The 55,433-nt window shown below is 71.7% G+C and carries 51 protein-coding genes, 3 tRNA genes and 1 pseudogene (1 of these 55 cut by a window edge); 23 read left to right on the top strand and 32 right to left on the bottom strand.

Features of this window, described 5'->3' with window-relative positions:
• Positions 1-208 precede the first annotated feature (208 nt).
• The 3 genes from NNW99_RS19550 (at position 209) to NNW99_RS19540 (ending at position 4,150) form a co-directional block, all read left to right on the top strand.
• Entirely contained in the window at positions 209-697 is a 489-nt protein-coding gene (locus NNW99_RS19550; RefSeq protein ID WP_215120423.1) for a MarR family winged helix-turn-helix transcriptional regulator, read from the top strand.
• Positions 698-710: 13 nt separating this feature from the next.
• The gene (locus tag NNW99_RS19545; protein WP_215120422.1) at positions 711-3,239 is read left to right on the top strand and encodes an MFS transporter; all 2,529 of its coding nucleotides are present in this window, start codon (positions 711-713) and stop codon (positions 3,237-3,239) included.
• A gap of 89 nt (positions 3,240-3,328) precedes the next feature.
• Positions 3,329-4,150 carry a YceI family protein gene (locus tag NNW99_RS19540; RefSeq protein ID WP_215120421.1) on the top strand — a complete coding sequence of 274 codons (822 nt, stop codon included), beginning with the start codon at positions 3,329-3,331 and terminating at the stop codon, positions 4,148-4,150.
• On the opposite strand, the gene NNW99_RS19535 is transcribed toward NNW99_RS19540, so the two are convergent.
• Positions 4,133-4,843, bottom strand: coding sequence for a GAF and ANTAR domain-containing protein (locus tag NNW99_RS19535; protein WP_215120420.1), 711 nt, complete (start codon positions 4,841-4,843; stop codon positions 4,133-4,135). The genes NNW99_RS19540 and NNW99_RS19535 overlap by 18 nt on opposite strands.
• Before the next feature lie 57 nt (positions 4,844-4,900).
• The gene (locus NNW99_RS19530; protein ID WP_215120419.1) at positions 4,901-5,623 is read right to left on the bottom strand and encodes an ANTAR domain-containing protein; all 723 of its coding nucleotides are present in this window, start codon (positions 5,621-5,623) and stop codon (positions 4,901-4,903) included.
• A 216-nt stretch (positions 5,624-5,839) separates the two neighbouring features.
• Between NNW99_RS19530 and NNW99_RS19525 the strand changes: the two genes are divergently transcribed.
• Positions 5,840-6,193 carry an STAS domain-containing protein gene (locus NNW99_RS19525; RefSeq protein ID WP_370869206.1) on the top strand — a complete coding sequence of 118 codons (354 nt, stop codon included), beginning with the start codon at positions 5,840-5,842 and terminating at the stop codon, positions 6,191-6,193.
• Positions 6,194-6,203: 10 nt separating this feature from the next.
• Entirely contained in the window at positions 6,204-6,674 is a 471-nt protein-coding gene (locus tag NNW99_RS19520; protein ID WP_215120417.1) for a PPOX class F420-dependent oxidoreductase, read from the top strand.
• Positions 6,675-6,692: 18 nt separating this feature from the next.
• Here the strand turns inward: NNW99_RS19520 and NNW99_RS19515 are convergent, their stop codons facing one another.
• From NNW99_RS19515 to NNW99_RS19480, 8 genes are all read right to left on the bottom strand, one after another.
• Positions 6,693-7,457: a TetR/AcrR family transcriptional regulator gene (locus tag NNW99_RS19515; protein WP_215120416.1), complete on the bottom strand. Its 765-nt coding sequence runs from the start codon at positions 7,455-7,457 to the stop codon at positions 6,693-6,695.
• Between the two features lie 70 nt (positions 7,458-7,527).
• On the bottom strand, positions 7,528-9,024 hold the full coding sequence (locus NNW99_RS19510) for an MFS transporter (RefSeq protein WP_215120415.1): 1,497 nt from the start codon (positions 9,022-9,024) through the stop codon (positions 7,528-7,530).
• Positions 9,025-9,122: 98 nt separating this feature from the next.
• Complete coding sequence (locus NNW99_RS19505) at positions 9,123-11,324, bottom strand: glycosyltransferase family 39 protein (protein ID WP_215120414.1); 2,202 nt, start codon at positions 11,322-11,324, stop codon at positions 9,123-9,125.
• Complete coding sequence (locus NNW99_RS19500; protein WP_215120413.1) at positions 11,321-12,766, bottom strand: bifunctional glycosyltransferase family 2/GtrA family protein; 1,446 nt, start codon at positions 12,764-12,766, stop codon at positions 11,321-11,323. The genes NNW99_RS19505 and NNW99_RS19500 overlap by 4 nt, the downstream gene beginning before the upstream one ends.
• A 14-nt stretch (positions 12,767-12,780) precedes the next feature.
• Complete coding sequence (locus NNW99_RS19495; protein ID WP_215120412.1) at positions 12,781-14,382, bottom strand: HAMP domain-containing sensor histidine kinase; 1,602 nt, start codon at positions 14,380-14,382, stop codon at positions 12,781-12,783.
• Entirely contained in the window at positions 14,379-15,119 is a 741-nt protein-coding gene (locus NNW99_RS19490; protein WP_193482962.1) for a response regulator transcription factor, read from the bottom strand. Before NNW99_RS19490 ends, NNW99_RS19495 begins: the two co-directional genes overlap by 4 nt.
• A gap of 204 nt (positions 15,120-15,323) precedes the next feature.
• A complete protein-coding gene (locus NNW99_RS19485) occupies positions 15,324-16,196 on the bottom strand; it encodes a DUF2797 domain-containing protein (RefSeq protein WP_215120411.1) in 873 nt (290 codons plus the stop codon).
• Positions 16,197-16,310: 114 nt separating this feature from the next.
• Entirely contained in the window at positions 16,311-16,694 is a 384-nt protein-coding gene (locus tag NNW99_RS19480; RefSeq protein WP_215120410.1) for an HGxxPAAW family protein, read from the bottom strand.
• A gap of 67 nt (positions 16,695-16,761) precedes the next feature.
• Between NNW99_RS19480 and NNW99_RS19475 the strand changes: the two genes are divergently transcribed.
• Positions 16,762-17,187: a hypothetical protein gene (locus NNW99_RS19475; RefSeq protein WP_251057865.1), complete on the top strand. Its 426-nt coding sequence runs from the start codon at positions 16,762-16,764 to the stop codon at positions 17,185-17,187.
• Between the two features lie 5 nt (positions 17,188-17,192).
• Positions 17,193-17,555: pseudogene (locus NNW99_RS19470) on the top strand (helix-turn-helix domain-containing protein); the annotation flags it as partial.
• Here the strand turns inward: NNW99_RS19470 and NNW99_RS19465 are convergent.
• The gene (locus tag NNW99_RS19465) at positions 17,548-18,072 is read right to left on the bottom strand and encodes an NUDIX hydrolase (RefSeq protein ID WP_215120409.1); all 525 of its coding nucleotides are present in this window, start codon (positions 18,070-18,072) and stop codon (positions 17,548-17,550) included. The pseudogene NNW99_RS19470 and the gene NNW99_RS19465 overlap by 8 nt on opposite strands.
• 65 nt (positions 18,073-18,137) lie before the next feature.
• Here NNW99_RS19465 and NNW99_RS19460 point away from each other — a divergent pair, with 65 nt between their 5' ends.
• Positions 18,138-18,671 (top strand): NUDIX hydrolase, encoded by a 534-nt coding sequence (locus tag NNW99_RS19460; RefSeq protein ID WP_215120408.1) that lies wholly within the window; start codon positions 18,138-18,140, stop codon positions 18,669-18,671.
• A gap of 10 nt (positions 18,672-18,681) precedes the next feature.
• Here NNW99_RS19460 and NNW99_RS19455 read toward each other — a convergent pair whose 3' ends face one another.
• From NNW99_RS19455 to NNW99_RS19440, 4 genes are all read right to left on the bottom strand, one after another.
• Entirely contained in the window at positions 18,682-18,948 is a 267-nt protein-coding gene (locus tag NNW99_RS19455) for a hypothetical protein (protein ID WP_215120407.1), read from the bottom strand.
• Between the two features lie 164 nt (positions 18,949-19,112).
• The gene (locus NNW99_RS19450) at positions 19,113-19,508 is read right to left on the bottom strand and encodes a hypothetical protein (protein ID WP_215120406.1); all 396 of its coding nucleotides are present in this window, start codon (positions 19,506-19,508) and stop codon (positions 19,113-19,115) included.
• Positions 19,509-19,633: 125 nt separating this feature from the next.
• Positions 19,634-19,706: transfer RNA gene (locus tag NNW99_RS19445), tRNA-Arg, on the bottom strand.
• 184 nt (positions 19,707-19,890) lie between these two features.
• A tRNA-Ser gene (locus tag NNW99_RS19440) sits at positions 19,891-19,981 on the bottom strand.
• 163 nt (positions 19,982-20,144) lie between these two features.
• Here NNW99_RS19440 and NNW99_RS19435 point away from each other — a divergent pair.
• Together NNW99_RS19435 and NNW99_RS19430 are read left to right on the top strand one after the other, a co-directional pair.
• Positions 20,145-20,663: an SSI family serine proteinase inhibitor gene (locus NNW99_RS19435; RefSeq protein ID WP_251057864.1), complete on the top strand. Its 519-nt coding sequence runs from the start codon at positions 20,145-20,147 to the stop codon at positions 20,661-20,663.
• Positions 20,664-21,013: 350 nt separating this feature from the next.
• Positions 21,014-25,615 (top strand): PAS domain-containing protein, encoded by a 4,602-nt coding sequence (locus NNW99_RS19430; RefSeq protein ID WP_215120405.1) that lies wholly within the window; start codon positions 21,014-21,016, stop codon positions 25,613-25,615.
• 61 nt (positions 25,616-25,676) lie between these two features.
• Here NNW99_RS19430 and NNW99_RS19425 read toward each other — a convergent pair whose 3' ends face one another.
• On the bottom strand, positions 25,677-26,255 hold the full coding sequence (locus NNW99_RS19425) for a TetR family transcriptional regulator (protein WP_215120404.1): 579 nt from the start codon (positions 26,253-26,255) through the stop codon (positions 25,677-25,679).
• Between the two features lie 176 nt (positions 26,256-26,431).
• Here NNW99_RS19425 and NNW99_RS19420 point away from each other — a divergent pair, with 176 nt between their 5' ends.
• Positions 26,432-27,643 carry an MFS transporter gene (locus tag NNW99_RS19420; protein WP_215120403.1) on the top strand — a complete coding sequence of 404 codons (1,212 nt, stop codon included), beginning with the start codon at positions 26,432-26,434 and terminating at the stop codon, positions 27,641-27,643.
• A 125-nt stretch (positions 27,644-27,768) separates the two neighbouring features.
• Here NNW99_RS19420 and NNW99_RS19415 read toward each other — a convergent pair whose 3' ends face one another.
• From NNW99_RS19415 to NNW99_RS19390, 6 genes are all read right to left on the bottom strand, one after another.
• Positions 27,769-29,448 (bottom strand): long-chain fatty acid--CoA ligase, encoded by a 1,680-nt coding sequence (locus NNW99_RS19415; RefSeq protein WP_215120402.1) that lies wholly within the window; start codon positions 29,446-29,448, stop codon positions 27,769-27,771.
• Between the two features lie 158 nt (positions 29,449-29,606).
• Positions 29,607-30,167: a SigE family RNA polymerase sigma factor gene (locus NNW99_RS19410; protein WP_215120401.1), complete on the bottom strand. Its 561-nt coding sequence runs from the start codon at positions 30,165-30,167 to the stop codon at positions 29,607-29,609.
• A 96-nt stretch (positions 30,168-30,263) separates the two neighbouring features.
• On the bottom strand, positions 30,264-31,472 hold the full coding sequence (locus tag NNW99_RS19405) for a lipid-transfer protein (RefSeq protein ID WP_215120400.1): 1,209 nt from the start codon (positions 31,470-31,472) through the stop codon (positions 30,264-30,266).
• Positions 31,473-31,557: 85 nt separating this feature from the next.
• On the bottom strand, positions 31,558-31,989 hold the full coding sequence (locus NNW99_RS19400; RefSeq protein ID WP_215120399.1) for a MaoC family dehydratase: 432 nt from the start codon (positions 31,987-31,989) through the stop codon (positions 31,558-31,560).
• Positions 31,986-32,858, bottom strand: coding sequence for a bifunctional MaoC family dehydratase N-terminal/OB-fold nucleic acid binding domain-containing protein (locus tag NNW99_RS19395; protein ID WP_251058113.1), 873 nt, complete (start codon positions 32,856-32,858; stop codon positions 31,986-31,988). Before NNW99_RS19395 ends, NNW99_RS19400 begins: the two co-directional genes overlap by 4 nt.
• A gap of 295 nt (positions 32,859-33,153) precedes the next feature.
• Positions 33,154-33,480, bottom strand: coding sequence for a hypothetical protein (locus NNW99_RS19390; protein ID WP_215120397.1), 327 nt, complete (start codon positions 33,478-33,480; stop codon positions 33,154-33,156).
• Positions 33,481-33,848: 368 nt separating this feature from the next.
• On the opposite strand from NNW99_RS19390, the gene NNW99_RS19385 reads away from it, so the two are divergent.
• From NNW99_RS19385 to NNW99_RS19375, 3 genes are all read left to right on the top strand, one after another.
• The gene (locus NNW99_RS19385; protein ID WP_215120396.1) at positions 33,849-34,715 is read left to right on the top strand and encodes a bifunctional DNA primase/polymerase; all 867 of its coding nucleotides are present in this window, start codon (positions 33,849-33,851) and stop codon (positions 34,713-34,715) included.
• A 266-nt stretch (positions 34,716-34,981) separates the two neighbouring features.
• Positions 34,982-35,440, top strand: a complete 459-nt coding sequence (locus tag NNW99_RS19380) for a hypothetical protein (protein ID WP_251057863.1) — start codon at positions 34,982-34,984, stop codon at positions 35,438-35,440.
• Positions 35,441-35,449: 9 nt separating this feature from the next.
• On the top strand, positions 35,450-35,995 hold the full coding sequence (locus NNW99_RS19375) for a DinB family protein (RefSeq protein ID WP_215120394.1): 546 nt from the start codon (positions 35,450-35,452) through the stop codon (positions 35,993-35,995).
• Here the strand turns inward: NNW99_RS19375 and NNW99_RS19370 are convergent.
• Positions 35,980-36,414 (bottom strand): GNAT family N-acetyltransferase, encoded by a 435-nt coding sequence (locus tag NNW99_RS19370; RefSeq protein WP_215120393.1) that lies wholly within the window; start codon positions 36,412-36,414, stop codon positions 35,980-35,982. The genes NNW99_RS19375 and NNW99_RS19370 overlap by 16 nt on opposite strands.
• 93 nt (positions 36,415-36,507) lie before the next feature.
• Here NNW99_RS19370 and NNW99_RS19365 point away from each other — a divergent pair, with 93 nt between their 5' ends.
• The gene (locus NNW99_RS19365) at positions 36,508-37,080 is read left to right on the top strand and encodes a GNAT family N-acetyltransferase (protein WP_215120392.1); all 573 of its coding nucleotides are present in this window, start codon (positions 36,508-36,510) and stop codon (positions 37,078-37,080) included.
• A 177-nt stretch (positions 37,081-37,257) separates the two neighbouring features.
• On the opposite strand, the gene NNW99_RS19360 is transcribed toward NNW99_RS19365, so the two are convergent.
• Positions 37,258-41,427, bottom strand: coding sequence for a hypothetical protein (locus tag NNW99_RS19360; RefSeq protein WP_215120391.1), 4,170 nt, complete (start codon positions 41,425-41,427; stop codon positions 37,258-37,260).
• A gap of 422 nt (positions 41,428-41,849) precedes the next feature.
• Between NNW99_RS19360 and NNW99_RS19355 the strand changes: the two genes are divergently transcribed.
• Genes NNW99_RS19355 through NNW99_RS19345 form a run of 3 tightly spaced genes read left to right on the top strand, consistent with a single transcriptional unit; the run spans position 41,850 to position 43,404 of the window.
• Complete coding sequence (locus tag NNW99_RS19355) at positions 41,850-42,326, top strand: hypothetical protein (protein ID WP_215124626.1); 477 nt, start codon at positions 41,850-41,852, stop codon at positions 42,324-42,326.
• A gap of 44 nt (positions 42,327-42,370) precedes the next feature.
• Positions 42,371-42,598 (top strand): ferredoxin, encoded by a 228-nt coding sequence (locus NNW99_RS19350; protein WP_215120390.1) that lies wholly within the window; start codon positions 42,371-42,373, stop codon positions 42,596-42,598.
• Between the two features lie 8 nt (positions 42,599-42,606).
• Positions 42,607-43,404, top strand: coding sequence for a PIG-L deacetylase family protein (locus NNW99_RS19345; protein ID WP_251057862.1), 798 nt, complete (start codon positions 42,607-42,609; stop codon positions 43,402-43,404).
• A 237-nt stretch (positions 43,405-43,641) separates the two neighbouring features.
• Here NNW99_RS19345 and NNW99_RS19340 read toward each other — a convergent pair whose 3' ends face one another.
• The 5 genes from NNW99_RS19340 to NNW99_RS19320 all read right to left on the bottom strand — a co-directional run bounded on the left by NNW99_RS19340 (position 43,642) and on the right by NNW99_RS19320 (position 47,183).
• Positions 43,642-44,400, bottom strand: a complete 759-nt coding sequence (locus tag NNW99_RS19340; RefSeq protein WP_215120389.1) for a glycosyltransferase family 2 protein — start codon at positions 44,398-44,400, stop codon at positions 43,642-43,644.
• A gap of 45 nt (positions 44,401-44,445) precedes the next feature.
• Positions 44,446-44,976 (bottom strand): GPP34 family phosphoprotein, encoded by a 531-nt coding sequence (locus tag NNW99_RS19335; protein WP_215120388.1) that lies wholly within the window; start codon positions 44,974-44,976, stop codon positions 44,446-44,448.
• Between the two features lie 86 nt (positions 44,977-45,062).
• Positions 45,063-45,329: a hypothetical protein gene (locus tag NNW99_RS19330; protein WP_251057861.1), complete on the bottom strand. Its 267-nt coding sequence runs from the start codon at positions 45,327-45,329 to the stop codon at positions 45,063-45,065.
• Between the two features lie 227 nt (positions 45,330-45,556).
• A tRNA-Ser gene (locus tag NNW99_RS19325) sits at positions 45,557-45,643 on the bottom strand.
• Positions 45,644-45,686: 43 nt separating this feature from the next.
• On the bottom strand, positions 45,687-47,183 hold the full coding sequence (locus NNW99_RS19320) for a S1C family serine protease (protein ID WP_215120386.1): 1,497 nt from the start codon (positions 47,181-47,183) through the stop codon (positions 45,687-45,689).
• Positions 47,184-47,471: 288 nt separating this feature from the next.
• Between NNW99_RS19320 and NNW99_RS19315 the strand changes: the two genes are divergently transcribed.
• The 3 genes from NNW99_RS19315 (at position 47,472) to NNW99_RS19305 (ending at position 50,202) form a co-directional block, all read left to right on the top strand.
• Entirely contained in the window at positions 47,472-48,299 is an 828-nt protein-coding gene (locus tag NNW99_RS19315) for a glycerophosphodiester phosphodiesterase (protein WP_215120385.1), read from the top strand.
• Positions 48,300-48,452: 153 nt separating this feature from the next.
• Positions 48,453-49,091: an ATP-binding protein gene (locus tag NNW99_RS19310; RefSeq protein ID WP_215120384.1), complete on the top strand. Its 639-nt coding sequence runs from the start codon at positions 48,453-48,455 to the stop codon at positions 49,089-49,091.
• A gap of 145 nt (positions 49,092-49,236) precedes the next feature.
• On the top strand, positions 49,237-50,202 hold the full coding sequence (locus NNW99_RS19305) for a DUF5926 family protein (protein ID WP_215120383.1): 966 nt from the start codon (positions 49,237-49,239) through the stop codon (positions 50,200-50,202).
• 243 nt (positions 50,203-50,445) lie between these two features.
• On the opposite strand, the gene NNW99_RS19300 is transcribed toward NNW99_RS19305, so the two are convergent.
• Both NNW99_RS19300 and NNW99_RS19295 read right to left on the bottom strand, forming a co-directional pair.
• Complete coding sequence (locus NNW99_RS19300) at positions 50,446-51,093, bottom strand: hypothetical protein (protein WP_215120382.1); 648 nt, start codon at positions 51,091-51,093, stop codon at positions 50,446-50,448.
• Positions 51,094-51,148: 55 nt separating this feature from the next.
• Positions 51,149-51,814, bottom strand: coding sequence for a bifunctional DNA primase/polymerase (locus NNW99_RS19295; RefSeq protein ID WP_215120381.1), 666 nt, complete (start codon positions 51,812-51,814; stop codon positions 51,149-51,151).
• Between the two features lie 503 nt (positions 51,815-52,317).
• On the opposite strand from NNW99_RS19295, the gene NNW99_RS19290 reads away from it, so the two are divergent.
• Both NNW99_RS19290 and NNW99_RS19285 read left to right on the top strand, forming a co-directional pair.
• The gene (locus NNW99_RS19290) at positions 52,318-53,832 is read left to right on the top strand and encodes a PP2C family protein-serine/threonine phosphatase (RefSeq protein WP_215120380.1); all 1,515 of its coding nucleotides are present in this window, start codon (positions 52,318-52,320) and stop codon (positions 53,830-53,832) included.
• Between the two features lie 76 nt (positions 53,833-53,908).
• Positions 53,909-55,372, top strand: a complete 1,464-nt coding sequence (locus NNW99_RS19285; protein ID WP_215120379.1) for an aminopeptidase P family protein — start codon at positions 53,909-53,911, stop codon at positions 55,370-55,372.
• On the opposite strand, the gene NNW99_RS19280 is transcribed toward NNW99_RS19285, so the two are convergent.
• On the bottom strand, positions 55,362-55,433 hold the final stretch of the coding sequence (locus NNW99_RS19280) for a triphosphoribosyl-dephospho-CoA synthase (RefSeq protein ID WP_215120378.1). 792 nt of this gene lie beyond the right edge of the window; only the last 72 of its 864 coding nucleotides appear in the window; its start codon lies beyond the right edge, outside the window — the gene reads right to left on this strand; the stop codon is at positions 55,362-55,364. The two genes, NNW99_RS19285 and NNW99_RS19280, sit on opposite strands and share 11 nt — an antisense overlap.

Raw genomic sequence — 55,433 nt, 5'->3', positions numbered from 1 at the left:
GACCCTAGCGAAAACGCCGGGGCTCCCCAAGTGGGGGTTGGACTTCCGTTTGCCCCCGCCTGACCCGTACCGCCAGGCTCGCCACCAGCACATTTACTGACGCAATACTTGCCTTTGCCAAGTTTTGGCCCCGCATTCACCTCCTTTATTTGCCTTCAGCAACCAACGGCTCCTATGGTTGCCCTAAGCAACGAAAGCGGGAGGTGTCATGGCCGAGAGGGCGCAGTACGAAGAGCTGGTCCGCCAGTTCAGTGCCTTCGGTGCCGTGAAGCGGGAGCTCGGCCGGATCATGCCGGCCGAGTGCCCCGGCGGATCGGCGGCCGTTCTGACCCTGCTGGGCCGCCACGGCGACATGCGCATGAGCAAGCTCGCCGAGCTGCTCGCGGTGGACATGTCGGTCACGAGCCGCCATGTCGCGCACGTCGTGGACCGGGGCTGGATCGAACGCTCCCCCGACCCCGCGGACAAGCGCTCACGCATCCTGCGCCTCACCCCCGCCGGCGACGCCCAGCTCGACGAGCTGTCCCGGCGGACCACCGAGGTGCTGGCAGAGCGCCTGAGCGACTGGTCCGACGAGGACGTCCGCCGGCTCACCCAGCTGATGGCACGGCTGCGGGAGAGCTTCGACTGCCGGCCCGCGCCCCGGGCGGCACCACCCGCTGTCGCACAGACCACCCGTACACCCGCAAGCACGTAAGAAAAGGAAGCCCATGGCAACGACCACACCAGCCGGTGTGCGGGCTCATGCCAAGCACGGGGGAGGCTCGCACAGCTCCTCCGGCGACGGCGCTCCGATGACGCACCGGCAGATCATGGAGGCCCTCACCGGCCTTCTGCTCGGCATGTTCGTCGCGATCCTGTCGTCGACGATCGTCTCCAACGCCCTGCCCCGGATCATCGGCGACCTCGGTGGCGGCCAGAGCGCCTACACCTGGGTCGTCACCGCGTCCCTGCTGACGATGACCGCCTCCACCCCGCTGTGGGGCAAGCTCGCCGACCTGTTCTCCAAGAAGCTGCTGATCCAGCTCGCGCTGGTCATCTTCGTCCTGGGGTCGGCCGCGGCGGGCATGTCGCAGAACCCGGGCATGCTCATCACGTTCCGCGCGGTCCAGGGCATCGGCATGGGCGGTCTGTCCGCGCTGGCCCAGATCATCATGGCGGCGATGATCTCCCCGCGTGAGCGCGGGCGTTACAACGGCTACCTCGGTGCCGTCTTCGCCACCGCCATGGTCGGCGGTCCGCTGGTCGGCGGTGTCATCACCGACACCGACTGGCTCGGCTGGCGCTGGTGCTTCTACGTCGGCGTGCCCTTCGCGGTGATCGCCCTGATCGTGCTGCAGAAGACCCTGCACCTGCCCGTGGTGAAGCGGAAGGTCAAGGTCGACTGGGCCGGCGCGTTCTTCATCACCGCCGCCGTCTGCCTGCTGCTGGTCTGGGTGACCTTCGCCGGTGACAAGTACGACTGGCTGTCCTGGCAGACGTACGCGATGGTCGGCGGTTCGCTGGTGCTGCTGGCGGTGTTCGTCCTGATCGAGGCGAAGGCGAGCGAGCCGATCATTCCGCTGCGGCTGTTCCGCAACCGGACCATCACGCTGGCCTCCATCGCCTCCCTGTTCGTCGGTGTCGCGATGTTCTCGGGGACCGTGTTCTTCAGCCAGTACTTCCAGCTGGCGCGGGACAAGTCGCCGACGATGTCCGGGGTCATGACCATTCCGATGATCGCGGGGCTGTTCGTCTCCTCGACCGTCTCCGGGCAGGTCATCACCCGCACCGGGCGCTGGAAGGCGTGGCTGGTCGCCGGTGGTGTGCTGGTGACCGCGGGCCTCGGTCTGCTGAGCACGATCCGGTACGACACCGAGTACTGGCACATCGCGATCTTCATGGCGCTGCTGGGTCTCGGCATCGGCATGATGATGCAGAACCTGGTGCTCTGCACGCAGAACCAGGTGGAGCCGAGCGACCTGGGCGCCGCCAGCTCCACGGTGACCTTCTTCCGGTCCCTGGGCGGTGCCGTGGGCGTCTCGGCGCTGGGCGCGGTCCTCGGCAACAAGATCACCGACTACGTCAAGGACGGCCTCGCCGACCTCGGCCCCAAGGGCGCGGCCCTCGGCCACGCCGGCACGGGCGGGGGCGGCATCCCCGACCTCGACGCGATGCCCGCGCCGCTGCGCACCGTCGTGGAGAGCGCCTACGGCCACGGTGTCGCGGACGTGTTCCTCTACTCGGCGCCGATGGCGCTGCTCGCCCTGCTCGTGGCGCTGTTCATCAAGGAGGTCCCGTTGAAGACGAAGGGCGCGCTGGCTCAGGCCGCCGAGCCGGAGACCCGGACCTCTGCCGAGGCTGTGGCTCCCGCCGCCGAGAAGGCCGTGCCGAGTTGGGCCGTGAGCGAGGGCGTCGAGGGGAGCGGGCCCGAGGGCACGCAGCGGCTTGGCGCCGTCGCCACGGCGGTCCGGGCCGAGGAGGCCTCCGGTGGTGCACCCGGCGTGCCCGTTCGCGGGTTCGTGCGCGGCGCCGAGTCCGCGCCCGTGCCGCAGGCCGCCGTCACGCTGATCTCGCTGGCCGGGCGTCAGCTGGGCCGGTCCGTGGCGCAGGCCGACGGCTCGTACGCGGTGGACGCCCCGGGCTCCGGTTCGTACGTCCTGATCGCCTCCGCCGACGGCTTCCAGCCGCAGGCGTCCACGGTCGTGGTGAACGACGAGCCGGTCGCCTACGACATCCTGCTCAGCGGCACCAGCGGGCTGACCGGTCTGGTGCGGGCCGCCGAGAACGGGCAGCCGGTCAAGGACGCGATGGTCATCGTGACCGATGTGCGCGGCGATCTGCTGGCCACCGGGACCACCGGTGAGCAGGGCGACTTCACCTTCGCCGAGCTGGTGCCGGGGGCGGTGACCGTCGCGGTGAACGCCGCCGGGTTCCGGCCGCGTGCCGTGCCCGTCGAGGTGGGCGGCACGGGCGTCACCAAGGTCGAGATAGGCCTGGACTCGGGCGCCCGCGTCCAGGGTGTCGTGCGGGCTCCGCACGGCCCGCTGGCCGACGCCCGGGTGACGCTGGTCGACCAGGCGGGCAATGTCGTCGGCTCGGCCACGACCGGGACGGACGGGGCGTACGCCTTCACCGACCTGGACGGCGGCGAGTACACCGTCATCGCCACGGGCTACCCGCCGGTGGCCACCGCCCTGACGGTCACGGGCGCCGGCGCCGACGGCCACGACATCGAACTCGCCCACCCCGGCGAGTAACAGGGACCCCGGCCCGTGGCGGTGGGGCGCGCTCTGAGCGGAGGTGCGCCCCCTGTCGCGGGCCGGTTTATTTCTGAGGAGCAGTTGAGATGGGACTGACCGCGAGGATCCGTACCCGGGACGGTTGGGCCGTGTCGCACGCGGTCGTCACGGTGGCGGACATGAGGGGCGCGCAGGTGCTGCGTGCCGAGGCCGACGCCGAGGGCGCCGTACGGGACACGACGCCGATGGAGGCGGGGGCGTACACCGTCATCGTCACGGCCGTCGGGTACGCGCCCGCGGCCTCCAGTGTGATCGTGACCGCGAGCGGGCGGGCCGAGGTCGGCACGGTGACGCTGGCCCGGCAGGGCGGCACCGAGCTGCCGCCGCCGGGCCCGTGGACCGTCGACCCGGTGCACTCCAGCGTGGCCGCCGTGGCACAGCACCTGGGCATCTCCAGCGTGCACGGCCGGTTCACGGAGTTCTCCGGATCGATCGAGATCGCCCCGGACGATGTCACCAAGTCCCGGGTGGAGGCGGTGATCCGGGCCGCGTCCGTCGACACCGGCAACGGCATGCGCGACGGGCATCTGAAGTCGCCGGACTTCCTTGATGTGGAGCGGTTCCCCGAGATCACCTACCGGTCGACCGGGCTGACGGCGGCCGGTTCCGACCGCTGGACGGTCCACGGCGAGCTGGGCATGCACGGGGTCGTACGGCCGGTCGACCTGGACCTCGCCTACCTCGGCACGGGCCCGGACCCGTGGGGCGGCACCCGCGCGGCGTTCCGTGCCACGGCCGAACTGCACCGCGAGGACTTCGCGATGAGCTACAACCAGGTCCTCCAGGCGGGCATCGCCGCCATCGGCACGACGCTCAAGGTGGAGCTGGACATCCAGGCCGTGCAGGGCGAGTCACTTCCGGCGGCCTGAGGCCGGGTCGGACGGCCGGGACACGCGTGCCACCAACTGGTCGCACAGGTCACGGAGTTTGACGTTCCGGTCCTGCGAGATCCGGCGCAGCCGCTCCAGCGCGATGCTCGCGTCGATCCGCTCCCGGGCCATGAGGATGCCGATCGCCTGGTCGATGACGCTGCGGGAGAGCAGCGCGGTGCGTACGTCGGCGGCGGACCGGCGCCCGCGTTCGATGCGCAGGGCCACGTCGATCGCGTCCCCGGCCCGGCCGGCGAAGGCCCGGGCCGCCTCCCGGCTCGCGCCCAGTGCCCCGGGCTCCTCACCGTAGAAGTTGAGCGCCGCGCCCGTCTCGTCCTCGATGTCGATCGGCACGGCCAGCACGCAGCCGACGCCCACGGAGAGCGCGTACCGCGTGTACGGCGGCCAGCGGGACTCGGTCGTCAGATCGGGGGCGTACTGCTCGTCGCCGGTCTCGGCGGCGTCGACGCAGGGGCCCGAACCGTTCTCGTACTGGCGCAGGTCCAGGCCGCTGGGCAGGCCGTCGCTGCCGGCCAGGGTGAGCAGCCGCCCGGCACGGCGCACGGTGATACTGCACGCGGCGGCGCCCGGCACCGCCCGCACCGCACGGTCGGTCAGATCGTGCAGCAGGGTGTCGAGACCACTGCTGCGCACCATCGCCTGGTCCAGCGTGTCGGACGTCTCGGAACTCATGACCGTACGTGTATCCCGTCGCCGCCCGCGCACGCCCCCGACGTCACCGGGCTCACGTCAGGTGGTGTCGTGCGTGCCGACGATGCGGCGGGCGATGTCGCGCAGTTTCACGTTCTCGCGCTGGGAGGCCCGCACCAGGCTCTCGAAGGCCGCGGCCGCGTCGATGCCCTGGCGCTCCATCAGGATGCCGGTGGCCTGGCCGATCAGGTCCCGGGTGTGCATGGCCTCGGTGAGCTGCTCGCGCACGGTCGCGGAGTCCAGGGCGATGCTGACGTGCGCGGTGAACAGCCGACCGATGCGCGTCGCGTCCTCGTCGAAGACGCCCGGCTTGCGCGCGTAGGCCGTGAGCACGGTCAGCCGGCGGCGGTCGGCGCGCAGCCGCAGCGACAGCGCCGAGCGCAGTCCCAGGGCCGACAGCACGTCCCAGCCGTCCTCCGCGTCGCTGTCCCCTGTGCGCGCCACCGGGGTGTTCCACAACCGCTCCCAGTGCCCGTGCGGTTCGCGGCCGGTGTGCCGGGCCTCGGCGGCGCGCACGACCTCGTCGGTCCAGGCGAGCGTACGGAGCCGGCTGCCGCGCTCGACCTCGGAGACACCCGCGTGCTCGGCCCCGGGCATGAGGTGCACGGCCAGCCGGACGGCCGTACGCAGGGTGTTGTGCGGAGTGAGGGTCTCGTGCAGCTGCTGAGACGCCACCGTCAGGGCATCGGCCAGCTCGGAGCCAGCCGGAAAACGGGGCAAATCAGGAAACTCGGACGCAGCCACCACGAACCTCTTCGGCATGCACGGCCATGGCCGTGCGCAGGAGAGCTCCGCAGCACATTCCCGACTGCGAGCACAGGACGGACAGCACTCTAGCTGCTCGGTTGCGTCCAGGTGACGTCCGGCCGACGGCCACTACAGGCGCTTCCGCAGCCGCGGCCCGGCATGGTGGAATGGGCCCAAGGGTCAGGAAGCGGCCTTACCGGAATCCGGACGAACGTCTGCCAGGTGAGTGCTGTGACTTTCATCCCGAATCCCACCGAACCGCGAGACCTGCCCGGCCGTGTCTACCTCACCATGCCCGCGGAGATCGACTTCTGCAACGCCGCGGAGCTGCTGCCGCTGATCATGTCCGCGGCCCGCGACCGCGGCGACCGGCTGGAACTGCTCGTCCTCGACCTCTCCTGCACGTCCTTCATGGACTCCCAGGGCGTCCGCCTCATCAACGACGTCCGCCACCGGCTGCGCCCCGGCGCCCGGGTGCGTCTGGTGGCCCGGCCCGACGGCATCACGAGCAGCGTCCTGGAGCTGACCGGACTGCGCCGGGACGTGCCCGTGTACGACAACCTGGCGGAGGCCATGGCGTCGTAGGCTGCCGCCCATGGCACCGAACATCGCGACGAACACCCGTGTCTCCCTCGACGAGTTGCTCGACTTCGTACGGCCCCGGCACCACGCGATCCTGCTGACCCGACGGGCCGACGAGGGCCCCCAGGGATCGCCGCTGACCTGCGGCGTCGACGACTCCGGCCGCATCGTGGTCTCCACCTACCCGGAGCGGGCCAAGACCCGCAACGCCAAGCGGGACCCGCGCGTGAGCCTGATCGTCCTGAGCGACGACTGGAACGGCCCGTGGGTCCAGGTCGACGGCACCGCCGAGGTCGTCGACACCCCCGACTCCATCGAACCGCTCGTGGAGTACTACCGGAACATCGCCGGTGAGCACCCCGACTGGGACGAGTACCGCGCGGCCATGGCCAAGCAGGGCAAGTCGATCATCCGGATCACGCCGGAGCGGTGGGGGCCGGTGGCGACCGGTGGGTTCCCGGCGCGGCTGGTGGAGGGCGACTAGGGATTCGCCAGGGGTTCGCTAGGGGTTCCCTTCGCGGGCGACCATCGCCTCGATGCCCGCGATCAGCAGCTCCAGCGCGTACTCGAAGTCGCGCTCCAGCATCTCGGCGACCGTGTCACCGCCGCGGGCCGCCATCATCTCCTGGGAGTCCCGGATGAGATCGGCGGCCTGGGAGGACTCGGTCGCCATGCTCATGGCTTCCTGGAAGTACTCGTCGAGGGTCATGCCCGCGGCCGCGGCCCGGGTGGAGAGATGGCCCTCGAGCGTGCCGTAGCCGTAGACGAACTGGAAGACCGCCGAGATCGTGCTCGTCAGCCGGTTCGCGGGCAGCCCGGTCCTGCGGATCACGCGCTGCACGGCCCTCGAATACGCCAGGTTGTTGGGGCCGAGGTTGAGGTAGGTGCCGACGAGCTGCGACACCCAGGGGTGGCGCACCAGCAGGCCGCGGTACCCCCGGGCCAGCGCCCCCACCTGCTCGCGCCAGTCCTCGTCGGCGTCCGCCGCGGGCAGCCGCATCTCGCCCATGGCCTCGTCCAGGGCGAGTTCGAGGAGGTCGTCCTTGGTGTCGACGTACCAGTAGACGGACATCGCGGTGACGTTCAGCTCGCCGGCCAGCCGCCGCATCGAGAACTTGGCCAGCCCCTCGGCGTCCAGCAGCCGCACGGTGACCTCGATGATGCGGGTCCGGTCCAGCCCGGAGGGCTGTCCTCCACCCCGCCGCCGCTGCGCCTTGCCGTCCAGCCAGACGCTGCTCCGCCCGGCCTTGTCGGCTGCTTTCGCCATGGCGCACCTTTCCTGACTTCCAACACCGATCATGCTAATCGGCGCCGTACTTCACCATCGGCCCGTGCTCCTACGCGGACTCTGCCCGCTCGGCCCGCCGCAACAACGCCGCCGCGACCAAACCACCCAGCAGAACGGCCACCGCCCCCACCAGCTGACTGCTCTCCAGTCCGGAGGCGAACGCGTCGGAGATCCGTGCCTTCTCCTCCGCCGAGTCCGCCGCCGCCAGCGCCGCGGGCAACGACGCCGCGGACACGGCGACCAGCGACGCGAACCTCGAGTTGAGCACGGCACCGAGGACAGCGACACCGAGACCGTTGCCGAACTCCGCGAGCGTCCCGTTGATCCCCGCTCCCACACCGGCCTTCTCGGGCGGAATCGCACTCATGATCGCGTTGGCCATGGCCGGCATGGACAGCGCCACACCCGCGCCCATGATGATCAGACCGAGCAGCATCCCGCCGTACCCGTGCCCGCCGAACAGCGCGATCGCCGCCAGCCCCGCGGACACCAGCGTCATACCGAGCGCGATGGCCGCCGGTGTCCCGGCCTTGAGCACGAACTTCGCCCCTATCCCGGTGAAGTTGAGCACGACGACGGTCAGCGCCAGCGGCGCGGTCCGCAGCCCGGCGTCCAGCGGCTCGTAGCCGAGGACGAACTGGAGGTGCTGGGTGAGCAGGAACAGCGACCCCGTCATGCCGAACGCCACGAGGATCGTGCCCGCGACCGCGCCCACGAACTTCTGGTTGCGGAAGAAGTGCATGTCGAGCATGGGGTTGTCGATGCGCAGCTCCCACATCACGAACGCACCGAGTACGGCCGCGCCGAGCAGCGCGGAGACCAGCACCTGGCCGGACAGCCAGCCGTGCTCGGGCCCGGTGATGATCGCGTACACGCACGCCGTCATGCCGATCGTCGACAGCACCGCTCCGACCAGGTCCGGCCGGTCGCCCGTCGCCTGCTTGGACTCCGGGACGAGCGCGGCGACCGCGACCAGGCCGAGCACGGCGACCGGGATGTTGATCAGGAAGATCGCGCCCCACGAGAAGTGGTTCAGCATCACACCGCCGATCAGCGGCCCGGCCGCGAACCCGAGCGAACTGACCGTCGACCACAGCGCGATGGCCTTCACCCGCTCCTTCTCGTCGAAGATCTGCACGACGACGGCGAGGATCGTGGTCATCAGCAGCGCCCCGCCGACGCCCATGCCCGCACGGGCCGCGATCAGCTGGCCCGGGCTCTGGGAGAGTCCGGCCGCCAGCGAGCCCATACCGAAGATCGCGAGGCCCGCCATCAGCAGCAGCTTGCGGCCGTAGCGGTCGGCGGCGTTGCCCGCGGTGAGCAGCAGGCCGGACTGGACCAGCGCGTACGCGTTCATCATCCACTGGACGTCGGCGGTCGTCGCGTCCATCTCGCGAGTGAGCGAGGGGATCGCCACGTTCAGGATCGTGTTGTCGAGCAGCACGGTGAGCTGCGCGAGGCAGACGACACCGAGGATCAGCCAGCGTTGGGGGTGGCCGCCGGAAGCCGTCTGGGGTGGGGCCTGTTCCTGGGGGGATGTCGTCATGCTGTACACCGTAGAACAGTTCCCATACGGTGTACAACAGAGATACGGCGAGGGGCGGTGGCACTCGGCCACCGCCCCTCGCCCCACTCAGGTGGTTGTCAGCTGCTCGCCTTCTGGGTGAGGTCGTAGAAGGTGGACGAACCGACCGTGACCTTCTTGAAGGTGGACTCGACCCAGGAGGTGATCTGGGAGGAGGTGCCGTCGCTGCTGCCGCCCATGCCGCCGCCGCTGCCCGAGCTGATGAAGTAGTGGATCTTTCCGTCCGCCACGTACTGCTTGAACTGGGCCAGCGTCGGGGACGGGTCCGTGCCGTTGAAGCCGCCGATGGCCATCACCGGGTCTCCGGTGGAGAGCTGGTAGCTCGCCGCGTTCTGGGCGCCGATGGCCGCCGCGACCCAGGTGTAGTCGTCCGCGTTCTTCTCCAGCAGCGCCTTGGCCTCGGAGCTGACGCTGGCGCCGTTGAGCAGGCCGCCCATGCCGCCACCGCCGCCGCCCATGCCGCCCATACGGCCGTCGCCGTTCTGCTGGCCTTGCTGGTTCTGGCCTTGCTGGTTCTGCTGGCCCTGCTGGTTCTGCTGGTTCTGCTGGTTCTGGCCGCCGCCGGGGAAGCCGTTGCCGTTGCCGTTGCCGGGCGGTTGGCCTTGGCCCTGGCCCTGCTGGTTGTTCTGGCCGGGCATGCCGCCCCCGCCGGGGCCGCCGCCCATGCCGCCGCCACCGCCGGGGCCGCCCCGGCCGCCCGAGACCGTCGGGCCGGCGGTGACGATCGAGCCGGAGTGGCCCTCGTTCAGCGTGGTGAGGGTGTACGCCGCCGGACCGGCCAGCGCGGCGACGAGGCCGAGTCCGGCCGCTCCCAGGGCCAGTCGACGGCCCAGCCGTCCGGCGAAGATCAGACCGAGGGCGGAGGTCAGACCGCCGACCAGGACGAGCCACTTCAGCCAGGGCAGGTAGTCGGAGGAGCGGTTGAGCAGGACGTAGCCCCAGGCCGCGGTGGCCGTCATCGCGGCCGCCAGGGTCAGCGACGCCCAGGCCTTGTCGCGCTTCTCCCAGAGCAGCGCGGCGCCCATGCCGATCAGCGGGGCGATGTAGGGGGCGAGGGCCACGGTGTAGTACTCGTGGAAGATGCCCTGCATATAGCTGAAGACGACCATGGTGATCAGCAGCGAGCCGCCCCAGACGAGGAACGCACCGCGCGTCGCCGAGGTCCGACGGGCCTTGCGGGTGGCGACCAGCCCGGCGACGAGCAGGATCAGCGCGGCCGGGATCAGCCAGGAGATCTGGCCGCCGATGGAGGAGCTGAACATCCGGTCCCAGCCGGTCTCGCCCCAGGCGCCGCCGCCGTTGCCGCCCCCGCCGCCACCACCGACGCTGCCGGTCTCCTCGCCGTTGAGGCGGCCCAGGCCGTTGTAGCCGAAGGTCAGTTCAAGGAAGCTGTTGTTCTGCGAGCCGCCGATGTACGGCCGGGACGACGCGGGCCACAGCTCGACGATCGCGACCCACCAGCCGCCGGAGACGACGATCGCGAGCAGGCCCGCCGCGAGCTGGCCGATCCGCTTCTTCACCGTCACCGGGGCGCAGACGCCGTAGACCAGCGCCAGCGCCGGGAGGATCAGGAAGGCCTGGAGGGTCTTGGCGAGGAAGGCGAAGCCGATCGCGGCACCGGCCCACAGCAGCCACTTCGTCCGGCCGTCCTCCAGGCCCCGGATGACGAAGTAGCAGGCGGCGGCCATCAGCAGCGCCAGCATCGCGTCGGGGTTGTTGAAGCGGAACATCAGCGCCGCGACGGGGGTGAGCGCGAGCACCGCGCCCGCGATCAGACCGGCCGCGGGGCTGAAGCGGCGGCGCACGGCCGCGTAGACGACGGCGACCGTGCCGACGCCCATCAGGACCTCGGGGACGAGGATCGCCCAGGAGCTGAGGCCGAAGAGCCGTACCGACAGGGCCATCGGCCACAGCGCGGCCGGAGGCTTGTCGACGGTGATGGCGTTGGCGGCGTCCAGCGAGCCGAAGAAGAACGCCTTCCAGGACTGGCTGCCGGCCTGGACGGCCGCCGAGTAGAAGGAGTTGGCGTAGCCGGAGGCGCTCAGGTTGTAGAGGTAGAGCGCGGTGGTCACCAGGAGCAGGCCGAGGAAGGCCGGGCGGGCCCAGCGGGGGTCCTCGGGGCGGCCGTGCCACAGGCGCCGCAGGAAGGGCTTCTTGGGTTCATCGGCGCCGGGAACGGATGCCGGTGGGGTCGGGGGCCGGGTCCAGTCGCCGGTGCTCGTGTCTCTGTCCGCGGTCTGCTGGTCGTAGTGGATCGTCATCGGGAGTCCCTCGGGTCGGTGTCGTTCGGGCGCACCGGCTGGAGCTGCATGGTGGCGTCCCTCCCCCACGGGGCGGTGTCGTGCGCGTACCGGGGGGTGCGCTGCGGCAGCGGCCCGTACGGGTCGTGGCGCGCGGTGGAGAAGGTCGGCGAGGAGAGGTGGTGGACCGGAGTGGGCGAGGTGGCCACCACCGGGTCGCCGTCGCGGCGGTCCGGGAACACCCACGCCCGGAAGAGCAGGAAGCGCAGCACGGTCGCCGCGAGGTTGGCGGCGATGAGCACCGCCAGTTCCGTGGAGTGCGCGGGCTCGGAGGTGGCCGCGTTGAGCGCGGCGAGCGAGCCGCTGGTCAGGGCGAGTCCGATGCCGAAGACGACCAGGCCCTGCGCCTGGTGCCGGACGGCCCCGCCGCGTCCGCGCACCCCGAAGGTGAGCCGCCGGTTGGCCGCCGTGTTGGCGATCGCCGAGACCAGCAGGGCGAGCGCGTTGGCGACCTGGGAGCCGGTGAAGACGCGGAAGCCGCTGTAGAGCAGCAGGTAGAAGAGGGTGGACAGGGCGCCGACCACGCAGAACCCGACGAGCTGGCGGGCCAGGCCCTTCGGTACGTCCTTGATCTCGCGGTCGCGCGGGTCGTCCCCGAACGGCCGGACGATCCGGTCCAGCGGCAGCGAACCGGTGGCCAGGGCCCTGCCGATCCGCCACACGCCCTTGAGGTCCTCGGTCGCGGTCTTGACGATGTGCACCGTCGAGTCGGGGTCGTCGACCCAGTCGACCGGCACCTCGTGGATACGCAGCCCCGCGCGCTCGGCGAGCACCAGCATCTCGGTGTCGAAGAACCAGCCGGTGTCCTCGACGAGCGGCAGCAGTACCTGCGCCACGTCCCGGCGGATCGCCTTGAACCCGCACTGGGCGTCCGAGAAGCGGGCCTGGAGCGAGCCGCGCAGGATGAGGTTGTAGGCCCGGCTGATGAACTCCCGCTTGGGGCCGCGCACCACCCGCGAGCTACGGGCGAGCCGGGAGCCGATCGCGAGGTCCGAGTGGCCGGAGATCAGCGGCGCCACCAGCGGGAGCAGGGCGTTGAGGTCGGTGGACAGGTCCACGTCCATGTACGCCAGCACCGGGGCGTCCGAGGCCGACCAGACGGTCCGCAGCGCCCGGCCGCGGCCCTTCTGCTCCAGCCGGAAGAGGGTGACCTCGGGGATCTCCGCCGCCAGCCGCGCCGCCACCTGGGGGGTGGTGTCCGTGGAGGCGTTGTCCGCGATCGTGATGCGGAACGCGTACGGGAACGTCCTCACGAGGTGCTCGTGGAGTCTGCGGACGCACGGCTGGAGGTCCTTCTCCTCGTTGTAGACGGGGATCACTACGTCCAGGACAGGCGTACCGGCTGGCGCGGCCGGGAGGTGCTCCCGCGCCGGCAGGGTGCCGGGAGAAGAGTCGGTTCGCATGGAACCGACTTTCGTCAGGCGCCCTGTTGTACCGATGTGGTGACGCTGTGGCGTGCCTGTGAGTGCTGTTGCCAGCTCATTTCCGGCTGCGGCGGGGCCGGGAGCGCGGGCAGGTGCACCGTGAAGACGGTCCGCCCGGGCACGCTGTCGACGGTCACGGCACCGTCGTGCGCGGTCGCCACGGCCTGCACGATGGCGAGGCCGAGACCGGTCGAGCCGGTGCTGCGGGAACGCGCGGAGTCGCCGCGCGCGAACCGTTCGAAGACATGCGGGAGCAACTCGGCCGGAATGCCCTGCCCGTTGTCCTCCACGTCCACGCACAGCCAGGGCCCGCGCCGCTCCACCCGCGCGGTGACGGTCGTACCCGCCGGGGTGTGATTGCGGGCGTTGCCCAGCAGGTTGACGAGGACCTGTTGCAGCCGGGCCGCGTCCGCCGACACGAGCGCGGGCTCGTCGGGCAGGTCGAGGCGCCAGTTGTGGTCCTGGCCGGCCGCACGGGCGTCGCTGATGGTGTCCACGACCAGCGGTACGAGGTCGGTCTGCTCGAACTGCAGCGGCCGCCCGGCGTCCAGGCGTGCGAGCAGCAGCAGATCCTCGACGAGCAGCGTCATCCGCCCGGCCTCGGACTCGATCCGCCCGAGCGCGTGCCGGGTGTCGGGCCCGACGTCCTCTCTGCCGCGCCTGGTCAGCTCCGCGTACCCGCGGATCGAGGCCAGGGGAGTGCGCAGTTCGTGACTGGCATCGGCCACGAACTGCCGGACCCGCGTCTCGCTCTGCTGCCGTGCGTGCAGCGCCCCGTGGACGTGATCGAGCATCCGGTTCAGCGCGGCACCGACCTGTCCGACCTCGGTGTGCGGATCGGTCTCGGAGTCGGGGACGCGCTCGCTGAGGTTCACCTCGCCGGTGTGCAGGGGCAGTTCGGAGACCCGGGTGGCGGTGGCGGCGACCCGTCGCAGGGGGCGGGTGGCCACGCCGATCAGCACGGATCCGGCGATGGCGGCGGCGACCAGTCCGGCGCCGGTGACGCTGACCTCGACGAGGATGAGGGTGTTGATGGTGGTGGTGACGGATTCGGTGGGCAGGGCGACGTAGTAGGTGCCTCCGTCCTTGCCGACGACGTACTGCACGCGGTACTCGCCGAGTCCGGGGATGTCGACGGTGTGCGTTCCCGAGGTCGGCACCCCGGCGAGGGCTGCCTTCTGCTCATCGGTGAGGTCGACCGCGAGGTTCCGCTTGAAGGGGCCGTTCTCCTCGGAGTCCTTGGCGAAGGCCGCCTGGGTGACCCTGCCGTCGGCGCCGACCTGGGCGACGACGGTCTCGGGCTGCGCCGGTCCCTCGATGAAGCCGGTGATCCTGTCCGCCGAGTCGATGTCGTCTCCGCCGCCGGGCTTCATGGGCCCCGACAGACGCTTGCCGGTGTCCTCGACCTGCCCGTTCAACTGCTCGTACAGATGCGACCTGAGCGCAAGCGTCGTCACGGTCCCGATCACCGCACACACCACGGCGATCAGCACCACGGACGCGACGACGAGCCGCGTCCGCAGAGTGCGCGGCTTGCCCGCTCGCGCCTGCTTGCCCGCTCTCTGCTGCGTACGCGTCCGTCGTCGCCCGCTCATGACACCGCGGGCTTGATCAGGTAGCCGGCACCACGCCGGGTGTGGATCATCGGCTCGCGTCCGGCGTCGATCTTCCGCCGCAGATACGAGATGTACAGCTCGACGACATTGGCCTGCCCGCCGAAGTCGTACGACCACACGCGGTCCAGGATCTGCGCCTTGCTGAGCACGCGCCGCGGATTGCGCATCAGGAACCGCAGCAGCTCGAACTCGGTCGCGGTGAGGTGGATGTTGTCACCGGCCCGGGTCACCTCGTGGCTGTCCTCGTCGAGGGTGAGGTCGCCGACGACCAGGGTGGAGTCGGAGCGCCGGTCGGCGGCACCGGACCGCCGTATCAGCCCGCGCAGCCGGGCGACGACCTCTTCGAGGCTGAACGGCTTGGTGACGTAGTCGTCGCCGCCGGCCGTCAGCCCGGCGATCCGGTCCTCGACGGCGTCCTTGGCCGTCAGGAAGAGCACGGGCACGTCCGGCAGCTCCCGCCGCAGCCGCCCGAGAACCGCCAGCCCGTCCATGTCGGGCAGCATCATGTCGAGCACGACGGCGTCGGGCCGGAAGTCACGCGCGGTCTGGACGGCGCCCTGGCCGTCCCCCGCGCTCCGGATCTGCCAGCCCTCATAGCGAAGGGCCATGGAGAGCAGTTCGGTGATCGACAGCTCGTCGTCCACCACAAGCACGCGGACGGGGCTCCCGTCCGGCCTGAGCAGTTCGGTGCGCCCCTGGGGCGAGGTCGTGGTCATGTGAACACGATGTCGGGGACCTCTGAGAGCACCCTTTCGGCAACCTGTGAATTCCCTGAGAAACACACAGGCGGTTCTCAGGGAACGCCTGGGAACGCCGGGGAATGTCCGGGTCCGGTGGGGTGAGGGGGCGCGGGGGAAGCTGTGGATCCGCTGGGCGGATCAAGAGGGGAGGGTCAAGAAGGGCGCCTCAAGAGCGGCGGGTCAGAACAACCCGTCCTGCACACCGGCCGCCTCCTTGAACTCCCGCACAGGAACGGACAGTTCACCACTGACCGCGGGCACCAGCTCCCACCCGCTCATCACCCGCGTATCGACCACGACGACCCCACCCCCGGTGGCCAGATGCAGATCGGGCCCGGCGGCGGCCACGAGCTCCCCGCTCACGACGCCACCGGCGACCAGCTCACTCACACTCCCCACGGCACCGGACACCCCGGCGAGCCCAAAGACCTCCACATGATCGACCACCCGCAACGGCTCCCGCACGAGCGACTCCGGCCACCCCCCGAGCGCCACCGCCCGCGCGTGCAACTCGGCGACCTCACCGCCCCGATCGGCCGCCGCCCCCGGCAGAGCGGCCCGCACGGCCCGCTTCTCGGCGTATGGAATCCGGTCGGGCACCCCCAGCGCCGCCCGCAGCAGCTCCTCGGTACGCCGCGCGGCCATGAGCGGCCCGGCACCCAGCCAGCTGAAGCACACGGCACCCTGTTCCAGCAGCCGGGCGGACCCCCGCTCCACCGCCGTGATCCCGACCTTGGTCATGCCGGGCCCGAACCACGCCAGATATACGTGATACGGCCGGGGATCGTCCGCGATCGTGTCGGCGGCCACCGAGTGCGCCCGGTCCAGCCGCGCACACTCCTCGCACCGCGCCCCCGTACTCCGCCCCGGCACGGCCACTCGCGCCGGGCACGCATGCCCCCGAGCCCCCACACATGTCCGCACGCCCCCCTCCGCGACCCCGAAGGCCACGCGTTTCCCCCAGGTCAGCGCACTGCGCCGCCCGCCGTCCCACAGCAGCACGGGACCGTCCGCCGACCATCGCAGCCCCGAGCACTTCCATGCCTGTGCCATCTCTGCCGAGACTAGAGGGCACCACTGACAACGGCACCGGGGCGCCCGGCCGGGGCGGTCAACGGGTACGACGCCAAGCAGGCCGCCGGCAGGAACAGGAAGAGGAAGAGGGAATCACCTCACGGAATCGGCCCCGACGGCAGCAGAGGCATCCCTCTCCCCAGCCGCTTGCACAGGCACGACTCCGGCCGCACGCACCGGCCGCCGCCCGGCCAGCCGGCACCCCAGGCACTCCTCGTGCCCGCCCGGCGCCGACGAGTCCCGCACCCGCCAGCCCCACTCCGCCCGGGGCCGCAGGCCGGGTCCCTTCCCCCACCCGGCGAGGTGCAGCGCCCAGGTGACGAGCAGGGCCACGATCCCGATCGCGACCCCTCCGGCGATCAGCAGCCCCGAGACCAGGACGACCCCGGCACCCGCCACAGTGGCCGCGACGCTGCCTATGGCGCATCCGACCCATCCCGCGAACGTGTGCCCGTGGTCATACTGATGTGCACTCACGCGCTGCCCCCTCATCACACCCATGCTGTTTCAGGCCCAAACCTCTCACGAGCCAGGGGAATTGGGAATGCAAGCCAAGCCGCGACCGGCCGCCACGCCGGAGCAGGCACTGTCGGCGATGGACCATCTCATCGCCACCCACCCGGTCGGACAGCACGAGATCACCCAGCAGTTCGGCATCAACGTGACCGACCTCACCTGCTTCGCCTACATCATGGAGGCAAGCGAAAGCCTCCTCGCCCCGGGCGACTTGGCAGCACGCGTCCACGTCACCACGGGCGCGGTCACCGGCATCCTCAACCGCCTGGAACACGCCGGCTACCGGGATTCATTCGCAGCGCTCCGGCCTTCAGGCCGGGGGGGTGAAGCGAATCTTGTGGCCGCGACGCGGAGCGTCGCGGTGGCGTTCCGGCGGAGCCGGACCCTGCTCGTGACAGTGACGGGTCGCTCGTATGTCCCCGGTGACGACGTGGGTTCGACGCGCCTAGCGTGATCGTCATGCAGCTGCGGTACGCCTTCAGGTTGTACCCCGACGCCGCTCAGCAGGCCGCGCTGGCCAGGGCGTTCGGGTGCGCCCGCGTCGTGTTCAACGACGCGGTGCGCGCCCGCGAGGACGCGGCGGCGGCCGGGAGGCCGTTCCCGAAGATCGCCGAGCTGTCCACCCGGCTGATCACCCAGGCCAAGACCACCCCGGAACGCTCCTGGCTGGGCGAGGTCTCCGCCGTCGTACTCCAGCAGTCCCTGCGGGACGCCGAGAGCGCGTACCGCAACTTCTTCGCCTCCCTCACCGGCAAGCGCAAGGGCCCCAAGCTCGGCCCGACTGGTTCACCCGAGCGACCACCCTGGCAGCGAACTACTCGGAGGAACACTGCCGTCCCGACCCACCGGGGACCGGCTGAGCCAGGTAGCGCCGGAGAGCCTCGACCCCGTCCTCGACGAAGGACCACTGCCCGATAGCGTCCCGCAGCTCCCCCTCAGTGACCCATCCGCACCAGGCGATCTCCGACGGATCGGGCGCGAGCACCTCGGTGACCACGGCTTCGTGCAGCCCGAGCCAGTAGGGACTGATCAGCCCGTCGCACAAGAACTTGAACACGAACCGCACCGGCGCCCGCACACCCAGTTCCTCGGTGAGTTCACGCGCCGCCGCCTCCCCGTACGACTCCCCGACCTCCACGGCGCCGCCGATCAGCCAGTTGTACTGCCCCGGAAACCGGGAAACGCCCTCCTGCCTCCGATGTATGAGGATGCGGCCCTCTGGATCACGGCAGACCGTCGTCGCGACACGGTGCAGCCAGCGCCTCTCGATGGCCTCGCCCCGCTCCACCACCCCGAGCACGCGATCCTGCTCATCCACCCGCTCCACCAATTCACTCATGACCCCACGATCGCAGCGGGGCAGCCGGCCGGAGACCCTGACGACAGGGCGAGAGGGGCAGAACCATGGAATGGAAGACCCACGGCGAGCGGCAGGTCTACACCAACCAGTGGGTGAACCTCTGCCTGGCCGATGTCCAGCAGCCCGACGGCAGCCAGTGCGAGTACTCGATCGTCCGCCTCCGGCACCTGGCCGTGACCGCTGTGGTCAACAACCACCAGGAGGTCCTGATGATGTGGCGCCACCGCTTCATCACCGACACCTGGGCCTGGGAGCTCCCCATGGGCCTGGTCGAGGACGACGAGACCCCCGAGGAGGCCGCCGCCCGCGAGGTCCTGGAGGAAACAGGCTGGCGCCCGGGCCGCATCAAGCCCCTCATCTACGCCGAGCCGGCGAGCGGCATCACCGACTCACAGCACCACGTCTTCCGCGCCGACGAAGCGACGTACGTCGGCCCGCCCACGGAGAAGAACGAGTCCGACCGCATCGAATGGATCCCCCTCACAGAGATCCGCGGCATGATCGACCGCCGCGAGATCGTGAGCAGCGGATCACTGGTGGGCCTGCTGTACCTGCTCCTGGACGAAGCGACGCGCTGACCCAGGCGAGCTATCCCGTCTTTCGTGAGTGCCGGTTCGACCGGCGGCGCACGGTGAAGAGGGAGGCGAGGATGCCGAGAGCCCAGGCGATCAGGAGGGCGCCCCAGAGCGGCATGGTCACCATCGGGATGAGGAGGCGGATCTCGACGCTCGTGCGGTTCTCGAAGATGAAGACCAGAGCGACCGCGGTGATCAGAGCGAACGGCAGGAAGCGGCGGACGCCCGGGCGGGAAAAGAACGGCGTACGCGCCTTGTGGTCTGGGCTGGTCTGGGCCATGGGGTGCCTCTCCCTCACGTAGCCCCCGGCTCCAGCGTCCCCTTTCAGCCCGCGCCCCGCCACCGAAACGCCAGAGGCCCCGGATCACTCCGGGGCCTCTGACCTGTGCGCACGCGGCAGGATTCGTCGGATCGGCAGGCCGCTCGGGCCGTGATCCGGCTGGGTCAGCCGACGAGGCCGACCGACACCAGGCCACCACCCGCGGCCACCGCACAGGCGATCCCGCGCTGCCACCAGGTGACCGCTTCGGGGCGGCCCCGCGTCGCCATCACCATGACGGAGTTGGCGGCGAACGCCGGCAGCAGGATGCCGAACAGCGCGAACGTGCCGACGGCGGACAGCGTCCACTCGATGCGCGCTGTCACCGCACCGACCAGCATCGCCGCGGCGGCGAGGGCGTAGAGAACCCCCGACACGAGCGTGATGTCATCCCTCTTCAGCGGAGCGGGACCGCGCCGCTTGTGGTGATTCCAGTGACGGCGCTCGGTACCGAACCGCGCCAGCACCATGATCGCCACCTCGACAACAAGGGCGATCACCGCGACTCGTTCGACCGTCATGCCATCACCTCACGTACGAGATTCCCGTGTTCCCTGAGCGTCGGACTGACCGCCGATGGACCGGCAACGTCAATGACAAAAGCCAGAGGCCCCGTGGATCTCTCCACGGGGCCTCTGGTCTGCTGTGCACTCGGCAGGATTCGAACCTGCAACCTTCTGATCCGTAGTCAGATGCTCTATCCGTTAAGCTACGAGTGCTTGTTCTGTTTTATCGCCGCTCTCGGGCCTTCCGGCTCGCTCGCGGCGACAGGAAGAACATTACATGACTGCCGCCGCCATGTGAAATCCGTTTGCCGCACCCCTTGTGAGCTGCGGAAACGGCTGTTCCGGGCCGTATGACAACGAAGCCCCGGTCGGGTGACCGGGGCTTCGTGATCAGGTGCGGAGGCGGAGGGATTTGAACCCTCGATGGGATTTAAGTCCCAAACCGCATTAGCAGTGCGGCGCCATAGACCGGACTAGGCGACGCCTCCACGCACATGGCCCGCGCGAGCGCGAGTCGGTGCTTGCCGATGATGACACAGTCGAGCGCCGCGTCACCAATCGCCCCCTACGGTACTAGGCAGGAAGGTCGCAGGGCAAAAGGCTTCTCGGGCTGTCGCGCAACGTCCCGGGGCACGCCGCGTTAGTCAGGGCATGTCGACTGCCATGTCCCGGGCCAGCGCCCGGACCGCGTCCCGGACCACCTCCCGCCCCGGCCTGCGCCGCCTCGTCCTCGGTGCCGCCGCCTCCTTCGCCGCCCTCGGGTCGCTGGCCGCGGTGTCCCCGGCCGCCTACGCCCAGGCGGCCGGGCTCGGCGACGGCAAGAGCAAGGAGCGGGATCACCTCACCGTCACCGTGCGCAACGCCGGCGGCGGGGCCGACGGGACCTTCCAGCTGTACTGCGGACCCGACGGCGGCAGCCACCCCGACCCGAGCGGTGCCTGTGCCGTCCTGGAGCGGGACACGCGGTGGGGGCAGGAGGCTTTCGCTCCCGCCCCGAAGGGCGGCTTCTGCACCATGCAGTACGGCGGGCCGGCCACCGCGCACGTCACCGGCACCTGGGCCGGACGCCCCGTCGACGCCACGTACGACCGTCGCGACGGCTGCCAGATCTCCCGCTGGGACCGGCTCGTGCCCCTCCTGCCGGACCTGGGGGGCGGCCGGCGCGCCTGAGACCGAGTTCCCCTCGGCTCACCCTCGGCTCGCCTTCGCCTCCATGCGGCCTCCGTACCTCGTCCGGAATTCGCCCCTGCCCGTCCTCATCCCGCCGGTTCGGCCAAAAGGTACAGAAACACCGTCGTCGTAAAGGTCCCGCGAAGGTCCCGCGACGTCGTCGCAGGAGGGCGGGCGTTTGGCGGTTACTCGGTCGTCAGTTCGGGGTCACTTGCTCGTGCGACCTCGCTCTCATCCGGCGTCGCGAGCGCAACCGCAGCCCTTAGACTCCCTCGCGTGACACGCTGCGGGACGGTTGGCAAGATGGCCCGAGCGGTCGGCAAGGTGCGGTAACAGGGAGGAAGCGTCTCGTGAGCAGCAGGCCATCCCGAGGCGCTGCTCGCCTCGCAGCCATACTGGATGCGCTCCCCGACGCGTTGGTGCTGGTCAATGCCAACGGGACGGTCGTCAACGCCAACACCATCGCCCTGGAGGCCTTCGAGACTCCGGGCACCGCTCTGGTGGGGCGCGGGCTGCTCGATCTGCTGCCGCAGTTCGACTCCAAGCTCATCCCCGGCTCCATGCGACGGCCGGAGCACCTCGATCCGCAGGGCCGGACCAAGCCGACCCGGATGATCGCGCGCAGGACCGACGGGACCGAGTTCCCCGTCGAGGTCACCAGTGCGAACCTCGAGAACGGGCAGCAGGCCTACGACGGTTACGGCTACACCGGTGATGAGCTGCTCATGCTCGTCGTACGGGATCTGTCCGGGACCGTGGACACCGAGGCCGAGCTCGCGCGGTCGCAGCGGCAGACCGAGATGATTCTGCGGGCCGCCTCCGAGGGCGTCGTCGGGACCGACACCGACGGGCGGATCGTGCTCGTCAATCCGGCCGCCGCCCAGATCCTGGGCTTCCGGGCCAGCGATCTCGGCGGGCGTGAACTGCACGAACTCGTGCTGCACTCGCGTGCCGACGGATCGGACTTCCCGTACGAGGAGTCGCCGCTCGCCGACACCCTGCGCTCCGGGCGCAAGCACCGGGTGCGCGGGCAGGTGCTGTACGCCAAGGACGGCGGCAAGGTGCCGGTCGATCTGACGACCGCGCCCGTGCGGGACGGCGACCAGCTCGTCGGCGCCGTGATGACCTTCACCGACCGGCGGCCGTACGACGCGGTCGTCGACGAGAAGGACGCGGCCGAGAAGCGGCACGAGGAAGAGCTGGAGAAGACCGCCGAGGAGCACGCCTCCGAGCTGACCGCGCTGCGCCAGCGGCACGTCACCGAGCTGGAGGAGCTGGCCGAGCGGCACGCCGAGGAACTCGGCGCGAACGAGGACCGCTACGCCGCGCTCGGGGAGCGCGAGAAGGACCGGTTCGAGGCACTCGCCGCCCGGCACGAGCAGCTGCTGACCCTGCTCGGGCGCTCGCTGCGCGGGCCGCTGGAGGAGCTGCGCCGCGAGCTGGCCGCGCTGGCCTCCGACGACGCCGGGCAGCTGTGGCCCGAGGCCAACCAGGTACTGCACCATCTGTCCGCCGGCTATTCGCGGATCACGACGCTCATCGACAACGTCCTCGGCTACCAGCGGCTCGACACGGGCAGCGAGAACATCGCCCGTACGAAGGTGATGCTGGACGCCGTCGTCGCCGCCGGGGTCGACGGGGCCGTGGAGCTCATCGGGCCCGGGCGGGTGCAGTTCGCCGTGCACGCGCCGCCCATCGAGGCCGAGGTCGATCCCCGGCTGCTCGCCACCGCCCTCGCGCATCTGGTCGCGGACGTGGCCGGGGTCGACGCGACCGGGAACACGCCCCTGTCGGCGGGCGGTTATCTGGACAACACCGTCGTGGTGGCGGCGGCGCAGCGCGGCGAGGTCGTACGCATCGAGGTGCGCGGGCCGTACGCCGGTGGCGACACCGTGCACGAGCCGATCGTGCGGGGGATCGTCCGGGCGCACGGCGGTGTGCTGCAGACGCACGACGTGCCGGGGATGAGCGGGAGCGCGTACGTCCTCGAGGTGCCGATCGGGGGCGGGGCCGGGGCCGTTGCCGCGGATGCCGCCGCCGAGGCGGTCGACGAGGCCCTCCCCGCGGTCCCGGGTGAGCAGACCTCCGGTGGGGGGCGGCGCCGGGCGCGGCGTGCCACCACCGATGCCTTCCTGGACGGAGATGTTCCGGCGGAAGGCGGCGACGAGGCGGCTGACGGTTCCGATGGATCCGGTGGGTCCGATGGCTCCGGTGGGTCCGGTGTTGCCACCGGGCGGCGCAGGAGGCGGGCCGGTGGGGAACCGGCCGCTCTGCCGGCGCAGGCTTCCGGTGAGGGCGCCGGGTCGGGCGGTACCGGGCGGCGTCGTGGGCGTCCGGCCGAGGACGCCGCCGGGCAGGCCCTCGCCATCGAGGCCGTCGGGAGCGCCGTCCAGGGTGTCGCCGAGGGCGCCGTCGTCACGGCAGCCGAGCACGCGGCTGGCACCGCCGCCTCGAACACGGGGCTGGGCGGGACCGTTCCGCCGCAGGGCGTGCCCGAGGCTTCCGGGCGGCGGGCCCGGCGTGAACCCGGTGAGCAGCGCGCGCTGCCGCCGGCGCTGCCCGCGCCGTCCGGTGACGCGGGCTCCGCTGCGGACGGTGCCGAGCAGGGGCAGGCCCAGCAGCCGACCGGGCGCCGGCGGCGTGCGCTGGCCGCCGCCAACGAGCGGGCTGCGGCGCAGCAGGCCGCGGGGCCGCGTCCGGTGTTCGCCCTGCCGCCGGCCGGTGCCGATCGGACGACCCCGGACGAACCGGCCCAGCAGGGAGTTCAGGGCGTTCCGGCCGGGCAGAGCGAGCAGGGGCCGGAGGCCGTGGCGGTTGCTGCGGCGGCCGCCTCCGGTGACGCCGTGGCCGAGGAGGGGCGGCACGACGCCGTACCGCACGACCAGTCCGCCGATCACACCCCGCCGCAGCCGCATCCCACGAGTGCGCCGACCGGCCGTCGGCGGCGGGCCGTGGTGCCGCAGCAGGGCGAGGGACCGGCACCGGCTGGTTCCGTACCTGCCGCGCCCGGGCAGCAGGTTCCCGCGCAGCAGGGCGCGCCCGTCCAGGTCGGGGCGGCCGCCGCTCAGGCCGCGCCCGGTGCGGCCGTGCCGGCGCAGGGGAGCGCTCCGCAGGGCGGCGTCCCCCAGCCGCAGGGTGCCGCCGTACCCCCGCAGGGCGTCGCCGTACCCCCGCAGGGCGGGCTCGGGCACAGCGTGCAGGCTGCCCTCCCGGGGCAGGCGGTGCAGCCTCCGGCCCAGGCCGCGCAGCCGCTGCCGCAGCCGCAGCCGGGCGTCGCCGCACCGGCGCAGCAGTCCTCCGCCGGGCAGCCGCTCCCCGCCGAGGCCGCACCGGGGCAGGGACCCGCCACACCTGCCCAGGGCACCCCGGCTCCGGGCACGCCCGCCCAGGGCACCCCGGCTCAGGGCGGCACCCCCGCCCCCCAGCCGTGGCCCGCCGCCGAGGACGACGACAGCTTGGGGGCCGGTGTCGCCGTACCCCCGAACGGCGCATCCCCGCAGGCCGCGCAGGCCCCGCAGCCGAACCCCCCGGCCCAGAACACCCCGGCCTCGGGCACGCCCCTGCCGCCGGAAGGCGCGGCGCAGGCACAAGCACAGGCCCAGCCACAGACGCAGGCGCAGCGGGCGGCTCAGCCGTTGCCCGCCGAGGCCTCGGCGCCCGTCGATCCGAACTCGACGCAGGGGCGGGCGATCAGCGTGCGGACGCTGGGGCAGGGCGTGCCGTTCAACCGGCAGGCGGCCCAGGTCCAGCAGCCGGCCGCGTCCGTCCCGCTGCCGACGGCGACGCCTCCCCCGCACCAGCCGGGCGGATCGGGCCGGCGCCGCAAGCTCGGCACGCCGCCCGACCCGGCCACACGGACCGACCAGGCCACGCGTACGGAACCGGCGTCCCGCCCGGACCAGGGGCCGCGCCCCGAACAGGCCGCACGCCCCGAGCAGGCGGCGCGTCCGGAGCAGGCCGCTCGGCCGCATCCGACGGCCGCCGAGCCGACGCCCGCGCCGGTCGCCGCACAGGTGCCCGCCCAGGCTTCCGCGCCCGCCCCGGCGCAGCCGTCCCTCGCCGGTCAGTCCCGGCTCACGCAGCTGACCGAGGGCGGCGGGCGGTCGTACGCCATAGGCGCCCCCGACGAGAACGCCGCCGAGGGGCCCGAGCCGCTGGACGGTCCCGGGGGTGCCGTCGAGGTGGCCGATCCGCCGCGGCCGCAGCCGATGGACGACGAGTTGCCGCCGGAGCCGCTGGACAATCCGCGGCGGCTGCTGGTGTGGCCCGCGCCGGACGTCAGCACCCAGCAGGCGCTGAGCGACCGCGGCTACCGGCCGGTGATCGTGAACTCGCGCGAGGAGGTCGACGCGCAGATCGCGGCGTTCCCCGCCGCGCTGTTCGTCGACCCGCTGACCGGGCCGATCACGCGTACGGCGCTGCAGTCGCTGCGCCAGGCCGCCGTGGCCGCCGAGGTGCCGGTCCTGGTCACGGCCGGGCTCGGGCAGGCCTCGCGGGACGCGGCCTACGGTGCCGATCCGGCCGTGCTGCTGAAGGCGCTGGCGCCGCGCGACAGTGAGCAGCACCCGCCGCGGGTGCTGCTGATCGAGGAGCACGCGGAGATCGCGCTGGCGCTGACGTCGACGCTGGAGCGGCGCGGGATGCAGGTCGCGCGGGCCGCGAGCGACGCGGACGCGGTGACGCTGGCGAGCGACTTCCGCCCGAACCTGGTCGTGATGGACCTGATGCAGGTGCAGCGGGGGCAGGCCGGGTACGCCGGGATCATCGACTGGCTGCGCGCGAACGGGCAGCTCAACCGCACCCCGCTCGTCGTCTACACCGCCGCCGTCGACCAGGCCGACCTGCCGCGGCTGGCCTCCGGGGAGACGGTGCTGTTCCTCGCGGAGCGGTCCACCAGCGGCGAGGTGCAGACCCGGATCGTCGAGCTGCTGAGCAGGATCGGGACCAACTGAGGACCGACTGAGGACCGTCTGAGGACCGCCTGAGGAGCAACTGAGCAGCGAGCGGTAGCTTCTACCGGGCCGTCAGCCTGCGTGCCGCTTCCTTGACGGACGCGCGCAGGCGGGCCTGGGCGTCCTCGCCGTCGCCGACCAGGATGCGCCGCATCTGCGGGACGACGGCGGTCCAGTTGGCCAGGGCGGTCAGCAGGAACAGCAGGTCGGCCGCGGGGACGGCGTCCGTGATGACGCCCCGGTCCTGGCCGTCCTTGAGGGCGGCGACCTTGCGGACGTAGTGCTCCTGGCGGCCGGACTCGTGGGGCAGCTCGGCGCTGCCGTACTCCAGGCCCTCCCAGAAGAGCAGGCGCAGCAGCTCCGGGTGGGCGGCGTGGTAGTCCATGACGCGGTCGACCCAGCTCTCGATGTCGTCCGGGACGACGGGGACGTCCTCGGCGAGGTGGAGCATCTTCTTCTCGAGGACGATCGCGAACAGCTCCGCCTTGTTGCCGAAGTAGGCGTAGATCAGCTGCTTGTTGGCCTTCGCCTCGGCGGCGATGCGGTCGATGCGGGCGCCGGCGATGCCGTGCCGGGCGAACTCGGCGACCGCCGCCTCGAAGATCCGGGCCTTGGTGGCCTCGGGGTCCCTTGGTGCCATGGGGGAGAGGGTAGCGCGCCGGGTAACCAACTGTTTGGTTGACAGGGAATCGAAGGGCGGCTCACACTGTTGCCTCATTATCCAACCAACCAGTTAGTTGCTAGAGCCGACTCCAAGCCCGACTCCGAGCCCGACTCCAAGCCCGCCTCCGAGCCGACTCCGAGGAGTCCCCCGCGATGCCGTCAGCGACCACGACCGACACCACCACGTCCCGCCGGGCCGATACGGCCCCCGGGCGGCAGGCCCGTACGCCCGCCCCCGGCCTCCTCACCCTGCTCGCCGTGTGCAGCGCGGTCACCGCCGCCAACATCTACCTCGCCGCACCGCTGCTCTCGCTCATGGCCCGTGACTTCGGCTCGGCCCCCTCGGCCATCGCCTGGATCGCCTCGGTCGCCCAGCTCGGATACGCGGTCGGTCTGCTGTTCTTCGCCCCGCTCGGCGACAGCGCGAACCGGCGCCGGCTGGTCGCGGGGCTCACGGTCGTCACCGCCGTCGCGCTGAGCGCCAGTGCGGCCGCCCCGGGGGTCACCGCCCTCGCGGTCGCCATGTTCGTCGCCTCGGCCGCGACCGTCATCCCCCAGCTGCTCGTCCCGCTGGTCGTCGAGCGCGCCCCCGCCGACCGGCGCGCCCTTCATGTCGCGGTCGTCGTCGCGGGCCTGTTCACCGGCATCGTCGCGGCCCGGGTCCTGGGCGGACTCGCCGGGCAGGCCTTCGGCTGGCGGTGGGTGTTCGCGGGCGCGGCCCTGCTGACCCTCGTCCTGGGGCTCGCGACCGCGCTCGTCCTGCCGTCGCGGCGGCGCCGGGAAGGCCCGCTGTTCGCCGGGCTCGCCGCGCTGCCCTCGGTGCTGCGGCACTCGCCCGACCTGTGGCGGGCGTGCCTGCGGCAGGCCGGGATGTTCGGTGCCTGGAGCGCGCTGTGGACGGCGCTCTCGCTGCTGCTGACCGGGCCCGCGTACGGGCTGTCCCCCGCGACCGCCGGGCTCTTCGGGCTCTTCGGGCTGACGGCGAGTGCGGTGGCTCCGCTGGCGGGCGGGTTCGTGGACCGGTTCGGCGCGGCGCGTGTCGTGCGGTCCGCGTATCTGCTCGCGGCCGTGTCCGTGCCGCTGTTCTGGCTGGGCGGGCAGGCACTGGCCGCGCTGTTCGCCGCCGCGATCGCGATCCACGCGGCGCTCGTCGCCTCCCATGTCGCCAACCAGACCCTCGCCCTGACCGCGACCTCGACCCCCGCCACCGCCAACACCGCCTATGTGGTCGCCGGCTTCGCGGGCGGCGCGACGGCCTCGGCTCTCGGCGGGGCCGCCTTCAGCCACTTCGGCTGGGGCGGGGTGTGCGCGGTGGCGGGGGTCTGGCTGGTGCTGGGGTGGGGGGTGAGCTGGTCGCGGCGGTGATCGCCGAGGGTGCCCGTCCAGCGACCGGCGTCCACGGACCAGGGGCCCCGGAGAGATCCGGGGCCCCTGCCGTATGCCGTGTGCCGTATGTCGTATGTCGTGTGTCGTGTGCCGTGTGCCGTGTGTCAGCCGAGCTGGGTGATGTCCAGGTCGCCCTCGGCGTACTGCCTGCGCAGTACCTTCTTGTCGAACTTGCCGACGCTCGTCTTCGGGACCGACTCGATGACCGTCCAGCGCTCCGGGAGCTGCCACTTGGCGATGTGGCCCTCGTCGGCGAGGAAGGCGCGCAGGGTCTCGAAGGTGGCGGTGGAGCCCTCCTTGAGGACGACCGTGGCCAGGGGGCGCTCGCCCCACTTGTCGTCGGGGACGGCGACTACGGCCGCCTCGGCGACGTCCGGGTGGGCCATGAGCGCGTTCTCCAGCTCGACCGAGGAGATCCACTCGCCGCCGGACTTGATGACGTCCTTGGCGCGGTCGGTGAGGGTGAGGAAGCCGTCGGGGGAGATGGTCCCGACGTCGCCCGTCTTGAGCCAGCCGTCCTCGCTGAACTTGTCGGCGGGGCGCAGCGGGTCGGCGTCCGGGCCGTTGTAGTAGGCACCGGCGATCCAGGGGCCGCGTACCTCCAGCTCACCGGCCGACTCGCCGTCCCAGGGGAGGCGTTCGCCGCCGGGGCCGGTCAGGCGGCCCTCGACACCGGCCGGGAAGCGGCCCTGGGTGAGGCGGTAGGCCAGCTCCTCCGCCGTGCCGATCGCACTGGCCGGGGGACGGGCGATCGTGCCGAGCGGGGACGTCTCCGTCATGCCCCAGGCGTGGCAGACCCGCATGCCCAGCTTGTCGAAGGCCTCCATGAGCGACGGCGGACACGCCGCGCCGCCGATGGTGACCTGGCCGAGGGAGGAGACGTCGCGCGGGTTCGCGGTCAGCTCGGCGAGCAGGCCCTGCCAGATGGTGGGGACGGCCGCCGCGTGGCTGGGCTTCTCGCTCTCGATCATCGCGGCGAGCGGGGCCGGCTGGAGGAAGCGGTCCGGCATCAGCATGTTCACGCCGGTCATGAAGGTCGCGTGCGGCAGGCCCCAGGCGTTCACATGGAACTGGGGGACGACGACCAGCGAGGTGTCCTCGTCGGTCAGGCCCATCGACTGGGCCATGTTGACCTGCATGGAGTGCAGATAGATGGAGCGGTGGCTGTAGACCACGCCCTTGGGGTCGCCGGTGGTGCCGGAGGTGTAGCACATGGCGGCGGCCTGGCGTTCGTCCAGCTCGGGCCAGTCGTACGACGTCGGCTTCCCGGCGATCAGGTCCTCGTACTCGTGCACCCGCGCGGTGGCGTCCGCGAGCAGGGAGCGGTCCCCGGGGCCGGTGACGACCACGTGCTCGACCGTCTTCAGGTGCGGGAGCAGCGGGGCGAGCAGGGGGAGCAGCGAGCCGTTGGCGATGATCACCCGGTCAGCGGCGTGGTTGACGATCCAGGCCAGCTGCTCGGGCGGGAGGCGGAGGTTCAGGGTGTGCAGCACCGCGCCCATGGACGGGATCGCGAAGTAGGCCTCCACATGCTCCGCGTTGTTCCAGGCCAGAGTCGCGACGCGCTCGTCGCCGGAGACGCCGAGGTCCTCCCTCAGGGCGTGGGCGAGCTGGGCGGCGCGGTCGCCGATCTCCGCGAAGGAGCGGCGGTGCGGTTCGTCCTCACCGGTCCAGGTGGTCACCTGTGATGTCCCGTGGATCGTCGACCCGTGGGTCAGGATCCTCGAGATCAGCAGCGGTACGTCCTGCATGGTGCTCAGCACGGCGTCCTCCCGGGGCGACATTGCCTACGCGGTGGTAAAGGTTGCGCTGATTCTGCTCACATACCGCGTGGTATGTCACTAGGACCGGGCGATCGATCACATCACGCCAAGCGGACGGAGGGGTTCAATCGCGGCCGAGTCGGGGTGCGAGCGGTGTCCTGAAGGGTGGGAGACAGGGCTCACTGGCGGACGAGTCCCAGCTCAGCGTCCTCGCGGAGCTTGCCCAGCGCGCGGGACACGGCCGACTTCACCGTGCCCACCGAGACGCCGAGCACTTCGGCCGTCTGGACCTCGCTCAGGTCCTCGTAGTACCTGAGGACCACCATCGCCCGCTGCCGGGCGGGCAGCCGCATGATCGCCCGCCACATCGCGTCGCGCAGCGCCTGCTGCTCGGCCGGGTCGTCGCTGCCGGTCACCGGCTCCGGCTCGGGCATCTCGTCGCAGGCGAACTCGTCGACCTTGCGCTTGCGCCACTGCGACGTCCGCGTGTTCAGCAGCGCCCGGCGCACATAGCCGTCGAGGGCGCGGTGGTCCTCGATACGCTCCCAGGCGACGTACGTCTTGGTGAGCGCGGTCTGCAACAGGTCCTCCGCGTCGCTCGGGTTGCCGGTGAGCGAGCGGGCGGTACGCAGGAGCACCGGCTGGCGGGCCCTGACGTACGACGAGAACGACGGATACGGAAGAGTCTGCGCCGCTGGTGAAGCGGCCTTCGACGCGCTGGTGCAGACGATTGTGGTCATGGCTCAACGCTATGAGCGGGCCAGGTCGAGCGGATCGGCCGCAGGTCCCGAAGCGGGGTCCCCCTCAGGTTGTAGGGGTAGGGCGGGCTGCACCTCCTACAGGTGGAGCGGAGGGGCCGGGGTACTGCGGGATGTCCCCTGAGGGTCAGCGGTGAGTACGAGTCCCGACGTAGGCACACCCGTCCCCGCCGTCACCAGGACCCGCTCCGCTCCGGGGACCGGATTCACCGCCGTCCCCCTGATCTGCCGGACGGCCTCCGCCACCCCGTTCATCCCGTGCAGATACGCCTCCCCCAACTGTCCCCCATGAGTGTTGAGCGGCAGGCGCCTCTCGGCGACGAAGTCCGCCGCCTCACCGGGGCCGCAGAAGCCGAACTCCTCCAGTTGTGTCAGCACGAAGGGGGTGAAGTGGTCGTAGAGGATCCCCACGTCGATGTCGGCCGGTGCGAGTCCGGAGGTCCGCCAGAGCTGCCGGGCCACCACCGCCGTCTCGGGCAGGCCGGTCAGGTCGTCGCGGTAGAAGCTGGTCATCTGCTCCTGCGCGCGTCCCGCGCCCTGGGCGGCCGCCGCGATCACGGCGGGCGGGTGGGGCAGGTCGCGGGCCCGCTCCACCGAGGTGACGACGAGGGCCTGTCCGCCGTCGGTCTCCTGGCAGCAGTCCAGCAGCCGCAGCGGCTCGACGATCCAGCGGGAGGCGGCGTGGTCGGCCAGGGTGATGGGCCGGTCGTGGAAGTACGCCGCCGGGTTGGTCGCCGCGTACGCGCGGTCGACCACGGCCACGTGCCCGAACACCTCCGGCTTCAGCCCGTACGTGTGGAGGTAGCGCTGGGCCGCCATCGCCACCCAGGAGGCCGGGGTGAGCAGGCCGAACGGCAGTGACCAGCCGAGCGCCGCGCCCTCGGCCGAGGGCTCGCGGTGCCGGACGCCGGAGCCGAAGCGGCGGCCCGAGCGTTCGTTGAACGCCCGGTAGCAGACGACCACGTCCGCCACGCCCGCCGCGATCGCGAGGGCCGCCTGCTGGACGGTGGCGCAGGCCGCGCCGCCGCCGTAGTGGATCCGGGAGAAGAAGGAGAGCTCGCCGATGCCCGCGGCCTGGGCCACGGTGATCTCGGGGCTGGTGTCCATGGTGAAGGTGACCAGTCCGTCGACGTCGGCGGCGGTCAGCCCGGCGTCGTCCAGGGCCGCCCGCACCGCCTCGACGGCCAGGCGCAGTTCGCTGCGGCCCGAGTCCTTGGAGAACTCGGTGGCCCCGATCCCGACGATGGCCGCCCGACCGCCGAGAGTGTCGTGCCGGCGGGGACTCATGAGGGGCCTCCTTGGCTCAAGCCGGCCCCCTCGGCGCGCTCCGTGCCGCGGCGCGCGGCCGTCGGGGAGACGGTGTTGGCGTCGGTCATGACGGTGGCGGTGGTGGTCCGTCGGGGGCTGTCGTCGGCACGGGTTCCGACGGGAGCGTGACCGTCACGGTGCCGGTGACGTGTCGGCCGATGGCGTTCGTGCCGATGACCCGGACCGTCACCGTCTCGCCGTCGGTCTCCTCGACCGTGCCCGCCAGGACCATCGTGTCGCCGGGGTGGTTGGGCGCGCCGAGCCGGATGGCGACCCGGCGCAGCACGGCCCGGGGGCCGAAGTGGTCCGTGATGTACCGGCCGACCAGGCCGTTGGTCGTCAGGATGTTCATGAAGATGTCGGGGGAGCCCTTCTGCCGGGCCAGGTCCGGGTCGTGGTGCACGTCCTGGTAGTCGCGGGACGCGATCGCCCCGGCGACGATCAGGGTGCGGGTGACCGGGATCTCCAGGGGCGGCAGCCGGTCGCCGGAGTTCACCGCGTCACCCCCTGGAAGACGGGCAGCACCAACTCGTCGTCGTAGCGCCGGAAGTCGAGCCGGACCGGCATGCCGATGCGCACCTTGTCGTACGGCGTCCCGACCACGTTGCTGACGATCCGCACGCCCTCCGCGAGCTCGATCAGGCCGACCGCGTAGGGGGGATCGAAGGCCGGGAAGGGCGGGTGGTGCATGACGACGTACGAATAGACCGTGCCCTCGCCGCTCGCCGCCACGGTGTCCCACTCCGGGGAGCCGCAGCTGTTGCAGCCCGGCAGCCAGGGGAAACGCAGGTCGCCGCAGCCGGCGCAGCGCTGGATGAGCAGTTCGTGGCGGGCCACGCCCTCCCAGAAGCCGGCGTTGTCGCGGTTGATCACGGGGCGTGGACGGAGATCCTTCGGGCGCGGCGGCCGGTGTGCGGGCGCGTACTTGAGGATGCGGAAGCGGTGGGTGCCGGCGAGTTCGCCGCCGGCCCGGATGTCCGTACGGGTCGTCACGAAGTAACCCGCCCCCAGCTTGGTGGACTTCAGGCCCGAAACCGACTCGATCACCGAGTCGAAGGTGATGGCGTCGCCGGGGCGCAGGGGGCGGAGGTACTCCTGCTCGCAGTCCGTGGCGACGACGGCGTCATGGCCCGACTCGTCGAGCAGGCGGAGGAGTTCGTCGTAGGCCGCCGTGCGTTCCGGGCGGCGGGTGAGGCCCGCCATGGTCCAGGCCTGGAGCATGGTCGGGGGAGCGATGGCGTCCGGCCCGGTGTAGGCGGGGCTGGTGTCGCCCATGGCCTCGCACCAGTGCCTGATCATCGGCTGGTTGACGGGGTCCCGGCCGATCCCGGTGGCGGCGGCCGGGCGGCCCTCGTAGGCCTTCAGGCGCGCCTCGAACTCCTCGGACCTCTCCGACTCCCCGGACTTCTCCGCCTCCCGGAACCTCTCCGACTCCTCGGATTCCTCGGACCCCTCGTGGACCTCCGGCTCACCGTTCACGATTTCTGACTGTCCGTCAGATCGGTGGCGGCGTCAAGGCATGCGTCACGACATCGCACCCCACGAACACGAAAACGCCTGCGCGGCGGCACCGAAGTACCGCCGCTCAGACGCTTGTCACCCCACGAAGCACACACCCACACGAACGGCGGGCCGATGCCGCTGCACCGGCCCGCTCAGCTCACCACCAGAGCGGCGTGAAGCTGACGGCGGTGTTGTCGTTGCCCTGGTTGACGGCCGTGAAGGCGGAGCCGTTGACCTGGGCGGTGTTGCTCTGGTTCGAGGCGCCCTCGCCGACGGCCTGCTGGTTCGTGGTGGACGAGGTGCCGAAGTTGTCACCGCCGACGCCACTGCCGAGGACACCCGCCTCGGCCTCCGTGACGGACGCGATCGATCCGTTGTCCGCGAAGGAGCCGTTGTCCGCCGTCGCGATGCCGGTGAAGAGGGCGGCCGCGAGCGGAAGGGCGGAGACGGCGGCGATGACGCGGGCGGTACGGATGCTTGCCATGTTGTTGTCCCTCCAAGGACTGCTGAGACTTCAGAGACTTCAGAACCAAGGACTGCGTGGAGAAGTACTGCTGCTTCCAGGGAAGTTGGCCGACCGCCCTGGTCCGTTGCTCGACGTCGCGAGACCAGAGTTGCCCACCGAATCCCCGGCGAACCACACCGGAAGCCTCTATTCGCACTCAAGCGTGATGACATGTCGATAAACCCCTTTGCGTCACTTCAGCACCGGACCGGGGTGGAAGGGACGGTTCGGACCCTGGCGCCGCAAGGGGCGAAGCGTTCCGGCACTTTTCGGGCGCGGGCCTGCGCCCCGGCGCGTCGCACCCGCCCCCTCTTTCCTTTTTCGAACGTACGTACGAAACTAGAAGCATGGCCACCACCGACCGGCAGGCCACGACGCTGGCCCTCGCACACGCCCTGTCAGCCGCCGAACGCGGACTGGCCGTCATCCCCCTGTCCCGCACCAAGCTCCCGGCGCTGCGCTCCCCGCACCGCGACGACCCCGCCCCCTCCCCCTGCCACGGCGCGTGCGGCCGCCTCGGACACGGCGTGTACGACGCCTCCAGCGACCCGGCCCGTATCCGCGAACTGTTCGCCGCGGCGCCCTGGGCGACCGGCTACGGCATCGCCTGCGGTCTGCCCCCGCACCAGCTCATCGGCGTCGACCTGGACGTGAAGACCGGCACGGACTCCTCGGCGGCCCTGCGCGAGCTGGCCCTGCGGCATCTGTTCACCATCCCCCCGACGGTGGTGGTCATGACCCCGTCCGGCGGGCGTCACCTCTGGCTCAGCGGCCCGCCCGACGTGGTGGTCCCCAACTCGGCGGGCCGTCTCGCCCCCGGCATCGACATCCGGGGCGCCGGCGGCTACCTCGTCGGGCCCGGCTCCCGCACGGGCCAGGGGGTGTACGCCGCCGCCCCCGGGACCGCGCACCTGCCGCCCGCCCCCTGCCCGCGCTCCCTGCTGCGGCTGCTGCTCCCGCCCCCGCGCGCCCACCACCCCACGCCCCCGTCGGCCGGCGGGCACGGCCAGGGCCTGGTCCAGTTCGTCCTCGCCGCACATGAGGGCCAGCGCAACACCCGACTGTTCTGGGCGGCCTGCCGGGCGTACGAGGACGGCATCGGCCCGGCACTCGTGAACCCCCTGGTCGAAGCGGCCCGAGGCACCGGCCTGTCCGAGCGCGAGGCCCGCGCGACGATCGCATCGGCGGCCCGGCTGACGGGACACGGGCCGTGAGCAGGGCGTCGCCGACCGGGGTGACGGCCGCGCCGGCCGTGCGGCTGTCGGGCACGGGGCACGGGGCATGAGCCGGACCCAGCGCACCCGCGCGACAACCACTCAGCCGCCCGACTGACGAGGCACCGGCCATGAGGAGCGGACCTCACCCACCCCGCACGACAACCACCGTCAGCCACCCCACCGCCAAGACACGACCAAGAGGACCGGCCCTCGCCCACCCGCACCGAAAGACCCCCATGCACCAGCACGCCAGACCGCCGGCCATGGCGCTCGCACGCCTCGTACTCGCCTCCGGCCGCTCGGTGGACCTCGCCGACCTGCGGTTCACGTCGACGTACGGCGATCTGCTCTCGGCCTGCGTCGACCCACTGGAGGGCTATCCCTGCCGGCCGGTCAACGACCTGCGGATCCGTGAGCTGCTGCGCGCCGCCGAGCGGTCCCACCCGGGCACGCCCGTCCACCTCGTCCCGCCCTCGCGCGAGCGCCCCGACCAGTACGCGGGCGCCCTCGGCCCCGTCGAGGTGCTGCCCGCCGTGGCCTGCCTCGGTACGTTCCACTCCGCCGCCCTCGATCCGGCCCACGACCCGGTCCTGTACCGCTCCCGACTGACCGTCCTCTGGTTCCAGCCGGTGCCGCGTCTGCCGTCGGGCTGCGACCTGGAGGGGGCACTGCGGGAGGTCGACTGGGCGGGACTGGCCCGGGACGCCCGAGCGCTTGCGTAGGGTCGCCCGATGAGCGCTTCCCGTACGGAACTGCCGCGCTGGCAGTTCGAGTTGACCTGGTCGCTGTTCGAGTACCACCTGGAGCGGCTGGAGCCCGGAGACTTCCTCTGGGAGCCCGCGCCGCATTGCTGGACGATGCGCCGGGCGCCCGACGGCACCTGGGTACCGGACTGGGCGGACACCGAGCCCGACCCGGTGCCCGTCCCCACGATCGGCTGGGTGAGCTGGCACCTCGGCTGGTGGTGGAGCGTCGCCCTGGACCACGCCCGGGGCCGGCCGCCCCGCGACCGCACGGACATCGCCTGGCCCGGCGAGGGCCCCCCGACCGTCGAGTGGCTCCGCGACCTGCGCACGCAATGGCTCGCGGCCCTGGACGACCTCACGGACCTGGACGCCCCGGCCCCGTTCCCCTGGCAGAACGACCCCCAGTACACCGTCGCGCACATGGTGGCCTGGGTGAACGCCGAGCTGATGAAGAACACGAGCGAGATCGGCCAGCTACGGCTGCTGAGGGCGGCGTCGGGGCAGGCCTCGGCGGCTCAGTCCACCGTGTAGCGGTGCACCGTCGACTCCCTGGCCTGGAAGCCGAGGCGCTCGTAGAGCCGGTTCGCCGCGGCGCGGTCGGGCCGGGAGGTGAGGTCGACCGTGCGGGCACCGGCCCGGCGGGCGAGTCGCAGCGCCTCCTCGATCAGCAGGCCCGCGATGCCCTGCCCGCGCGCCGCGTCGTCGACGACCACGTCCTCGACGCGTCCCCGCAGCCCGGACGGCAGGGGCAGCAGCACGAGCGTCAGGGTGCCGACGATCGCGCCGCCGGACCGGGCCACGAGCACCGTGTTCGCATCACAGCTCACCAGGCGATCGACCGCCGCGCGGTCCAGGGGCCGGGCCGTCGTGGACAGCTGCGGGAGCAACCGCCCGAAGGCGTCGAGGAGTTCCTCGCTCGGCTCCCGGATGACCTCGACACGGATGTCCATGCCGGGAGCGTATCCCCGTGCGCCGGGCCCTCCGCCGGAAAGACCGGAAGGAACCGAGCGGCGAACGCGCCGAGGCCGTGCCATCGTGGTGCCATGACCATCGACGTCCGCCCGGCCACGGTTTTCGAGGACGTCCGTGCCGTGCTCGGGCCGAAGTCGGCCGGGGCGAATGTCTGCTGGTGTCTGAGCTATCGGATTCCCTCCAAGCTGAACAAGGAGCTGCGCGGTCCGGCCCGGGGGGAGTACGTCGAGGAGCTGTGCGGTGCGGAGCCGCCGCCGGGGGTGCTCGCCTACGACGGTGACGAACCGGTCGGATGGGCCGCCGTCGCGCCTCGGTCGGACACGTCGTTCGCGCGGAACCGCAAGATCCCTCATGTGGACGACCTGCCCGTCTGGTCCCTGTGGTGCGTCCGGGTCCGCCCCGGCCACCGCAAGCAGGGGGTCTCGCACGCGCTCATCGCCGGCGCGGTCGACTTCGCGCGGGACCGGGGCGCTCCGGCGATCGAGGCGTATCCGCTGGACAACGGCGACGCCAAGGTCGATCTGACGATGGCCTACGCCGGTCTGAGGAAGAACTTCGAGCGGGCCGGTTTCACCTACGCGGCCCCCACCACATCGGTCCTGGCCGGTCATCCCCGCGTCCTGATGCGCCTGGACCTGCGCTGATCGGCCCGGCATGCGAATGCCCGACCGCTGGCGACGGGGGATGCACCAGCGGTCGGGCTATGGCCAAGGGTAACAAGCGCTTGCGCGTGAGGAGCCGACTGCCTGTCAGGAAAGGCCAGGTTGTGACTCGTATCACTCAACTTCCGTCAGGGTCCGCCCTGTTGCCGTAGAGCGTTGTCATCCGTCGGCGCACGGGGCGTCGTAGGAGAGCCGGGGCAGGTACGCGCGCCAGGTGTCCGGCGTCAGAACACCCCGGGTCATCGAGCAGATGCGGCGTACGGCCTCGTCGGTGTCGAGGTTCCAGAGCCGGATGCTGTCGGCGCCGCTCGACACCCCGAGCATGTGGCTGTTCGGGCTGAACGCCAGAAAGTTGCCGGTCTTGGCGTTGGGGCTCATCGACTGGCCGATCGCGGTGGCCCCGGAGGGGTCGGAGACGTTCCACAGCCGGACGGTGCTGTCGTTGCCGCCACTGGCCAGGGTGCGGCCGCTGCGGCTGAACGTCAGGGACACGACCGCTTCCGTGTGCCCGGTGAGGCGCGCCTGCTCGGAGGCCTCCGCCGGGTCCTCGATGTCCCAGAGGCGCACCGAGTTGTCGTCGCCGGCGCTGGCCAGCGTACGGCCGTCGGGGCTGAAGGCGAGGGCGTTGACGGCCCCGAGATGGCCCCGGAGTGGTGCGCGGAGCAGGATCGGCCTGGCCGGGTCCGCCGCGTTCCACAGCCTGATCGTGCCGTCCGCGCTGCCGCTGGCGAGCGTACGGCCGTCCGGGCTGAAGAGGACGGCGTTGACGTAACCCTTGTGACCGGTGAGAGGCGGGCCCAGCCGACGGGGACGGGACGGGTCGCCGATGTTCCACAGCTGGATGGTGCGGTCGTCGGAGGCGGTCACCAGGACCTGCCCGTCCGGGCTGAAGGCCAGCGGGTCGGCGTACTTGATGCGCAGGGGGATGGCGGACCCGTGCGGAACGGGTCGTTCCGGATCGCGGAGGTTCCACAGCTGCAGCGCACGGCTGCCCGTCACCACCGCGAGGGTGCGGCCGTCCGGGGAGAACTCCAGGGAGCGCACTCCGCCGTCCGGCCGGAACGGCTTCCCCATCCGCACGGGCCTGCCGGGCGTGCGCACGTCCCACAGCCGTACCCGCCCGTCGAGCGCCGCCGTCGCGAGCACCCGCCCGTCCGGGCGGAACACCCCGCTCCGGCCGATCATGTCCGACGTCGGCAGCGACCACAGGCGGACCTTGTTGTCGCCCGCCCCGGTGGCGAGGGTGCGCCCGTCGGGGCTGAAGCCGAGCGCGTACATCTCGCCGCTGCTGCCCGCCAGTGGCCCGCCGACCTGCGACGGGTACTCGGGATCACCGACCCTCCACAGGCTCGCGGTGCTGTCCGCGCTGGCGGCCGCGAGCATGTTCCCGTCAGGACTGAACGCCACGGACCACACCGGCCCGGTATGGCCGGTGAGCGGCGTACCGATCGGCTCCGGGCGACGAGAACCGGCCATGTTCCACAGCCGTACGGTGTTGTCCGAGCTGCCGCTGGCGAGCGTACGGCCGTCCGGGCTGAACGCCACCGAGTGCACGGTGGCGGTGTGGCCGGTCAGTTGCTCCCCTGCCTCCTCCGGGCGCCGGGGGTCGCTCACGTCCCACAGCCGGATCGCCCCGTCGTCGCCACCGGCCGCCAGCGTCGTGCCGTCCGGGCTGAACGCCACCGAGCGCACGGCGGCCTTGTGCCCGGTCAGGGGCTTGCCCAGCGCCCGCGCCCGGCGCGGATCGGCCACGTCCCACAGCCGTACGGTGCGATCGTCGCCGACGGAGGCCAGCGTGCGCCCGTCCGGGCTGAAGGCGACCAGGTAGATCGTGCTGTCATGGCCGGTCAGCGGCTTGCCGAGCCGCTTCGGCCGACTGGGGTCCGTCACGTCCCACAGCCGGATCGTGCCGTCGTCGGACGCGCTGGCGAGCGTACGGCCGTCCGGGCTGAAGACCGCGCTGCTCACCCAGCTCGTATGGCCGGCGAGAGGCCCGCCCAGGGGCTTCGGGCGCTTCGGGTCGGCCACGTCCCACAGCCGTACGGTCCGGTCGTAGCTGGCCGTGGCCAGGGTCCGCCCGTCCGGGCTGAAGGTCGTGAGGTAGACGGCGCCCGTGTGGCCGACCAGGGGCGTGGCCAGCGGGGCGTTCACGATGGAGATCAGACGGCTGTTCGCGCCCTTGTCGTCCGGCCGCAGCCGGTGCGCCACCAGGTCGAGCTGCGCGGACAGCGAGGGGTCCGTGTCCTGGACGCGGTCGGCCTGGGCGAGCACCTGCTCGAACACGGCCTCGTCCCGCTGCTTCGAGGCGATGACGGCCGACCCCACGGCCAGCATCGCGAGGACGACCAGCGTCGCCACCGCGCCCCGGCTGATCCAGATGATGCGCCGGCGCAGCCGGACCGAGGCGGCCAGGAACTCCACCGCGCTCCGCGTCAGGAAGGTGTCCCCGGCGGATTTCGCCCAGCCGTGGGCCTGTTCCAGCCGGGAGCCCCGGTAGAGCAGCGAGGTGTCGCGGTTCGACTCCTCCCAGGACCGGCCGTCCTCCTCCAGGCGCTGGCGCAGCAGATTGCCCTGCCGGTCGTCGTCGATCCAGTCGCGCAGGCGCGGCCAGGCGTGCAGCAGCGCCTCGTGGGTGATCTCCACGGTCTCCGCGTCGAGGGTCACCAGCCGGGCGCGGACCAGCGCCTCCAGCGACTCCTCGGTCTTGCCCGGGTCGGTGGACTCCTCCGCCAGCTTCCGCCGGGTCCCCCGTCTGCGGGTGGCCTGGGTGTCCTCGCCGAGACGGACCAGCCGGAGCAGGAGCAGCCGCGCCGCCGTGCGCGCCGCCGGGTCCAGGCCGGACCAGGCCCGCTCGGCGGTCGCCGCGACGGCGCCCTGGATGCCGCCGGCCGCGCGATAGCCGGCGAGGGTGAGCCGGCCCGCCTTTCTGCGCTGCCAGGTGGCGAGCAGGGCGTGCGAGAGGAGCGGCAGCACACCCGCGTCGTGCGCCCCGCGCGGGCCGTCGGCGCTGACCTCCCGCACGATCAGCTCCGCCAGGCCCGGCTCCAGCTCCAGCCCGACGGCCTTGGCGGGTCCGGTCACCGCTTCGCGCAGCTCCGCGGTGGTCAGCGGCCCGAGCACCATGTGCCGGTGCTGGAGCGCGTCGGCCAGTTCGGGATACCTCAGGCAGCGCTCGTAGAAGTCGGCGCGTATGCCCAGGACCACGACCGCGGGGGCCGGTTCGTCCCGTTCGCTGGGTTGTCTGGTCGGGTATCTGGTGGTGTATCCGGTGGGTTGTCTGGTGGGTTGTCTGGTGGTGTGTCCGGTGGGTGAGCACATGGCGTGCAGGACCTCGATGAAGGCCCGCCGCTCAGCCTCGTCGGGGCAGAGTGTGAACGTCTCCTCGAACTGGTCCACGATGACGACCGGACGCGCACCCGAGGGCGCCTCGCGCAGAGCCCAGGCGGCGACGGCGGTACGGACGGCGTCCGGGGAGATCGGAACCCCGAGTTCCGCGTGTTCCTCCTGTCCCGCACGCTCCACCCGCTCCACGGACAAGTCGCCCGGCTCCTCCACCCCCTGCTCCGGCTCCATGACGGACGGGCCGTCAGCGGCGCCCGCGTCGGCCGGCAGCACGGGCCCCAGTTCGGGGATGCACCGGGCCAGTTCGGCCAGCGGATCGCCGCCCGGGACGAGTTGTACGACCGTCCGCGCCCGCCCGGGCTCCTCACCGTCGCCGCCACCCGACGCCCCGTCCCGCAGGGCGGGCACCAGACCGGCGTTCAGCAGCGAGGACTTGCCCGCTCCCGACGCGCCCACGAGCATGACCAGACCGCCCGCGTCCGCCACGGACCCGAGCTGCGCGACGATCGCCTCCGTGCTCCGCTCCCGGCCGAAGAACCAACGGGCGTCCTCCCGGCGGTAGGAGGCCAGCCCGCGGTACGGGCACACCCCGCCCGGCGCGGGCGGGTCCGGCTCCTCGGCGGGAGACGCCTCGGGCCGTTCGCCGACCGGGTCGGCCACCGCCTGTTCCCACAGCCGCTGCCACTGACCGAGGTCGTACAGTCCCGGGGACACCGGAGTGGGCCGTGAGCGCCGCGCCTCGGGTATCAGCACGAGCAACACGGCCGCGAGAGCGGCGAACTGGGCGGGTACGTTCCGGGCCCGCCGCCAGTCGCTGATGCGCTGTGAGGACACCCGCACGGGCCGCCCGCGTTCGTCGACCCGCTGGAGCCGGACGACCGCTTCGGACACACGCTTCAGGGGCGGATTCCCGGCTTCCTTGTACAGCAGTGCGAGGCGTTCCGCGAAGGCGGTGCGTGCCCCCGAGTCGGAACTCAAGGTCTCCACTCCTTACTTGTCACGCCTGGACGTCCGGACCGGAAAACTCACTCTATATGGCTGACCTGCGGTAATACCGTGCGTCCGGAACCGGAACCTCTCCCGGGGCGGCCGGAAATGGCAGGATCCGGAAGCAGCAACGGACCATTCCGGTCAGCTTCCAACCGCTTCCGTCCGAGCCGTTCGATGCCATCCGCTTCCATCCCGATGCCATCCGCTTCCATCCGCGCCGGACGGCGGTAGCTCCACCGTTCGACACCGGTCCCCACGAGGGGAGGGACCGGTGTCGGACGATGTGGTCGTCCGCTACATGATCCTCCCCGCCGCAACGCGCCTTACAACCCTGGATAACTGACGGACTGTCAGTTATGGTCGGCGCCTGCCGTACCGCTTCCGGAGCGACGTACCAGCGACGTACAGGGGTGAGCGCGATGGAGACACGTCCCGAGAGCCCGCAGCCACAGGGTGCGCCACGCTGGGTGGCGATGCTCTACCGCCCGGCCACCAACTCCTGGCGGGCCGCGGCGGAATCACCCCACCGCCCGCCCGTGCTGTACGCGCTCGGCGAGATGACCCAGACACTGCGCGCCCGGGGCGACGAGATCACCGTCGCGCTCTGGGGACCGAAGGACGGCGCGTGGCACCTGTTCGACACCCCGCTGACGACGCAGCCGGTTTCACCACAGCCGGCCCCGGCCCCGGCGGCCGAATCCCCCGGCGAACCGGCCCCGCTCGCGGCGCGCATGACTGGCCGCCGCCACCAGGTCCTCATGGCCGCACTGGGCAAGGCGGGCCTCTACGACCTCACCCCCGAGGACGACACCACCGTCCAGGCCCTCGTCGAACGGCTCGACGAGCCCGCCGTACGCCGGGTCGCCCACTGGCTAGCGACCGCCGGCACCGGCTGAACCGGCCCGGTTCAGCCGGTGGCGCGCTGGGCAGAGGAAGGGTCATGAAGGTCTCCGTCGACCGCGACCTCTGCTACGGCTCCGCCGAGTGCGCCCACCGGGCCCCGGCGGTCTTCGAGTTCATCGACGGATACGGCGTCGTCCGCCCGGGCCGGGACCGCACGGACGACCCGGAGATCCTGGAAGCGGCGGAGATCCTGGAAGCGGCGGAGAAGTGCCCGAGCCAGGCGATCACGATCACCGACGCGCCCTCGTCGCCGGACGGGCGGTAGCGAGGCGCATGCCATCGCCGCCGCAGATGTCGTCGACGTCGTCGACATCGTTGCCGAGCCTGCTCGCGGTGTTCGCCCACCCCGACGACGAGTCGCTGGTGGCGGGCGGCGTCCTCGCCCGGCACGCGTCCGCGGGCGCTCGTACGACGGTCGTCACCGCGACCTGGGCGGCGGACACCCCACGCGCCACGGAACTGGCCGAGGCCTGCCACATCCTCGGCGCCGGCGAACCACGCATGCTCGGCCACGCCGACGCGCGTGTGCCGCACTCGGCCCCCGGCAGACCGCGCTGGTGCGACGCCCCGCTCGACGAGGCGGTGCGGGAACTGGTCGCACAGATCCGTGACGTCCGCCCGGAGATCGTCGTCACGCACGACGCGTACGGCGGTCTGACCGGTCACGAGGACCATGTGCACACCCACCGCGTGACCCAGCTCGCGATCCACGCCGCCGGGCTCGAACGCCTCTACCCGGACACCGGTGAGCCCTGGCAGCCGAGCGCCCTGTATCTGGCCACCCACCCGGACTCCGCCGTCCGGGCATGGGCCGGGCCCTGGGCCCCCACGGGCAAGACGATGCACACCGTCCCCGACGACCGGATCACCGCCACCGTCGACGTCACGCCCTGGCTGGACCGGAAGACCGCCGCCATCCTGGCCCACCGCACGGAGGTGACCCGGGGCGCCGCCCCGGCCCTGATCGCCGCCCTCCCGACACCCGAACGGGAGCGGCTGCTCGGCACCGAGTGGTACATCCGGCACGAGGCCGTGAGCATGGCACGGGGGCTGACGGGCCTACTGCCTTAGGCGGGCTCTCCCGCGCTTCGGGGTTCCCGGGCTCCCGGGCTCCTGGGCTCCTGGGCTCCGGCAGCGGGCACTGGCACTGGGCAGCGGGCTCCGGCACAGGGCACAGGCTCCGGGCACAGGGCAGCGGGCTACAGGCACCGGCACCGGGCACAGGGCCCCCGGCACGCGTATCGCCAACCGCCGACCGCCGACCGCCGACCGCCAACCGCCAACCGCCAACCGCCAACCGCCAACAACTCAGTACCCCACCGGCGAACTCCACCGCAGCCCCGACAACGCCCGGGCCCGGGACTCCACGACGGCCATCCGGGCCTCGCGCTCGGCGCGGTCCACATGGGCCGCCTGCCCGGTCACCTGCCCGTCCCACTTGCGGTACAGCAGGCCTACCTCCGCCGAGAACCACCCGCGGCTCACGGCGTTCAGCGCGAGCAGCAGCCCCGTGTCCTCCGAGGCGGGCAGGGCCATCCACCCGCCGAGCGCGAGCAGCAACTCCCGCCGCACGCACAGCGAGGCGGGATGGACCTGGGCGAGAAAGCCGTTCGCCTTCCAGTGGTCGAGCACGGCCCCGCGCTCGATCGGTCCCTGCTCGGGGTCGCCCGGAAACCCGGCCGTCGACCCGTCGGGCAGGAGATCCAGCACCCGCGAGGTCGTCCACCCCAGGGTGGGGTCGCCCTCCAGCACGGCCAGATCCCGCGCGAGCACGCCCGGCGGCAACTGGTCATCGGCGTCCAGGACCTTCACATACGCGCCCTCGGCATGCGCCAGCGCGATGGTCCGAGCCACCCCGGGCCCACCGGCCCGCCCCTGCCGGAACGTCACCCGCGCGTCATCGGGCGCGTACGGCCGTACGCCCTCGCTCTCCCCGTCCTCCTGGATCACCCAGCGCCATTCCCAGCCGTCGGGCAGCCTCTGCCCGCACAGGGACCGGTAGGCCTCCGGCAGAAACCGGGCCGACGGACCGTGCACAGCGGTGACGACCACGATGCGCCGACTCACACGCCCCCTTCCACGACGAATACGCGAGAGGGCCACCGAGCAAACTCACGCTCGACAACTTGAACCCACGATGACATCGCTGCCACAACTACCCCCTACCCCTCCCCACTTGGGGCGAAGTGACGCCAGCCTACCGACCTCTGACGCCACGCCACTCGCCTCGACCGCTGACGGAAGCCCTACAGAGCGGGCGGTGAGAGCGGCGACCGTGGTGCGGATCGCGTCGCCGGGTGCCGCGACCGAGTCCTGCCCCTCGGCGATCCCGCTCAGACGCTCATCGGTCACCTGCGGCGTGACGGCCTGAAGTCCCGCATGATGCAGCACGGTGATCAGCGCCGCAGTGCGCTCATCGGGTTCCTGACCCTGCACGAGGACGGCCGCCAACCGCCCGCGCAGCACCACGAGTTCCGACAGACCCGTGACCGGGTACGTCACCGACCCGAAGACACCGAGAACTCGCCGCCCCCGCTTCCGTACCAGCCCCTTCTCCAACAACCCTTGGTACGCCGTGTCGAGTGCCTGCTCGCGTAGGGCCAGCAGCCACTCCCGGGGCGTTCTCTCGGGATGTCTCTGCATGTGCTCGGAGAAGCAGACGCCGGTGAAGGCGTGGCATGGGGCAGCACCGCCCAGGAACGCAGCCGGGATGGGAGCCGGGGTGGCTGTCAACCGGAAGCAAGTGAAGAGAAGTACACCGCCCCGCCCCCGAGGACAACCAACTGCACGACGCCAGGGATACGCAATCCCAGGGCGAGGAGGCCACCGCCTGTGAGCACCGCGCCGCCTCCCAGAAGCCACGCCGCATGCGACGCCGCATGCGACGCACTCGTCGGACGGACACCGTCGCTTTCGTAGCTGTCGGCCCACCCCGCTATCCCATAGCCGTACACCGACCAGGCGATGACCATGAAGTCGATGACGAGCAGCGCCACGCCGGCCCCGATCTCCTGACCGATTGACGGCTCATTCCCCCGCCTCATGCCCACTGCCGCCCCATCTGCAGATGACGATCCACTAAGTGCATGCGGTCAGCGTCGTGTAGCAGCGGGGCACCGCACATGAGCACAGGTACTCAGATCCGCCGCCCTGTCGAACAGGGACACGAAAACGGCCCCTGACCAAACACCCAGGTCAGGGGCCGTTCTCACTGCTCACCACGCGGAGGCGGTGGGATTTGAACCCACGGTGACATCGCTGCCACGACGGTTTTCAAGACCGTTCCCTTCGGCCGCTCGGGCACGCCTCCCCGCGCCGGCCGTGATCGGCGGCGCGGGGACAAGGGTAACGGGTCAGCTGTCGCCGGTGCGCGAGCCCAGGGTGACGTCGACCGTCTGCTGCTTGCCGCCGCGCTCGTAGGTGATCGTGACCTTGTCGCCGGGCTTGTGGGTCCAGATCTCGCCGATCAGGGTGGGGCCGGAGTCGATCACCCGGTCGTCGAGCTTGGTGATGACGTCACCGGGCTTGAGGCCCGCCTTCGCGGCCGGGCCGCCGGGCTCGACCGGTGCCGCGCCGCCCGCGCCCTGGTCGGTGATCTGCGCGCCGCTCGAGCTGTCGTCCAGGGAGACGGACGCGCCGATCTTCGCGTACACCGGCTTGCCGGTCTTGATCAGCTCCTGGGCGACGTACTCGGCCTGGTTGATCGGGATGGCGAAGCCCAGGCCGATCGAGCCGGACTGGCCGGTGCCGAAGCCGCCGTTGCCGGTGGACTGGATCGCGGAGTTGATGCCGATGACGTTGCCCTGCGCGTCCAGCAGCGGACCGCCGGAGTTGCCCGGGTTGATCGAGGCGTCGGTCTGCAGGGCGCTCATGTACGACGCCTGGCTGCCGCTGCCGTCGCTGGAGGCCACCGGGCGGTTCTTGGCGCTGATGATGCCCGTCGTCACCGTGTCGGACAGACCGAAGGGGGCGCCGATCGCGATGGTCGCGTCGCCGACGGCCACCTTGTCCGAGTCGCCGAGGGTGAGGGGCTTCAGGTCGGAGGGGGCGTTCTTGAGCTTGATGACCGCCACGTCGTAGCCCTGCGCGTGGCCGACCACCTCGGCGTCGTACTTCTTGCCGCTCGGGAAGGTCGCCGTGAGCTTGCCGCCGTCCACCGCGCCCGCCACCACGTGGTTGTTGGTGACGATGTGGCCCTGCTTGTCGAAGACGAAGCCCGTGCCGGTGCCGCCCTCGCCGCTGTTGCTCTCGGCCTCGATCGTGACCGTGCTCGGCAGCGCCTTGGCGGCCACGCCCGCGACCGTGCCCGGGTCGCGCTTGACGTCGCCGCCGCTGGTGGAGGCGGAGACGGTCGTGGAGCCGGAGCTCTCGTCGTTGTTCTTCGCCAGGGTGTAGCCGAGGCCGCCGCCCAGACCGCCCGCGAGCAGCGCGGCCGCCAGGATCGCGACGACCAGGCCGCCCCGGCCGCGGCCGGGCTTCGGCGCCGGCTGCTGGTAGGAGGAACCCCAGCCGCCCGCTCCGTATCCCGCACCGCCATCGCCGTACGACGGTCCGGCACCACCGTCGCCGTACGACGATCCGGCACCACCGTCGCCGTACGACGGTCCAGCACCCCCGTCGCCGTACGACGGGGTGGCCGGCGGCGGGGGCGGCGGCCAGGAGGGGTCGGGGGCGGAGGAGGAGGCGCCGGGGTGGCCGGCGCCGCCGGGAGCGCCCTCCGCATGGGCGGCCTGCCCCCGGGCGTCCTGCCCGTACGGCCCCTGGGGCGCCGGAGCAGCGGGAGCGTCCACCGGCACGGGGGGTGCGGACGGGGCGGGGGGTACCGCGGTGCCCTCGTTCTCGGTGCTCACAGCTTCTCTCCTCGATCCACGGCTGCTTTTCCTGGGTCGCACTCGGTCACGCTTTTTCACGCTGGCGACGGTCCGGCGCGATACAGCTGTGCTTGTCCCTTTGTATGCCGTCAGCTTTTCCCACGGGACGTCAGAGCACCATAAGCGGTGGCTGTGGGTCCGCGGCCATTCTTTATATAGGTCATTACCAGCTAAAAGTATGCAATTCCAACGCCTCCGTACGGACCTGTGAATCCGTCGAGTCCGTACGACCGGACGCGTACCCGGACTCGGTGGCACCATGACGCGGTGACCCACGCACGGCAGCATGTGATTCAAGTCGTCGCCCACCGCGGAGCCTCCGAGGAGGCCCCGGAGCACACCCTGGCCGCCTACACCAAGGCGATCGAGGACGGCGCGGACGCCCTCGAGTGCGATGTGCGCCTCACCGCCGACGGCCATCTCGTGTGCGTGCACGACCGCCGGATCAACCGTACGTCCAACGGCCGGGGCGCGGTCTCCGCCCTGGAGCTCGCCGACCTCGCCGCCCTGGACTTCGGCTCGTGGAAGACGCGCGAGGCCTGGAAAGGGCGCGACGAGGAACCCGACTGGGAGCACCCCCCGGAGGACCGCGAGGCGACCTCCGTACTCACCCTGGAGCGGCTGCTCTCACTCGTCGCCGACGCCGGGCGCCCGGTGGAACTGGCCATCGAGACCAAGCACCCCACCCGCTGGGCGGGACAGGTCGAGGAGCGGCTGCTGGCCCTGCTGAAGCGCTTCGGCCTCGACGCCCCGGCCACCGCCGAGGAGTCCCGGGTGCGGGTGATGAGCTTCTCGGCCCGCTCGCTGCACCGGGTGCGCGCCGCCTCGCCGACCCTGCCGACGGTCTATCTGACGCAGTTCGTCTCGCCCCGTCTGCGCGACGGGCGGCTGCCCCCGGGCGTGGGGATCGCGGGCCCCTCGATCCGGATCGTGCGCAACCACCCCGTCTATGTGGAGCGCCTGAAGCGGGCCGGCCACCAGGTGCACGTGTGGACCGTGAACGAGCCGGAGGACGTGGATCTCTGCATCGACCTCGGTATCGACGCCATCATCACCAACCGTCCGCGCGCCGTGCTGGACCGCCTCGGCCGCTGAGCCCGGCCGCACAAGTCCCACCAGACCCACGCACACCCCTTGACCTCACGCCTTGACGGGCGGGATCCTCCCGTCTCGGCCACACCGACGAAATCCAGCCACGTGATTACGGGGAGTGCTCCGGCGCGTTCGGTCCGTATTCGATCGTGGTGAATGCGTCACAGGACGTTGATTGGCCGGTTTCCGGTTCAGGCCAATGGGGCATCCACACCGTGGCGTGGGGCGAAGGAGGTCTCGGGGGTGGCGTTGGTGGTGGCACAGGAGGTGCCCACGTCGTCGAGCATGGCCGTACCCCATGGCCCTGCGGGCGTGGGGAAAGCAAGGCACCGTATGCGTTCACAGTTGCGCAGCGGTGGCGTAGCGGATTCGGTCATCGACGACGCCGTACTGATCCTTTCCGAACTTTTGAGCAACGCGTGCAAACACGGCAGGCCACTCGGCGACGCGCTGTCCGGTGACGGCGACGTCCGTGCCGCGTGGCGTGTGGACACGGCCGGCCGACTCATCGTCGAGGTCACGGACGGCGGCGGCCCGACCCGCCCCGCCCCGGCGACCCCGTCGGTCACGGCGCACGGCGGCCGCGGGCTGAACATCATCACCGCGCTGGCCGACGACTGGGGCGTCCGCGACGACATCCGCGGCGAGGTCACGGTGTGGGTCATCGTCCACGACGACGTGTACGACCCGGACGCCGGCCATCGCCGCGACGACTTCGTGACGCGCGTCGCGGCCCCGGCGGTCTCGCAGATACCCGGACTCGACTTCGCGGACGCCTTCGAGGACATGGACTGAAGGCTGAGGGCTGAGCGCTGAAGGCTGAGGGCTGAGCTCCCGTACGCCGCGCTGGACCGAGTGTTGTCCACAGGATCCCGTCGCCCGGAGCCCGAACGGCTAGGCTCGCGACCGTACGAGACGAGCCGTAACCGGGAGACCATCGATGGCCAAGAAGCGACCCCAGACGAAGGCCAAGCGCCCGCAGATCACGGATGGCGAGGTCCCGGTTGTAGGCGCCCGCGAGCCCTGCCCCTGCGGCAGCGGCCGCCGCTACAAGGCCTGTCACGGCCGGGCCGCGTCCCACGCCGCGACCGAGCTGGTGCACCGCCCCTTCGAGGGCCTGCCCGGCGAGTGCGACTGGGTGGCCCTGCGCGAGCTGGTCCCGGCGGCGACGGTCGGGCTGCCTCTCAAGGACGGCCTGCCTGAGGGCGTCCCCGCGGTCACCCTGGCCACGGTCCTGCCGATGGCCTGGCCCGCCCTGCGCCGCGACGACGGCTCGGTCCTGCTCGGCCTGCAGAACGACACCTCCTCCGGCGACATCAGCCGCGACCTCGCCGATACCCTCCAGCGCGCCCTGGAGGCCGAGCCCGGTACACCGGTGCAGGGCCGCCGCGCCCCGGCCGACGGTCCGCGGCTGCAGGATCTGCTCGACCCGGAGGGCACCTTCGAGCCAGAAGTGCACAGCGGCTTCGAGTTCTGGGTCCCGGACACGGAGAACGCCACGCCGGAGGTGACCGCCTCCCTGGAGCGGGCCAACGCCGCGGCCATCCCGACCGTCAAGCTCCAGAGCGTGGACGCCGCCTACTGGTGCGAGACGCCGGAGAAGAACCATCTGCGGTGGGTCATGCCGCACGCCGAGGAGCAGCTTCTGGACGCTCTCGCGCGGCTGCACGCCGCGGGCCGCTCCAGCCTCGGCGAGGGCACCCGCCTGGTGGGCTCCTTCCGCGCTCACGGGCTCACGGTGCCGGTGTGGGACCTGCCGAGCGGGGTCACGGCCGAGGACGTGGAGAAGCCGGCGGCGGAGTTCGCCGAGCGCCTCGCCGCCGCCCTGGCCACGGAGACGCCGCTCACCCCGGACGAGCGCCGCGCCCGCGGCGGCCTCACCAACCGGCAGGTCACGCTGAGCTGATGTGCGCCACCGGGTCCGGCCGGCCGCCACCCCGGCCGGCCGGACCCGTGCGCCCCGAAACCGGTGACTCCTCTCACAACTCCCGCTGGAGACAAGCCAGTCGGTGACTGGAAAGGGAGAGATCGAATTTGCGAACCGCCGATCTCTTGTTACCGTTCCTGTAGCCCGGTTGCTGGTGCATCCCCCGTCGCCAGCAACCGGGTCTTTTCGTCTCCGCGAACGTTCACCGAACGCAGCCGCTCGTCAACTGCCCGTCCACACCGGTGAGTTGCTTCCCGAGCGCAGCAGCAGCGGACCCTCTCCGGCCCGCCGGGCGAACTCCGCGACCGCCGTGTACGCCGCCAGATCCCCTCGCACCGGCTCCCGGGGCGTCTCGCACGTCCGCGGCTCGTCCTCGGCGCTCACCGCACACGTCATCCGCACGGTCCGGGCACCGGGCTCCATCAGGGTCAGTACGGCGTCCAGCGCCTCGCCGGTCGCGTTGCGGTAGTACGTCCGCGCCCAGGTCCGCGCACCCTGCGTCACGACACAGGTCTGTGCCTCGATGCCGTCGGGGGAGGAGACTTCGGGACCGCAGCGCACGGCGGTCGCCAGGCCCTGACCCAGTGTGGGCAGGCCCGGAACGGCGGAGGGCGCGCTTCGGGACGCCCCGAGCGCCTTGTCGTCGGCGCCCGGAGAGGCACTGCGCGGAGAGGGACCGGCCGGAGAGGGACGTACCTCGTCCTGTGAACGCCGATCCGAAGAGAGACCGGAGTGGCGATCGGAATGCACGGATCCCGCGGACGCCACCGCCAGCGGCAGTGCGACCGCGCACACCGCCACGACGCCCGCGAGGGCGAACAGTCTGGCCTTTCGGGGGTCCCGGGAGCGGCCCCGGGCATGACGCGGCATGACCCCGGAACTTAACGCCCCGAGGCCCACGCCGGGCCCGGCGCGCCCGACGCTCCTAGAACTCGGGCGCGCTCACACCCGTACGAGTGAGGGCTTCGACCACCGCGTCCACCACGGCCTCGACATCGGGCACCCACGGAGAGGCGGAGCCGGGCAGCGGCGCCCGCTCCCAGCGGATCTCGCCCTGGCCCGTCTCGGACGGCGGCAGGGCCAGATAGCCGCCCTCGCTGTGGAAGCGGAGGGAGCCGGGCACGAAGTCCTTGGCGTAGAGCAGTTCGCCGAGCTGCTCCATGGAGTACGGCTTCACAAGAATCGCCCAGCGGGCGGGGGAGGCGACGACCGGGCCGAGCCGCATGCCCATGCGGTCGAGCGCCTCCAGGGCGCGGGCGGCCGGCAGGGCGGGCAGCGAGACCGCGCAGGGCGCCTTGCCGCCGGTGGCCATGACGATCGGCGCCGCGGGCCGGTTGCCCCACCACCAGCGGATCATGCGTCCGTCGGTGGTGGCCGCGAGGAGGCCGGGGTCGAAGGGGTGCGCGCCGGGCACCGTGCACTCGGGGTCGGGGCATCCGCAGCGGCCCGCCACCTGCGGGTCCGCCGCCACGCCCGGGAGTACGGGCCACTGCCATTCCGTCGCGTAGGTCAGGGCCGAGCCGATCAGCTCAGGCGTCCCGTCACCGCGCTTGGACAGGAGCCTGCGTCGCCTTCCGAGGATCTCGCGCATGAGCGCTCGTTCCTTTCCGTTGCACGCCTGGCAACACCGTGGTCCACATCACAACATGTGTCGATCGCTTCACTGTGCGTACCTAGTGGCGCATCACACCCCTGCCTGAAGCAGGGGGAACCCCTATGGGTCGAGCCTTGACTGCCTCCGCGGCCGTCCCGCCCATACTGCGTGTATCAAAAGCACGGGCGTGGCGTAGGGGTGGCGAAGTATGGCGTTTGCCGTCGCGCGTATTTCTCTCCGCCTCCGCCACGGGAGGATGGGGCACGGTCGTCGGTGGATAGGACGCCCGGGTCCGTCGCCAGGTTCCGGGTGATTCCCAACCACCCCTGGCCTTCACCGAGTACGTACCCATCACGACCGTCGTGACGCTCCGTCGAGCAAGCCCAGTCGACCGCAATAAGCCTTCCACTGCGGCAGTTTTAAGCCAACTTTGCCTTTCGGCAAGGGGAAGGGGAGTTGTTCGCTCGGACCTCACGGACACCAGGAATCCCGGCAGGACAATGCTGGACATCTCCTCACGAGTGCGTGTACATGTGGAGACACTGCTGGCGGCGCAGAATGACATGGGGGTTTGCGATGCTTTTGAGCAGTACGCGCCGGTCGGAAGGCCGGAGACCATGAACGCCCCGCACCCTCCGAAAGTGGCCGGAATCGATTCAACGGTTCCTGCACCCGCACACACTGTCGCGCCCGGCGCGCCGGGTACCTCCCCGGTTGTTCCCGCAAACCCCCCGGCCCCGCCCGGCGCGGTACTGCAGGACCGTCTCGCCGGCTTGGTCTCCGACCTCACCACTCTCCACGAGCTGACCGAGCGCCTGGCCCGTACGGCCGCGCTCGACGAGGCGCTCCAGGAAGTGCTGCGGGCCGGTGCCGCCCTCGTGGGCGCCCGGCGCGGCCTCGTCGTGCTGGAACCCGGCGACGGCCTCGGCCCGGACACCACCATCGGCCTCGGCCTGGCCCGAGCCGACCTCGGTCACATCGAGACCGTGCCGCGCAGCGCCCTGTCCTACGGCCGGATCCTCGACGGGCTGCCGGGCGGCGAGGACGGGATCGCCGAGCCCGACCTGTTCGCCGTGGAGGGGCTCGACCCCCGCCACCGCGAGGTCGCGGCCCGCCTCGGCTACGCCGCCAGCTACGCCCTCCCCCTGCGCACCGGGACCACGGGCCGCCTCGGCGCCGCCGTCTGGCTCTACGACGAACCCGCCGAGCCGGGCGAGCGCCCGCGCCATCTCGTCGGCCTGTACGCCAAGTACGCCGCCGAACACCTCGCCCGGCTCCTGGAACTGGAGCGCACGCGCACGGCCATGGCGACGATGTCGGACGAGCTGCTGCCCGCGCGGCTGCCGCGGGTGTCCGGCGTGCAGCTCGCGGCCCGGCACCGCACCGGCCCGCGCGGCGGCGGCGACTGGTACGACGCGCTGCCGCTGCCCGACGCCGCCCTCGGCCTCGCTGTGGGCTCCGTCACCGGGTCGGGGCCCAGCGCGGTCGCGGCCATGGGCCGGCTGCGGGCCTCCCTGCGGGCGTACGCCGTGATGGAGGGCGAGGATCCGGTCGCGGTCCTGTCCGACCTGGAGCTGCTGCTGCGGCTGACCGAGCCGGCCCGCTCGGCCACCGCGCTGTTCGGATACTGCGAACCGGCCGCCCGCAAGATCACGCTGGCCGGTGCCGGGCACAGCCCGCCGCTGCTGATCGGACAGCGCCGCACGGAGTTCGTGGAGACCTCGGTCTCCGCCCCGCTGGGCATGCTCGCCTGCTGGGAAGCGCCGAGCGTGGAGGTCCTCGCCGAACCTGGAGAGACGGTTCTGCTGTACACCGACGGGCTGCTGCACCGCACCGGCGAGGCCACCGACCGCGCCTTCGCCCGGCTGCACGCGGCGGCTGCCGCGGTGCCGCGCGCGCTGCGGCACGACCCGGGCGCGATCGCCGACCACGTCCTGCGGAGCGTGCTGCCGGACGGGCTGGACGCGGCGGAGGGTGCGGAGGATGTCGTGCTGCTGGCGGTGCGCTTCGAGTAACGCTCCTCGTCATCGCCCTGAGCCGTCCTCCGCGCCGCCGTACAGTGGAGGACGGTCCAGTGCCGTATCGAGGAGGATGACCGTGGCGGAGGAGCTCTCGGAGACCCCGGAGACTGCCGAAGAAGAGCCGATCAAGCAGCGGAAGAACGGACTGTACCCCGGCGTGTCCGACGAGCTTGCCGAGAACATGAAGAGCGGCTGGGCCGACACCGAGCTGCGTGACCTCCAGCCCGTCGCCCAGGCCGCCGAGACCGCCGCCCGCCGGGCCGCGCTGTCCGCGCGCTTCCCGGGCGAGCGTCTGGTGATCCCCGCGGGCAACCTGAAGACCCGCTCGAACGACACCGAGTACGCCTTCCGCGCCTCCGTCGAGTACGCCTACCTCACCGGCAACCAGACGGAGGACGGCGTCCTCGTCCTGGAGCCCAAGGACGAGGGCCACGAGGCGACGATCTACCTTCTGCCGCGTTCCGACCGGGAGAACGGCGAGTTCTGGCTGGACGGCCAGGGCGAGCTGTGGGTCGGCCGCCGCCACTCCCTGACCGAGGCGGAGCAGCTCTACGGCATCCCCGCCTCCGATGTGCGCGAGCTGGCCGGGGCGCTGGGCGAGGCCACCGGTCCGGTGCGGGTCGTACGCGGGTACGACGCCGGCATCGAGGCCGCGCTGACCGACAAGGTCACCGCCGAGCGCGACGAGGAGCTGCGGGTCTTCCTCTCCGAGGCGCGGCTGGTCAAGGACGACTTCGAGGTCGGCGAGCTGCAGAAGGCGGTCGACTCGACCGTGCGCGGCTTCGAGGACGTGGTGAAGGTCCTCGACAAGGCCGAGGCGACCTCCGAGCGCTACATCGAGGGCACCTTCTTCCTCCGCGCGCGCGTGGAGGGCAACGACGTCGGCTACGGCACGATCGCCGCGGCCGGACCGCACGCCTGCACGCTGCACTGGGTGCGCAACGACGGGCCCGTGCGCTCGGGCGATCTGCTGCTGCTCGACGCGGGCGTGGAGACGCACACGTACTACACGGCGGACGTCACGCGCACGCTGCCGGTCAACGGGCGGTTCGACGAGCTCCAGAAGAAGATCTACGACGCGGTGTACGAGGCTCAGGAGGCCGGGATCGCGGCCGTGCAGCCGGGCGCGAAGTACCGGGACTTCCACGATGCCGCGCAGCGGGTGCTGGCGGAGAAGCTGGTCGAGTGGGGGCTCGTCGAGGGGCCGGTGGAGCGGGTGCTGGGGCTGGGGCTGCAGCGGCGGTGGACGCTGCACGGCACGGGTCACATGCTCGGCATGGATGTGCACGACTGCGCTGCCGCGCGGACCGAGACGTATGTCGACGGTGTGCTGGAGCCGGGGATGTGCCTGACCGTCGAGCCCGGGTTGTACTTCCAGGCCGACGATCTGACCGTGCCGGAGGAGTACCGGGGTATCGGGGTGCGGATCGAGGACGACATCCTCGTGACCGAGAGCGGTAACCGGAACCTGAGCGCGGCGCTGCCCCGGCGGTCGGATGAAGTCGAGGCGTGGATGGCCTCCGTCAAGGGTTGAGTTTCGGGTGCGGGTGATGCGTGGCTTGTCGCGCAGTTCCCCGCGCCCCTATGGCATCCAG

It is taken from the genome of Streptomyces sp. CRCS-T-1 (assembly GCF_024442335.1).
In the GTDB taxonomy this organism is placed as follows: Bacteria; Actinomycetota; Actinomycetes; order Streptomycetales; family Streptomycetaceae; genus Streptomyces; species Streptomyces koelreuteriae.
This window is presented reverse-complemented; position numbering and strand designations above follow the sequence as displayed.

Excerpts from the sequence above, each read along its gene's own strand:
- NNW99_RS19550 (WP_215120423.1), top strand. The coding sequence starts at position 209 with ATGGCCGAGAGGGCGCAGTACGAAGAGCTGGTCCGCCAGTTCAGTGCC.
- NNW99_RS19545 (WP_215120422.1), top strand. The coding sequence starts at position 711 with ATGGCAACGACCACACCAGCCGGTGTGCGGGCTCATGCCAAGCACGGG.
- NNW99_RS19540 (WP_215120421.1), top strand. The coding sequence starts at position 3,329 with ATGGGACTGACCGCGAGGATCCGTACCCGGGACGGTTGGGCCGTGTCG.
- NNW99_RS19535 (WP_215120420.1), bottom strand. The coding sequence starts at position 4,843 with ATGAGTTCCGAGACGTCCGACACGCTGGACCAGGCGATGGTGCGCAGC.
- NNW99_RS19530 (WP_215120419.1), bottom strand. The coding sequence starts at position 5,623 with ATGCCGAAGAGGTTCGTGGTGGCTGCGTCCGAGTTTCCTGATTTGCCC.
- NNW99_RS19520 (WP_215120417.1), top strand. The coding sequence starts at position 6,204 with ATGGCACCGAACATCGCGACGAACACCCGTGTCTCCCTCGACGAGTTG.
- NNW99_RS19515 (WP_215120416.1), bottom strand. The coding sequence starts at position 7,457 with ATGGCGAAAGCAGCCGACAAGGCCGGGCGGAGCAGCGTCTGGCTGGAC.
- NNW99_RS19510 (WP_215120415.1), bottom strand. The coding sequence starts at position 9,024 with ATGACGACATCCCCCCAGGAACAGGCCCCACCCCAGACGGCTTCCGGC.
- NNW99_RS19505 (WP_215120414.1), bottom strand. The coding sequence starts at position 11,324 with ATGACGATCCACTACGACCAGCAGACCGCGGACAGAGACACGAGCACC.
- NNW99_RS19500 (WP_215120413.1), bottom strand. The coding sequence starts at position 12,766 with ATGCGAACCGACTCTTCTCCCGGCACCCTGCCGGCGCGGGAGCACCTC.
- NNW99_RS19495 (WP_215120412.1), bottom strand. The coding sequence starts at position 14,382 with ATGAGCGGGCGACGACGGACGCGTACGCAGCAGAGAGCGGGCAAGCAG.
- NNW99_RS19490 (WP_193482962.1), bottom strand. The coding sequence starts at position 15,119 with ATGACCACGACCTCGCCCCAGGGGCGCACCGAACTGCTCAGGCCGGAC.
- NNW99_RS19485 (WP_215120411.1), bottom strand. The coding sequence starts at position 16,196 with ATGGCACAGGCATGGAAGTGCTCGGGGCTGCGATGGTCGGCGGACGGT.
- NNW99_RS19475 (WP_251057865.1), top strand. The coding sequence starts at position 16,762 with ATGCAAGCCAAGCCGCGACCGGCCGCCACGCCGGAGCAGGCACTGTCG.
- NNW99_RS19465 (WP_215120409.1), bottom strand. The coding sequence starts at position 18,072 with ATGAGTGAATTGGTGGAGCGGGTGGATGAGCAGGATCGCGTGCTCGGG.
- NNW99_RS19460 (WP_215120408.1), top strand. The coding sequence starts at position 18,138 with ATGGAATGGAAGACCCACGGCGAGCGGCAGGTCTACACCAACCAGTGG.
- NNW99_RS19455 (WP_215120407.1), bottom strand. The coding sequence starts at position 18,948 with ATGGCCCAGACCAGCCCAGACCACAAGGCGCGTACGCCGTTCTTTTCC.
- NNW99_RS19450 (WP_215120406.1), bottom strand. The coding sequence starts at position 19,508 with ATGACGGTCGAACGAGTCGCGGTGATCGCCCTTGTTGTCGAGGTGGCG.
- NNW99_RS19435 (WP_251057864.1), top strand. The coding sequence starts at position 20,145 with ATGTCGACTGCCATGTCCCGGGCCAGCGCCCGGACCGCGTCCCGGACC.
- NNW99_RS19425 (WP_215120404.1), bottom strand. The coding sequence starts at position 26,255 with ATGGCACCAAGGGACCCCGAGGCCACCAAGGCCCGGATCTTCGAGGCG.
- NNW99_RS19420 (WP_215120403.1), top strand. The coding sequence starts at position 26,432 with ATGCCGTCAGCGACCACGACCGACACCACCACGTCCCGCCGGGCCGAT.
- NNW99_RS19415 (WP_215120402.1), bottom strand. The coding sequence starts at position 29,448 with ATGTCGCCCCGGGAGGACGCCGTGCTGAGCACCATGCAGGACGTACCG.
- NNW99_RS19410 (WP_215120401.1), bottom strand. The coding sequence starts at position 30,167 with ATGACCACAATCGTCTGCACCAGCGCGTCGAAGGCCGCTTCACCAGCG.
- NNW99_RS19405 (WP_215120400.1), bottom strand. The coding sequence starts at position 31,472 with ATGAGTCCCCGCCGGCACGACACTCTCGGCGGTCGGGCGGCCATCGTC.
- NNW99_RS19390 (WP_215120397.1), bottom strand. The coding sequence starts at position 33,480 with ATGGCAAGCATCCGTACCGCCCGCGTCATCGCCGCCGTCTCCGCCCTT.
- NNW99_RS19385 (WP_215120396.1), top strand. The coding sequence starts at position 33,849 with ATGGCCACCACCGACCGGCAGGCCACGACGCTGGCCCTCGCACACGCC.
- NNW99_RS19380 (WP_251057863.1), top strand. The coding sequence starts at position 34,982 with ATGGCGCTCGCACGCCTCGTACTCGCCTCCGGCCGCTCGGTGGACCTC.
- NNW99_RS19375 (WP_215120394.1), top strand. The coding sequence starts at position 35,450 with ATGAGCGCTTCCCGTACGGAACTGCCGCGCTGGCAGTTCGAGTTGACC.
- NNW99_RS19370 (WP_215120393.1), bottom strand. The coding sequence starts at position 36,414 with ATGGACATCCGTGTCGAGGTCATCCGGGAGCCGAGCGAGGAACTCCTC.
- NNW99_RS19365 (WP_215120392.1), top strand. The coding sequence starts at position 36,508 with ATGACCATCGACGTCCGCCCGGCCACGGTTTTCGAGGACGTCCGTGCC.
- NNW99_RS19355 (WP_215124626.1), top strand. The coding sequence starts at position 41,850 with ATGGAGACACGTCCCGAGAGCCCGCAGCCACAGGGTGCGCCACGCTGG.
- NNW99_RS19350 (WP_215120390.1), top strand. The coding sequence starts at position 42,371 with ATGAAGGTCTCCGTCGACCGCGACCTCTGCTACGGCTCCGCCGAGTGC.
- NNW99_RS19345 (WP_251057862.1), top strand. The coding sequence starts at position 42,607 with ATGCCATCGCCGCCGCAGATGTCGTCGACGTCGTCGACATCGTTGCCG.
- NNW99_RS19335 (WP_215120388.1), bottom strand. The coding sequence starts at position 44,976 with ATGCAGAGACATCCCGAGAGAACGCCCCGGGAGTGGCTGCTGGCCCTA.
- NNW99_RS19310 (WP_215120384.1), top strand. The coding sequence starts at position 48,453 with ATGCGTCACAGGACGTTGATTGGCCGGTTTCCGGTTCAGGCCAATGGG.
- NNW99_RS19305 (WP_215120383.1), top strand. The coding sequence starts at position 49,237 with ATGGCCAAGAAGCGACCCCAGACGAAGGCCAAGCGCCCGCAGATCACG.
- NNW99_RS19300 (WP_215120382.1), bottom strand. The coding sequence starts at position 51,093 with ATGCCGCGTCATGCCCGGGGCCGCTCCCGGGACCCCCGAAAGGCCAGA.
- NNW99_RS19295 (WP_215120381.1), bottom strand. The coding sequence starts at position 51,814 with ATGCGCGAGATCCTCGGAAGGCGACGCAGGCTCCTGTCCAAGCGCGGT.
- NNW99_RS19290 (WP_215120380.1), top strand. The coding sequence starts at position 52,318 with ATGCTGGACATCTCCTCACGAGTGCGTGTACATGTGGAGACACTGCTG.
- NNW99_RS19285 (WP_215120379.1), top strand. The coding sequence starts at position 53,909 with ATGACCGTGGCGGAGGAGCTCTCGGAGACCCCGGAGACTGCCGAAGAA.